The sequence below is a fragment of the Stenotrophomonas sp. CCNWLW162 genome (assembly GCF_037203745.1).
In the GTDB taxonomy this organism is placed as follows: domain Bacteria; phylum Pseudomonadota; class Gammaproteobacteria; order Xanthomonadales; family Xanthomonadaceae; genus Stenotrophomonas; species Stenotrophomonas maltophilia_AQ.
Genome location: NZ_JBBCBL010000001.1, coordinates 583,599 through 639,787 on the forward strand (window position 1 = coordinate 583,599; position 56,189 = coordinate 639,787).

55 protein-coding genes and 1 tRNA gene (1 of these 56 only partly in view) are annotated in these 56,189 nt (G+C 64.7%); 20 read left to right on the forward strand and 36 right to left on the reverse strand.

Going from position 1 to position 56,189, the window contains the following annotated elements; translation table 11 throughout:
• Positions 1-30: 30 nt before the first annotated feature.
• Entirely contained in the window at positions 31-1,407 is a 1,377-nt protein-coding gene (gene radA / locus V9K93_RS02790; RefSeq protein WP_337302043.1) for a DNA repair protein RadA, read from the reverse strand.
• A 149-nt stretch (positions 1,408-1,556) separates the two neighbouring features.
• On the opposite strand from radA, the gene V9K93_RS02795 reads away from it, so the two are divergent.
• A complete protein-coding gene (locus tag V9K93_RS02795) occupies positions 1,557-3,614 on the forward strand; it encodes a putative bifunctional diguanylate cyclase/phosphodiesterase (RefSeq protein ID WP_337302044.1) in 2,058 nt (685 codons plus the stop codon).
• A gap of 209 nt (positions 3,615-3,823) precedes the next feature.
• Here the strand turns inward: V9K93_RS02795 and cyoD are convergent, their stop codons facing one another.
• The 4 genes from cyoD to cyoA are packed head-to-tail and all read right to left on the reverse strand — an operon-like array spanning position 3,824 to position 7,840.
• Positions 3,824-4,165, reverse strand: a complete 342-nt coding sequence (cyoD, locus tag V9K93_RS02800; protein WP_004148769.1) for a cytochrome o ubiquinol oxidase subunit IV — start codon at positions 4,163-4,165, stop codon at positions 3,824-3,826.
• On the reverse strand, positions 4,165-4,803 hold the full coding sequence (cyoC, locus tag V9K93_RS02805; protein WP_012510428.1) for a cytochrome o ubiquinol oxidase subunit III: 639 nt from the start codon (positions 4,801-4,803) through the stop codon (positions 4,165-4,167). Before cyoC ends, cyoD begins: the two co-directional genes overlap by 1 nt.
• Positions 4,800-6,797, reverse strand: coding sequence for a cytochrome o ubiquinol oxidase subunit I (gene cyoB, locus V9K93_RS02810; RefSeq protein WP_012510427.1), 1,998 nt, complete (start codon positions 6,795-6,797; stop codon positions 4,800-4,802). The genes cyoC and cyoB overlap by 4 nt, the downstream gene beginning before the upstream one ends.
• 2 nt (positions 6,798-6,799) lie before the next feature.
• Positions 6,800-7,840 (reverse strand): ubiquinol oxidase subunit II, encoded by a 1,041-nt coding sequence (cyoA, locus tag V9K93_RS02815; RefSeq protein ID WP_046983282.1) that lies wholly within the window; start codon positions 7,838-7,840, stop codon positions 6,800-6,802.
• Positions 7,841-8,192: 352 nt separating this feature from the next.
• On the opposite strand from cyoA, the gene V9K93_RS02820 reads away from it, so the two are divergent.
• Together V9K93_RS02820 and V9K93_RS02825 are read left to right on the forward strand one after the other, a co-directional pair.
• Positions 8,193-8,825, forward strand: a complete 633-nt coding sequence (locus V9K93_RS02820) for a GyrI-like domain-containing protein (RefSeq protein ID WP_295377566.1) — start codon at positions 8,193-8,195, stop codon at positions 8,823-8,825.
• A gap of 13 nt (positions 8,826-8,838) precedes the next feature.
• A complete protein-coding gene (locus V9K93_RS02825; protein WP_295377563.1) occupies positions 8,839-9,174 on the forward strand; it encodes a hypothetical protein in 336 nt (111 codons plus the stop codon).
• Positions 9,175-9,353: 179 nt separating this feature from the next.
• Here the strand turns inward: V9K93_RS02825 and V9K93_RS02830 are convergent, their stop codons facing one another.
• The 8 genes from V9K93_RS02830 to V9K93_RS02860 form a co-directional block, all read right to left on the reverse strand.
• A complete protein-coding gene (locus tag V9K93_RS02830) occupies positions 9,354-9,893 on the reverse strand; it encodes a hypothetical protein (RefSeq protein WP_295377560.1) in 540 nt (179 codons plus the stop codon).
• A gap of 875 nt (positions 9,894-10,768) precedes the next feature.
• Positions 10,769-11,140, reverse strand: a complete 372-nt coding sequence (locus V9K93_RS20785; protein WP_489686263.1) for a DUF7668 domain-containing protein — start codon at positions 11,138-11,140, stop codon at positions 10,769-10,771.
• Between the two features lie 2 nt (positions 11,141-11,142).
• Positions 11,143-11,988 carry an RHS repeat-associated core domain-containing protein gene (locus V9K93_RS02835; RefSeq protein ID WP_337302045.1) on the reverse strand — a complete coding sequence of 282 codons (846 nt, stop codon included), beginning with the start codon at positions 11,986-11,988 and terminating at the stop codon, positions 11,143-11,145.
• A 1-nt stretch (position 11,989) separates the two neighbouring features.
• The gene (locus V9K93_RS02840; protein ID WP_337302046.1) at positions 11,990-12,352 is read right to left on the reverse strand and encodes a hypothetical protein; all 363 of its coding nucleotides are present in this window, start codon (positions 12,350-12,352) and stop codon (positions 11,990-11,992) included.
• A gap of 2 nt (positions 12,353-12,354) precedes the next feature.
• The gene (locus V9K93_RS02845) at positions 12,355-13,056 is read right to left on the reverse strand and encodes an RHS repeat-associated core domain-containing protein (protein WP_337302047.1); all 702 of its coding nucleotides are present in this window, start codon (positions 13,054-13,056) and stop codon (positions 12,355-12,357) included.
• Between the two features lie 15 nt (positions 13,057-13,071).
• Entirely contained in the window at positions 13,072-13,278 is a 207-nt protein-coding gene (locus V9K93_RS02850; protein WP_337302048.1) for a hypothetical protein, read from the reverse strand.
• A 346-nt stretch (positions 13,279-13,624) separates the two neighbouring features.
• Complete coding sequence (locus tag V9K93_RS02855) at positions 13,625-13,882, reverse strand: hypothetical protein (RefSeq protein ID WP_046983285.1); 258 nt, start codon at positions 13,880-13,882, stop codon at positions 13,625-13,627.
• 1 nt (position 13,883) lies between these two features.
• A complete protein-coding gene (locus V9K93_RS02860) occupies positions 13,884-14,810 on the reverse strand; it encodes an RHS repeat-associated core domain-containing protein (protein WP_248298434.1) in 927 nt (308 codons plus the stop codon).
• A gap of 499 nt (positions 14,811-15,309) precedes the next feature.
• On the opposite strand from V9K93_RS02860, the gene V9K93_RS02865 reads away from it, so the two are divergent.
• Positions 15,310-16,494 carry a site-specific integrase gene (locus tag V9K93_RS02865; RefSeq protein ID WP_337302049.1) on the forward strand — a complete coding sequence of 395 codons (1,185 nt, stop codon included), beginning with the start codon at positions 15,310-15,312 and terminating at the stop codon, positions 16,492-16,494.
• 91 nt (positions 16,495-16,585) lie between these two features.
• Here V9K93_RS02865 and V9K93_RS02870 read toward each other — a convergent pair whose 3' ends face one another.
• The 4 genes from V9K93_RS02870 to V9K93_RS02885 form a co-directional block, all read right to left on the reverse strand.
• Positions 16,586-17,101, reverse strand: coding sequence for a hypothetical protein (locus V9K93_RS02870; RefSeq protein WP_337302050.1), 516 nt, complete (start codon positions 17,099-17,101; stop codon positions 16,586-16,588).
• 71 nt (positions 17,102-17,172) lie between these two features.
• Positions 17,173-17,553: a hypothetical protein gene (locus tag V9K93_RS02875; protein WP_049431447.1), complete on the reverse strand. Its 381-nt coding sequence runs from the start codon at positions 17,551-17,553 to the stop codon at positions 17,173-17,175.
• Between the two features lie 229 nt (positions 17,554-17,782).
• Positions 17,783-17,998 (reverse strand): hypothetical protein, encoded by a 216-nt coding sequence (locus tag V9K93_RS02880; RefSeq protein WP_337302051.1) that lies wholly within the window; start codon positions 17,996-17,998, stop codon positions 17,783-17,785.
• A gap of 49 nt (positions 17,999-18,047) precedes the next feature.
• Entirely contained in the window at positions 18,048-18,773 is a 726-nt protein-coding gene (locus V9K93_RS02885) for a hypothetical protein (RefSeq protein WP_337302052.1), read from the reverse strand.
• Positions 18,774-19,086: 313 nt separating this feature from the next.
• Between V9K93_RS02885 and V9K93_RS02890 the strand changes: the two genes are divergently transcribed.
• Entirely contained in the window at positions 19,087-19,368 is a 282-nt protein-coding gene (locus V9K93_RS02890) for a CRISPR-associated protein Cas2 (RefSeq protein WP_197648335.1), read from the forward strand.
• Here V9K93_RS02890 and V9K93_RS02895 read toward each other — a convergent pair.
• The 4 genes from V9K93_RS02895 to V9K93_RS02910 all read right to left on the reverse strand — a co-directional run bounded on the left by V9K93_RS02895 (position 19,341) and on the right by V9K93_RS02910 (position 23,428).
• Entirely contained in the window at positions 19,341-19,640 is a 300-nt protein-coding gene (locus V9K93_RS02895; protein ID WP_337302053.1) for a hypothetical protein, read from the reverse strand. The two genes, V9K93_RS02890 and V9K93_RS02895, sit on opposite strands and share 28 nt — an antisense overlap.
• Entirely contained in the window at positions 19,633-20,145 is a 513-nt protein-coding gene (locus V9K93_RS02900) for a hypothetical protein (protein WP_337302054.1), read from the reverse strand. Before V9K93_RS02900 ends, V9K93_RS02895 begins: the two co-directional genes overlap by 8 nt.
• 613 nt (positions 20,146-20,758) lie before the next feature.
• Positions 20,759-23,125: a bifunctional DNA primase/polymerase gene (locus V9K93_RS02905; RefSeq protein ID WP_337302055.1), complete on the reverse strand. Its 2,367-nt coding sequence runs from the start codon at positions 23,123-23,125 to the stop codon at positions 20,759-20,761.
• A 3-nt stretch (positions 23,126-23,128) separates the two neighbouring features.
• Positions 23,129-23,428, reverse strand: coding sequence for a helix-turn-helix transcriptional regulator (locus V9K93_RS02910; protein ID WP_337302056.1), 300 nt, complete (start codon positions 23,426-23,428; stop codon positions 23,129-23,131).
• A gap of 437 nt (positions 23,429-23,865) precedes the next feature.
• On the opposite strand from V9K93_RS02910, the gene V9K93_RS02915 reads away from it, so the two are divergent.
• A complete protein-coding gene (locus V9K93_RS02915; RefSeq protein WP_337302057.1) occupies positions 23,866-24,810 on the forward strand; it encodes a hypothetical protein in 945 nt (314 codons plus the stop codon).
• Position 24,811: 1 nt separating this feature from the next.
• Positions 24,812-25,309: a hypothetical protein gene (locus V9K93_RS02920; protein ID WP_337302058.1), complete on the forward strand. Its 498-nt coding sequence runs from the start codon at positions 24,812-24,814 to the stop codon at positions 25,307-25,309.
• Positions 25,310-25,350: 41 nt separating this feature from the next.
• On the opposite strand, the gene V9K93_RS02925 is transcribed toward V9K93_RS02920, so the two are convergent.
• Positions 25,351-25,812, reverse strand: a complete 462-nt coding sequence (locus tag V9K93_RS02925; RefSeq protein ID WP_337302059.1) for a hypothetical protein — start codon at positions 25,810-25,812, stop codon at positions 25,351-25,353.
• Between the two features lie 87 nt (positions 25,813-25,899).
• Here V9K93_RS02925 and V9K93_RS02930 point away from each other — a divergent pair, with 87 nt between their 5' ends.
• On the forward strand, positions 25,900-26,190 hold the full coding sequence (locus V9K93_RS02930; RefSeq protein ID WP_337302060.1) for a helix-turn-helix domain-containing protein: 291 nt from the start codon (positions 25,900-25,902) through the stop codon (positions 26,188-26,190).
• A gap of 82 nt (positions 26,191-26,272) precedes the next feature.
• Here V9K93_RS02930 and V9K93_RS02935 read toward each other — a convergent pair.
• The 3 genes from V9K93_RS02935 to V9K93_RS02945 form a co-directional block, all read right to left on the reverse strand.
• Positions 26,273-26,348: transfer RNA gene (locus V9K93_RS02935), tRNA-Thr, on the reverse strand.
• 50 nt (positions 26,349-26,398) lie between these two features.
• Positions 26,399-27,403, reverse strand: coding sequence for a 2-hydroxyacid dehydrogenase (locus V9K93_RS02940; RefSeq protein ID WP_136638346.1), 1,005 nt, complete (start codon positions 27,401-27,403; stop codon positions 26,399-26,401).
• 98 nt (positions 27,404-27,501) lie between these two features.
• Positions 27,502-30,375, reverse strand: a complete 2,874-nt coding sequence (locus V9K93_RS02945; RefSeq protein WP_337302061.1) for an autotransporter outer membrane beta-barrel domain-containing protein — start codon at positions 30,373-30,375, stop codon at positions 27,502-27,504.
• Positions 30,376-30,605: 230 nt separating this feature from the next.
• Here V9K93_RS02945 and V9K93_RS02950 point away from each other — a divergent pair, with 230 nt between their 5' ends.
• Genes V9K93_RS02950 through V9K93_RS02970 form a run of 5 tightly spaced genes read left to right on the forward strand, consistent with a single transcriptional unit; the run spans position 30,606 to position 36,624 of the window.
• Positions 30,606-31,139 carry an RNA polymerase sigma factor gene (locus tag V9K93_RS02950; protein ID WP_136638348.1) on the forward strand — a complete coding sequence of 178 codons (534 nt, stop codon included), beginning with the start codon at positions 30,606-30,608 and terminating at the stop codon, positions 31,137-31,139.
• Positions 31,136-32,104 (forward strand): FecR family protein, encoded by a 969-nt coding sequence (locus tag V9K93_RS02955; protein ID WP_337302062.1) that lies wholly within the window; start codon positions 31,136-31,138, stop codon positions 32,102-32,104. The genes V9K93_RS02950 and V9K93_RS02955 overlap by 4 nt, the downstream gene beginning before the upstream one ends.
• An 11-nt stretch (positions 32,105-32,115) precedes the next feature.
• Positions 32,116-34,914 (forward strand): TonB-dependent receptor plug domain-containing protein, encoded by a 2,799-nt coding sequence (locus V9K93_RS02960; protein ID WP_337302063.1) that lies wholly within the window; start codon positions 32,116-32,118, stop codon positions 34,912-34,914.
• A gap of 49 nt (positions 34,915-34,963) precedes the next feature.
• The gene (locus V9K93_RS02965; RefSeq protein ID WP_337302064.1) at positions 34,964-35,920 is read left to right on the forward strand and encodes a hypothetical protein; all 957 of its coding nucleotides are present in this window, start codon (positions 34,964-34,966) and stop codon (positions 35,918-35,920) included.
• Positions 35,917-36,624, forward strand: coding sequence for a hypothetical protein (locus V9K93_RS02970; protein WP_337302065.1), 708 nt, complete (start codon positions 35,917-35,919; stop codon positions 36,622-36,624). Before V9K93_RS02965 ends, V9K93_RS02970 begins: the two co-directional genes overlap by 4 nt.
• Positions 36,625-36,709: 85 nt before the next feature.
• Here V9K93_RS02970 and V9K93_RS02975 read toward each other — a convergent pair whose 3' ends face one another.
• The 7 genes from V9K93_RS02975 to murJ form a co-directional block, all read right to left on the reverse strand.
• Positions 36,710-37,375, reverse strand: coding sequence for a lysoplasmalogenase (locus V9K93_RS02975; protein ID WP_337302066.1), 666 nt, complete (start codon positions 37,373-37,375; stop codon positions 36,710-36,712).
• On the reverse strand, positions 37,372-39,255 hold the full coding sequence (locus tag V9K93_RS02980; protein WP_337302067.1) for a M61 family metallopeptidase: 1,884 nt from the start codon (positions 39,253-39,255) through the stop codon (positions 37,372-37,374). The genes V9K93_RS02975 and V9K93_RS02980 overlap by 4 nt, the downstream gene beginning before the upstream one ends.
• A gap of 157 nt (positions 39,256-39,412) precedes the next feature.
• Entirely contained in the window at positions 39,413-40,363 is a 951-nt protein-coding gene (gene ispH, locus V9K93_RS02985) for a 4-hydroxy-3-methylbut-2-enyl diphosphate reductase (RefSeq protein ID WP_004148461.1), read from the reverse strand.
• A 27-nt stretch (positions 40,364-40,390) separates the two neighbouring features.
• Positions 40,391-40,915 (reverse strand): signal peptidase II, encoded by a 525-nt coding sequence (gene lspA, locus V9K93_RS02990; protein ID WP_046983300.1) that lies wholly within the window; start codon positions 40,913-40,915, stop codon positions 40,391-40,393.
• Positions 40,915-43,746 carry an isoleucine--tRNA ligase gene (gene ileS / locus V9K93_RS02995; RefSeq protein ID WP_046983301.1) on the reverse strand — a complete coding sequence of 944 codons (2,832 nt, stop codon included), beginning with the start codon at positions 43,744-43,746 and terminating at the stop codon, positions 40,915-40,917. Before ileS ends, lspA begins: the two co-directional genes overlap by 1 nt.
• Positions 43,743-44,690, reverse strand: a complete 948-nt coding sequence (locus V9K93_RS03000) for a bifunctional riboflavin kinase/FAD synthetase (protein ID WP_046983302.1) — start codon at positions 44,688-44,690, stop codon at positions 43,743-43,745. The genes ileS and V9K93_RS03000 overlap by 4 nt, the downstream gene beginning before the upstream one ends.
• Before the next feature lie 75 nt (positions 44,691-44,765).
• A complete protein-coding gene (gene murJ, locus V9K93_RS03005) occupies positions 44,766-46,370 on the reverse strand; it encodes a murein biosynthesis integral membrane protein MurJ (protein ID WP_046983303.1) in 1,605 nt (534 codons plus the stop codon).
• 117 nt (positions 46,371-46,487) lie between these two features.
• Between murJ and rpsT the strand changes: the two genes are divergently transcribed.
• Positions 46,488-46,757 carry a 30S ribosomal protein S20 gene (rpsT, locus tag V9K93_RS03010; protein ID WP_004148449.1) on the forward strand — a complete coding sequence of 90 codons (270 nt, stop codon included), beginning with the start codon at positions 46,488-46,490 and terminating at the stop codon, positions 46,755-46,757.
• A gap of 179 nt (positions 46,758-46,936) precedes the next feature.
• On the opposite strand, the gene cgtA is transcribed toward rpsT, so the two are convergent.
• From cgtA to rplU, 3 genes are all read right to left on the reverse strand, one after another.
• A complete protein-coding gene (cgtA, locus tag V9K93_RS03015) occupies positions 46,937-47,989 on the reverse strand; it encodes an Obg family GTPase CgtA (protein WP_253079762.1) in 1,053 nt (350 codons plus the stop codon).
• Between the two features lie 216 nt (positions 47,990-48,205).
• A complete protein-coding gene (gene rpmA, locus V9K93_RS03020) occupies positions 48,206-48,469 on the reverse strand; it encodes a 50S ribosomal protein L27 (RefSeq protein WP_004148333.1) in 264 nt (87 codons plus the stop codon).
• Positions 48,470-48,480: 11 nt separating this feature from the next.
• Complete coding sequence (gene rplU / locus V9K93_RS03025) at positions 48,481-48,798, reverse strand: 50S ribosomal protein L21 (protein ID WP_004148331.1); 318 nt, start codon at positions 48,796-48,798, stop codon at positions 48,481-48,483.
• Positions 48,799-49,114: 316 nt separating this feature from the next.
• Here rplU and uvrA point away from each other — a divergent pair, with 316 nt between their 5' ends.
• From uvrA to V9K93_RS03040, 3 genes are all read left to right on the forward strand, one after another.
• Positions 49,115-52,105, forward strand: coding sequence for an excinuclease ABC subunit UvrA (gene uvrA, locus V9K93_RS03030; RefSeq protein WP_136638356.1), 2,991 nt, complete (start codon positions 49,115-49,117; stop codon positions 52,103-52,105).
• Positions 52,105-52,512: an acyl-CoA thioesterase gene (locus tag V9K93_RS03035; RefSeq protein ID WP_136638357.1), complete on the forward strand. Its 408-nt coding sequence runs from the start codon at positions 52,105-52,107 to the stop codon at positions 52,510-52,512. The genes uvrA and V9K93_RS03035 overlap by 1 nt, the downstream gene beginning before the upstream one ends.
• Before the next feature lie 97 nt (positions 52,513-52,609).
• Positions 52,610-53,335: an enolase gene (locus V9K93_RS03040; protein WP_136638358.1), complete on the forward strand. Its 726-nt coding sequence runs from the start codon at positions 52,610-52,612 to the stop codon at positions 53,333-53,335.
• A gap of 69 nt (positions 53,336-53,404) precedes the next feature.
• Here the strand turns inward: V9K93_RS03040 and V9K93_RS03045 are convergent, their stop codons facing one another.
• Complete coding sequence (locus tag V9K93_RS03045; RefSeq protein ID WP_337302068.1) at positions 53,405-53,869, reverse strand: copper chaperone PCu(A)C; 465 nt, start codon at positions 53,867-53,869, stop codon at positions 53,405-53,407.
• A 34-nt stretch (positions 53,870-53,903) separates the two neighbouring features.
• On the opposite strand from V9K93_RS03045, the gene V9K93_RS03050 reads away from it, so the two are divergent.
• From V9K93_RS03050 to V9K93_RS03060, 3 genes are all read left to right on the forward strand, one after another.
• Complete coding sequence (locus V9K93_RS03050) at positions 53,904-54,680, forward strand: enoyl-CoA hydratase/isomerase family protein (protein WP_012510409.1); 777 nt, start codon at positions 53,904-53,906, stop codon at positions 54,678-54,680.
• Positions 54,681-54,779: 99 nt separating this feature from the next.
• On the forward strand, positions 54,780-55,700 hold the full coding sequence (tesB, locus tag V9K93_RS03055) for an acyl-CoA thioesterase II (RefSeq protein ID WP_004148214.1): 921 nt from the start codon (positions 54,780-54,782) through the stop codon (positions 55,698-55,700).
• Between the two features lie 4 nt (positions 55,701-55,704).
• Positions 55,705-56,189: the 5' portion of a pathogenicity-like protein gene (locus V9K93_RS03060; protein WP_046988009.1), read on the forward strand. It continues 25 nt past the right edge of the window; 485 of the gene's 510 nt are visible here — the first part of the coding sequence; it begins with the start codon at positions 55,705-55,707; its stop codon lies off the right edge, out of view.

The window sequence follows — 56,189 nt, forward strand, 5'->3', positions numbered from 1 at the left end:
GCCGGGCATGGTCCGGCGCTACCGGCGCGGTCACGCCGCGTCGATGGCCTCGGACAGGCGCTCCACTGCGATCACTTCCATGCCCTTCACCGAACCACCCTTCGGCGCATTGGCCTTGGGCACGATGGCGCGCTTGAAACCATGGGTGGCGGCTTCGCGCAGGCGGTCCTCGCCGTTGGGCACCGGGCGGATCTCGCCGGACAGGCCGACTTCGCCAAAAGCAATCGTCTTTTCCGCCAGCGGGCGGTCCTGCAGCGAGGACAGAACCGCCAGCAGCACCGGCAGATCGGCCGCGGTTTCCTGCACGCGGATGCCACCCACGACATTCACGAACACGTCCTGGTCGCCGACCAGCACGCCGCCGTGGCGATGCAGTACCGCCAGCAGCATCGCCAGGCGGTTCTGCTCCAGGCCGACCGCGACACGGCGCGGGTTCGACAGCGGCGAGGCATCGACCAGCGCCTGTACTTCCACCAGCAGCGGCCGCGTGCCCTCGCGGGTGACCATGACGCAACTGCCCGGCTGGTGGGTACTGCCACCAGACAGGAAGATCGCCGACGGGTTGGAGACCTCCTTCAGGCCCTTGTCGCCCATCGCGAACACGCCCAGCTCGTTGACCGCACCGAAGCGGTTCTTGAACGCGCGCAGCAGGCGGAAGCGGCTGCCGCTCTCGCCTTCGAAGTACAGCACGGCATCGACCATGTGCTCCAGCACGCGCGGGCCGGCGATGCCGCCCTCCTTGGTCACGTGGCCGACCAGGAACACGGCGGTGCCGGTCTCCTTGGCGAAGCGCACCAGCCGTGCCGCGCTCTCGCGCACCTGGCTGACCGAACCCGGCGCGGCGGTCAGGCTCTCGGTCCACAGGGTCTGCACCGAGTCGGCCACGATCAGCCGCGGGCCGGCCTTGGACGCGTGCTGCAGGATCGATTCGACCCCGGTCTCGGCCAGCGCGTTGACGCCGTCCAGCGGCAGTTCCAGGCGATGCGCGCGGCCGGCTACCTGGGCCAGCGATTCCTCGCCGGTGACGTACAACACCGGCAGCACGGCCGCCATCCTAGCCACCGCCTGCAGCAGCAGGGTCGATTTGCCGATGCCCGGGTCGCCACCGACCAGCACCACCGCGCCCTCGACCAAGCCACCACCCAGCACGCGATCGAACTCGCCGATGCCGGTCGAGACCCGGCGATGCTCGGTCTGCTCGACGTCCTTCAGCGCGGTGATCTTTGGCGGGTCGATCTTGCCGGCCCAGCCGGCCCGGCGCGAGGCCGGCGCCTTGGCCGCCGCCGCGCTTTCCAGCACGATTTCCGACAGCGAGTTCCAGGCATTGCACTCGGTGCATTGGCCCTGCCACTTGCTGAATTCGGCGCCGCATTCATTGCAGACGTAGGCGGTGCGGGCTTTAGCCATCGGATGATTTCCAGCAACGGGAACAGGCGTGGCAGGATAGCCGAGCCGGGTCGCAGCTGCTGCGACCGCTCAAGTCCCGCCCACCTGCGCCGATAGGGGTCGCGGGCGTGCGCCTTGCGGGCGCCCCTCCCTCCCCCACTGGATCCGAAATGACTGGCAGTTACAGTCAGAGCCTGGTCACCATCTCCCTGCTGGTGGCCATTCTTGCTTCGTACACGGCGCTGGACATGGCCGGCCGGCTGGCCACGGCCGAAGGCCGCGTGGCGCGCTGGTGGCTGGCCGGTGGCGCGGCGGCGATGGGCCTGGGCATCTGGTCGATGCACTTCATCGGCATGCTCGCCTTCGACCTGCCGATCCCGGTCGGCTACGACCTCGGCATCACCCTGTACTCGCTGGCGGTGTCGATCGGTGCTTCGGCCTATGCACTATGGCTGGTGTCGCGGCCCAGCCTGCCCTGGCGACGGTTGCTGGCCGGGGCGGTGCTGATGGGGCTGGGCATCGCCACCATGCACTACCTGGGCATGGCCGCGATGCGCATGCAGCCGGGTATCGAATATCACCCAGGCTGGTTCGCCGCCTCCATTGCGGTGGCCATCGGTGCCGCAGGTGCGGCGCTGTGGATCGCCTTCCGGCTGCGGGCCGAGCAGCGCAACACGCTGCGCCTGCGCGCCCTGGCCTCGCTGGTGATGGGCCTGGCCATCGTTGGCATGCATTACACCGGCATGGCCGCCGCACGTTTCCCTGAAGGCAGCATCTGCGGCGCGGTCGGCAGTGGCGGCATCGACACCCGCTGGCTGGCGGTGCTGGTGATCGTCACCACCGTGGCCACGCTGGGCATCGCTCTGGTCGCCTCGCTGTTCGACCGGCAGATGCGCGTGCGCACCGGCCTGCTGGCCGATTCGCTGGCGCACGCCAACGACAAGCTGATCCAGGCCGCCCTGCATGACCCGTTGACCCAGCTGCCGAACCGCATGCTGCTGCAGGACCGCATCGAGCAGGCCATCGAGAAGGCGCACCGTCGTGGCCGCGCGGTGGCGGTGATGTTCTGCGACCTGGACGGCTTCAAGGCGGTCAACGATGCCTACGGCCACCAATTGGGCGACCGCCTGCTGGTGGCGGTGGCACAGCGCATCGGCGGCCTGCTGCGGCCGCAGGACACCTTCGCCCGCCTCGGCGGCGACGAGTTCGTGATCGTGCTGGCCATCGATATCCCGGACGACGCGGTGGTGGTGGCCGAACGCATCATCGCCGCCGCCGGCGAGCCGTTCACGCTGGATGCGGCCGAACTGCAGGTCAGCGCCAGTCTCGGCATCGCCCTGTACCCGGACGATGCCAGCAACGAGCGCGAGCTGATGGCGCACGCCGACGCGGCGATGTACCACACCAAGGAAACCGGCCGTAACGGCTATACCTTCTTCACTCCGTCGATGCAGCTCAGTGCCAACCGCCAGCTGCGCCTGCTGCAGGACCTGCGCAAGGCGATCGCGCGTGACGAGCTGCTGCTGCACTACCAGCCGAAGTTCCCGGCCGCTGGCGCACCGGCTACCGGCGCCGAGGCCCTGCTGCGCTGGCAGCACCCGGAACTGGGCCTGCTGGCGCCCGATGTGTTCATTCCCATCGCCGAGCGCAGCGGCCTGATCCTGCCGATCGGCGACTGGGTACTGGACCGCGCCTGTGCGCAGCTGCGTGCATGGCACGAGGCCGGGCATACGGAATGGTCGATGGCGGTGAACCTGTCGCCGCTGCAGTTCGCCTCGCCGGCGCTGCTGGACAGCGTGCGCGAGGTGCTGCAACGGCACCGGATCGAACCGGCGCGGCTGACCCTGGAAATCACCGAGACCACGGCGATGAAGGATGTCGACGCCAGCCTGGCGATCCTCAACGATCTGACCGCGATGGGCGTGCATATCGCCATCGACGATTTCGGCACCGGCTACTCCAGCCTGCTGTACCTGAAGCGGATGCCGGCCACCGAACTCAAGATCGACCATGCGTTCGTGCACGACCTGGAGCGCAACGACGAGGACGCCGCCATCGTGTCGTCGATCATCGCGCTGGGCCGCACCCTGCAGTTGCAGGTGGTGGCCGAAGGCGTGGAGACCCAGGCACAGCGTGAGTACCTGAGCGAACTGGGTTGCGACCAGTTGCAGGGCTACCACCTGGGGCGGCCGATGGAAGCGGACGAGTTCCTGCGCCGGGTGGGTTGAGCCGGCGGTTCATCCACGCATGCCGTGAATCTACGGGTAGTGCCGGCCGCTGGCCGGCTTCCCGCAATTGCCGGCCAGCGGCCGGCACTACCACCACACACCTGCCATGTCCGGCGGCATTGATGCGTCGCCGGGCATCACCCGGCGCTACCAGTAAACAAAAAGGCCGCCCGAGGGCGGCCTTTCTGCGTGGCAACGTCGCGAAGACGTCAGTGCATCATGTGCACGTTCATGTTGTGCATGACCCACAGGGTACCGACCACGATGATGCCGATCACCACCACGGTGAAGGCCGCAGCGTTGACGTTCCAGCGGCTTTCCGAAGAGCGGTCCAGGTGCAGGAAGAACACCAGGTGGACCAGCATCTGCAGTACCGCGGTGATCGCGATCACCACACCGTTGACGGTGCGCGAGAAGTCGCCCGACATCACCATCCAGAACGGGATGACGGTCAGCACCACCGCCAGCACGAAGCCGATCAGGTACGACTTCACGCTGCCATGGCTTTCGCCGCCGGCGGCATGGTCGTGTGCATGGTTGTCATGTGCCATTACAGCGCTCCATTGAGGTAGACGACGGAGAACACGCCGATCCAGATCAGGTCCAGGAAGTGCCAGAACAGGCTCAGGCACGCCATGCGGGTCTTGTTGGTCGGGGTCAGGCCGTACTTCTTCAGCTGCACGAACATCACCAGCAGCCACAGCAGGCCGGCGCTGACGTGCAGGCCGTGGGTACCGACCAGGGCGAAGAACGCCGACAGGAAGGCACTACGGTCCGGACCATAGCCCTGATGGATCAGGTGCTGGAATTCCCACACTTCCATGCACATGAAGCCGAAGCCCAGCAGCCAGGTGATGCCCAGCCACAGGTACATCTGGCCCATCTGCTTGCGGTGCATGGCAATCATGCCCAGGCCGAAGGTCAGCGAGGAGGTCAGCAGCAGCGCGGTTTCCCATGCCACGAACGGCAGTTCGAACAGGTCCTTCGCGGTCGGGCCGCCATCGGTACCGCCGGCCAGCACCACATAGGTGGCGAACAGCGAGGCGAAGATGAGGCAGTCGCTCATCAGGTACACCCAGAAACCGAAGACGGTGTTGCCGCCGGTGTCGTGGTGCTCGTGGTCGTCATGGCCATGGGCCGCCGCTTGCGCGGCGTGCCCGTGGCTCAGGGTCGAGGTATTGGTGCTCATGCCTTCAGCTCCGACTTCACCAGGCCCTGGGATTCCAGGTGCTTGCGGTGTTCGTTCTCGATGCGTTCCACCTCGGCAGCCGGGACCCAGTAGTCCACGTCCTGGTCGAAGGTGCGGTAGATGAACGTGGCGATCATGCCGACGAAGCCGACGATGGCCAGCCACCAGATGTGCCAGATCATCGCGAAGCCGAACACCAGGCTGAAGGCACCGATGACAACGCCCGTGCCGGTGTTGCGCGGCATGTGGATGTCGGTGTACTTGGCCGGCTTCGGCCAGGCTTCACCACGCTGCTTGCGCTCCCAGAAATCGTCCAGCTCGGTGACTTCCGGCAGGCTGCCGAAGTTGTAGAAGGCCGGCGGCGAAGAGGTTTCCCACTCCAGCGTACGGGCATCCCACGGGTCGCCGGTCAGGTCGGCGGTCTTCTTGCGGTCGCGGATCGACACGGCCACCTGGATGATCTGGCACAGGATGCCGGCACCCACGATGAAGGCACCTGCGGCAGCCACCAGCAGCAGCGGCTCGTAGGCCGGGTTGACCGTGCTCTGCAGACGACGGGTCATGCCCATGAAGCCCAGCACGTACATCGGCATGAAGGTCACGTAGAAGCCGATGAACCAGCACCAGAACGCGCACTTGCCCCAGAACTCATTGAGGCGGAAGCCGAACATCTTCGGCCACCAGTAGGTGATGCCGGCGAACATGCCGAACACCACGCCGCCGATGATGACGTTGTGGAAGTGGGCGATCAGGAACAGGCTGTTGTGCAGCACGAAGTCGATGGCCGGGATCGCCAGCATCACGCCGGTCATGCCACCGATGGTGAAGGTGACCATGAAGCCGATGGTCCACAGCACGGGCGTGGTGAACTGCACGCGACCGCGGAACATGGTGAACAGCCAGTTGAAGATCTTCACGCCGGTCGGGATCGAAATGATCATCGTCGTGATGCCGAAGAAGGCATTGACGTTGGCACCCGAACCCATGGTGAAGAAGTGGTGCAGCCACACGATGAACGACAGCACGCCGATGCAGGCGGTGGCGTAGACCATGCCCTTGTAGCCGAACAGCGCCTTGCGCGAGAAGGTCGCGATGACTTCGGAGAACACACCGAACGCCGGCAGCACCAGGATATAGACTTCCGGGTGACCCCAGATCCAGATCAGGTTGATGTACAGCATGGCGTTGCCGCCACCGTCATTGGTGAAGAAGTGCGTACCCAGGTAACGGTCCAGGGTCAGCAGCACCAGGGTGATGGTCAGTACCGGGAAAGCCGCGACGATCAGCACGTTGGTCACCAGGGCGGTCCAGGTGAACACCGGCATCTGCATCAGCTTCATGCTGGGGGTACGCATCTTCAGGATGGTGATGAAGAAGTTGATACCGCTCAGCGTGGTACCCAGGCCTGCGACCTGTAGCCCCCAGATGTAGTAGTCCATGCCTACGCTTGGACTGTATTCGATGCCAGACAGTGGCGGGAACGCCAGCCAGCCGGTGGCAGCGAACTCACCGATCCACAGCGACAGCATGATCAGCACCGCGCCGGACACGAACAGCCAGAAGCTGAGCGAGTTGACGAACGGGAACGCGACGTCGCGCGCACCGATCTGCAGCGGCACGGCCAGGTTCATCAGGCCGGTGATCAGCGGCATCGCCACGAAGAAGATCATGATCACGCCGTGGGCGGTGAAGATCTGGTCGTAGTGGTGCGGCGGCAGGTAACCCTCGGACCCGCCGACGGCAAGCGCCTGCTGGGTACGCATCATGATCGCGTCGGAGAAACCGCGCAGCAGCATGACGAAGGCGACGATGAGGTACATCACGCCGATCTTCTTGTGATCCACCGAGGTGAACCACTCCTTCCACAGATAGCCCCACAGCTTGAACTTGGTGATCAGGGCCATCACGCCCAGGCCACCCAGTACTGCGCCGATCAACGTCGTCAGGACGATCGGATCGTGGGGGATCGACTCAATAGAGAGTTTTCCCAACATGTTCATTCTCCCGAGCCCGCGTGGCCGGCATGGCCTGCGTGTTCGTGTTCGTTGGCATCCAGGTTTTCACCCGATTCCTTGGAATCATGTGCATCACTGGGGGCATGGCCCTCGTGCGCTTCATGGCTGGCGGCATCGGCAGCGGCGGCACCGGCGTGCGAGTGCTTCATGCCGTAATGCTTGTTGTCGCCCATGTGCTTGGCGAGGACCCAGTCGAACAGGCCTTCTTCGGTCTTGCCGAAGTAGGTGACCGGATACCACTCGGCGTTGCGCGCATCACCCAGGGCCTTGAACGAAGCCTTGTCCAGGGTCTGATCGCCGGCGCGGACCTGGTCCAGCCACTGGCGGTATTCGGCATCGGTGACCGAGTAGGCGGTGAAATGCATCTTGGCGAAGCCCGCGCCGCTGTAGTGCGAGGACATGCCCGGGAATTCACCGGTCTCGTTGGCGATCAGATGGAGCTTGGTCTCCATCGCAGCCATCGAGTAGATCATGCTGCCCAGGTGCGGGATGAAGAAGGCATTCATCACCGTATCGGACGTGATCTTGAAGTTCAGCGGCGTGTTGACCGGGAACTTGATTTCGTTGACGACCGCCACCTTCTCTTCCGGATAGATGAACAGCCACTTCCAGTCCAGCGAGATCGCCTCGATGGTGACCGGCTTGACGTCCGATTCCAGCGGCTTGTACGGGTCCAGCGCGTGCGACGAACGCCAGGTCAGGACCGCCAGCACCAGCACGATCATGCAGGGAATGGACCACACCACCACCTCGATCGCCGTCGAGTGGGACCACTTCGGCTCGTAGCGGGCCTTGGTGTTGGAGGCGCGATACTTCCACGCGAAGGTCAGGGTCATGATGATGACCGGGATGACGACCAGCAGCATGAGCACGGTAGCCGTGATCAGCAGGGTCTTCTCATCCTGGCCGATCTGGCCCTTCGGACTGAGGATGGCCACGGCATCGCAGCCGGTGAGCATCACCAGCAACGACAGCAGCAGGCCCGGGCGCAACCAGCGCCCAAGGGTTTTCAACGGAATCATCGGTCGATCCAATTGCGAGGGAATGCCGTTCCCCGTCCTGCCTGTTCCGGCCAAAGCCGGTCCCACCTGTCCGGAAGACAGGCAGGGAGGTGGGGTCGAGTCAGCCTTTCAATTTTAGGCCGTCACGCACCATTTAAGAAAGGCATTGACAATGATCGAGCGCAGGAAAGGCCTGATTCTGACTGCGACACGTTGTCGCACTGCGTGGCATGGCGGGCAGAACGCCCGAGCGCAGCATCCTGGCACCGGGCGATGGCGGGGGCTCCGACCGGGTTCGGCAAAGTCGACTGAACCTGTTCAGGCATGTTTGCCGGGGCATGGACATGGGATGCTCCACGCAGGAGGAAGGCCCATGGACAAGATCGACTTCAAGCGACGCGATCGCGCGCTGTACCAGCCCCCGGCGGGCCGGTTCGTGACGGTGAACGTACCGCCGCTGCCCTACCTGATGGTCGACGGCCACGGCGACCCGAACACCGCCCCGGCCTACCTGCAGGCGGTGCAGTGGCTGTACGCGGTGAGCTATGCGCTGAAGTTCGCGTTGAAAGCCGACGGACAGGACTACGTGGTGCCGCCCTTGGAAGCGCTGTGGACGGCCGAGGATCCCGCCAGCTTCGTGGCACGCCGCAAGGATGAGTGGGTGTGGACGGTGATGATCCGTACGCCGGAGGGGATCAGTCCAGAGCAGCTGGAGGCTGCCCTCGGCAAGGCGCGGAAGAAGCTGGGTGAGGCGCCGGCCAGCCTTCGCCATGAAACGCTCGAGGAAGGTCTCTGCCTGCAGACCCTGCATGTGGGTGCCTACGATGACGAAGGGCCGATCCTGGCGCATCTTCATGACGAGCTGATGCCTGCTCTGGGATATGCCTTTGCCGGCCCCCATCACGAGATCTACCTGAGCGACCCGCGCAGGACCGAAGCTGCTCGGTTGAAGACCGTGCTGCGGCAGCCGGTGCGCTTGCGCTCTGGTGAGGGCTCACGCCCATGACACAAGGAACGCCATGCGCCTGATTGCGAGACTGCTGCACTGGACCACCCTGCCCGCTGGGCGCCGCGTGATGGCTGTGCTCGGTACCCTGCTGGTGATCGTATTGGCCTGCAATCCGGATCTGCTGCCGTTGTTGCCGGTGATGGATGCGCTGGGGCTGGATGTGCTGGCGCTGCTGCTGGGTGCACAGGTGATGGCGATGCTGCCTTGGTTGCGGGAGGCTGGCCTGCGATCTGCGCGTGTGTTGCGGCGGTTGCTGCTGGGTGTAATGGCCGGTGCGGTGGGCGGGTACCTGCGGCAGCTCGCATGGTGGTTGGCGCGGGATGCGGTGATTGTGGGGCGTGGATAAGGTCGCGCCGCTACCGGTGCCGCGGCCACCGACGATCTCCCAAACGCACAAACGAAAAGCCCCGACCAAGGTCGGGGCTTTTCATGCAACTGGTGCCGGAAACAGGAGTCGAACCTGCGACCCACGCATTGTCAGGCGGAAGACATGACTGAGAAGATTGGGCATACCCAGTGAGAGAGTCAGCCCGCCCCCTCGATCGATACGAAGACGTAGTCATTTGCCGGAAATTGCCACGAACAAGGGGCTACATCTCCCGGCAAAGTCAAGAGCAGTGCACCCGGCACGTCCACCGCAACGACCGAGAGGATACGGTCATCAGAGAAGTGCAGGCGAATACCAGAGTCAACGATCAATCCAGCACCTTGCCAACGAACGATTTCAACACACGTAACGTCAAGTGCTTCCGAAAGCTCTAAATTGACCCACTCACATTTCGATTCAGCCAGAGCACCCGACAAGATCTCAACATTAATGGTTCCAAATTCGTCCCACCCCTGAACAACGGTACGGGAAGATGTCAACTCAAGAAACACATTGGAATCAAAGCTCAAGACTACTTGCCAAGCCAGGCTCGCTGTCTGCGTAGAGGGAACCCTGCAGGTCAGAAGCCGACGCCCCTGGAGCAGCTGAGCCACTTCACTCGGCTTCGCACCATCCCACTGCATCGGCAAATAACGCGTGCCGTCCGGAAGTACATCAATCGTAGTGTAGGGTTTCATGTGGCTTGTCACCATTTGCCGAGATGTCGATGCTCTTGCCGCCCGAGCTGTTCGTCTCGCGACCAAAGACGCCATTCTCTCCGATCTGTGCCCCAGGAGGAGCGCTGTTCCCGCGAACTGTGGGCCTGGTATCTCCGGCGAGCGCTTTGAGATCATCGTCATAGTTACCGGTACCACCGAACTCCGGCTTCAGATTTCCGCTCGTATGGCGGCTGCCACTTTTGTTCGGGCCTGCCAAGGGGCTACCCTGATCACCCACGAGATCAGTTGGAAGGGCCGGAGCCCTGACACCACCATTACCCGTTCCTGCTCCGTCTGAGCTACCAGCCTCACTCTTTTGGAACAGTCTCTTTACACTTCGATCTATCGCTTGCCCTGCCTGCTGACGTTGCTCAGGCGTCGTACTCAGATAGTAGACCGTCGCAACAACAAGCGGACCGATTACAACCGGTGCAAGGATGGTCGGGGTGCGCCCATCCGGATCCGTGAACTTGTACGGATTGCCGTTCGCATACCGATCGCGATTGAACTGTCCAACTGGCTGCTCATAGGATGCACCGACAGGAACACCCCCAACTGCGGATCCATGTACCGCTGCTGCATGTAGCTCAGCCACGTAGCCGAGTCGCTCACATCCCCGGTGTACGCCGGGCCATCCGTGACCTGACCGCCTACCACTGCCCCGTAGGGCTCTTAGTCATAGCGTTTGATCACGTTGCCGTTGGCATCGCTCTCGGCCACAACCGAGCCCAGCGCGTCCGTGTGGATGTATGTGACCGTCTGGGCACCGGCAGAAACCACAACACTCCATGTAGCCGCCGGTTCAGTCATCACTTAATCTGAAAACCGATGAAATTCAAACGGACTCGCAGGTTCTACGGCACGTATACCAAAACCACCTCGTATCGATATCCATCGCCAACTTCGTACACATGAGCCTGAAGCACTAGATCACTCCTCCCCTCCTCTTCTGTGTAAAGATCAACCAGAACATTCCAAAAATCTCCATACCAAATGCATACGGAAGAGTTCCAGGATTCGTCTGGCAACCTCTTCAAGTGTGCGCCATACGCGCGAATGCTCTCTTGCGCGCTTGCCCACACACCTGGGGCCTGAAGGGTTACCCGCGGTAGCGATGGTTCGCCCCCTTGGATCAGCGCATCAACGATGGCTGCGAGCGTGGGCCGCCAAGCTTGCGGCACCGCAATCTCGTTCTCACCATCTTTAGCTATGGTCACCTCATTCATTGCTAATCTCTCCCGTGCAATTGCTTGTGGCAGTCCAAACAGACCTCGGCATGATTGGAGGATGTTGTAGGACCACCGTCGGCGTGTCGCTCGACATGATGCCCGGCGGAATTGCTCCGATCAATTGACGTCCCGCAGCCCGTCGCGCACTTTCCACCTTGTTCAGCTCGCTTGGATTCTCGTGCGGAATCAGTGAACAACCGCTGTAGGTCTCGTTGTGCTACTGGAACTGACCCCGGCCCCGTGGGTGGCTTTGGAAGATCTCCAACCATCTTGCCCGCGTCGCCGAGCTTGTCTGCTGTGCGCGCACCGTCAACAGCCTTCTCAAGCCCCCTGGCGGCCTTGATTGCCGCAGCCGCGCCTCCGGGAACAAAGGGCACTGCAGCTGCCGTCGCATCAATCGCCACGCCGATTGAGTCGACAATACCCGCCCCAACATTGCCTTGGCTAAAGTTCGAGTAGGCACTGGTCGCGCCCATTGCGATGTTTGCAACGTCCCATACGGTTTCGACGATGCGCCCGTCAGGATCTTTGAACTTGTAAGGATTCCCGTTCGCATACCGGTATCGATTGAACTGTCCAACAGGCTGTTCATACGCAGTCACCGGATCCACCGACAGGAACACCCCCAACTGCGGATCCATATACCGCTGCTGCATGTAGCTCAGCCCCGTAGCCGAGTCGCTCACATGCCCGGTGTACCCCGGGCCATCCGTGACCTGACCGCCTACCACTGCAGCGAATCCCTCGCCAATCAAAGAGTTCCAACGCCCCCAAAACAAAAAGCCCCGACCAAGGCCGGGGCTTTTCATTACAACTGGTGCCGGAAACAGGAGTCGAACCTGCATTTCATCTCAGTCCCGGGTCTGTCGGTCCAGCGATATTTCCGGTTCCGACCATCCTGTCCAGACTCTCCTCAAATACCTCACCATCTTCAATGTAGAGCTGAACTTCGTGGTCGGATGATAGCCGGATGTCCAGTACCCATACTTGCGGCGCGCCAGCAAGCGCATCGCACAGATCACCTGTAGACACCTCTAACGGCCTGTTCACCATCCGCTCTCGAAGATGACCCAAGGTCGCTTTTGACTTCGCTCCCGAAGGGACATCCAAATGCGATAGCAGCCAAATATCACTCGTGCTGAAGCTCTCTCTTAACGCCTCAACTACCCTGTCTCCCGTGATTGGAAAGTCCCAAGCGTTTACGGTCATGACTATCCGCCTCCGTTAAGCGGCCGCGCGGGTCCGCGTGAAGGAGTGCCCCCGGTAGCACTCGGCTCGTAAGGATGTTCGTGCGGGTTCGTATGACTGCCCGGCCGGCCGTGGTCAGTAAAATCAATAGTCTTTACCGGCCTCCCCTGACCGTCGAATTCTCTCGCCTGGTCGTACTTTCCATTTCTACCATCTCGCTGACCCAGTTGCGTATGCGGGCCAGCCGCATCCGGTTCTGGTGCAGGCTCACCATTGGGCTTCGTGGGTAGTGGTCGGTCGGGGAAACGATTGGGTATTGGCTGCCCGTCTCGCCCCCGCCGAACTGTATCCCGACCTGCGGGACGTTCAGTGGGCCTCGAAGTTGGCCTTCCACTTGGCCCGCTCTCGCGATTCCCCCCGGATGTATCCTCACTGCGCTGGATGTTTCCACCGGGGTTGGGAACCGGGATGGGAAGGATGTAAGGGGCCGGCATAGGAATCGCTTGCCGTCCATCAGGATCAGTGAACTTGTAGGGATTCCCGTTCGCATACCGATACCGATTGAACTGCCCCACAGGCTGCTCATACGCCGTTACCGGATCTACCGACAGGAACACCCCCAACTGCGGATCCATGTACCGCTGCTGCATGTAGCTCAGCCCGGTGGCCGCATCGCTCACATGACCGGTATACCCCGGCCCGTCCGTGACCTGACCGCCTACCACTGCCCGGTAGGGCTCTTAGTCATAGCGTCTGATCACGTTGCCGTTGGCATCGCTCTCGGCCACAACCGAGCCCAAGGCGTCCGTGTGGATGTAGGTGACCGTCGTCTGGGCAATTGCGGCTGGCGACACGCCAAGGCCAATGAGCAGCACGCAGCAAAGCCAGGTGCCAAATGCCCCCAACTTGCGAATTCGATCTTCAAATCCTCCAAAGCGGGTCGACACACCGCCTGCAGTTCCCCCGAACCTGCGCATCCTTCCAATCCCTGAAAGTGCCTTGAAGCAAGGCTGGGTATTCATGGCACAGGAATGGCCGGGTGCGGTTTCCGGTTCAGGAACAGTGCTAGGAGCTAGGCTCCTGAGAAGCCGGGGGGGGCCAGCAGGCCGCGAGGTTCGGGAATCGCGGGCTGCTAGCCATGGGCTGGCACTACTGGGGGGCCGGCCAGCGGCCAGCACTACCAGAGCACAAAAAAAGCCCCAACTAGAGGCCGGGGCTTTTCATTGCAACTGGTGCCGGAAACAGGAGTCGAACCTGCGACCCAGCCGCCTACGACTCCAAATAAACCATTGCCTAGTCGCTGGACGCATCAGTCTGATTAGCGATAGCGCCAACGAAATCGATGATCTCTTCGATCTCGACGCCTCGTTGATTAGGCTCATCGTCAGATCCCAAACCGGTCTCCGAAAACTCTTGCACTAATGCATCGATCAGCGACTCGCGGTCCTGTTTGACAAGGTGCTTGATGCCCTCTTCAGGCAAGTGAAGGCTGTGCTTCGCTGCGATTTCAACCAACAGAGAATGCAGACGGGACGAGATAGACCGTTTCATTTCACTTCACCTTCGGGTCTCTCAACCCATCGCTGCTTCTTGGAATGGCAGTTATGACCTTCCCCTCACCATTCAGGACTACCTTCGCATCTTTCCCGGTGTAAGCAGTCCTGCCACCGACCTGCTCGGCGACCTTCGCAGGGTCTTTTACCGCCGATAGTATGGCCTTTGCAGAAACACCTCTGCCACCATCGCGGGAGATCGCCTGATTCAACCCATGCTTCGTGTATCCGGTGATCTTTCCCGCCACCGCGCCAGAGGTGCCCGTGACACCAGCAGCTCCTGCACCAATTTCGGCTGCCGTGGCAACTGCTCCTGGATTTGCCATTGCGACCAGACCTACCTCTGCCAGCACTGGAGCGGCCAGAACTGCTGTCAGTGCAGCGCCAATTGCCGGCCCGAGTCTGTCGCTTGGATTTTTGGGCGGTGGAGTAATCGGCTGCCCATTCGTGGCGTCGTTGACTACCTTGAAGGCTGCACCACTCTCCCGCCCGTCTGGATCCGTGAACCTGTACGGATTCCCGTTCGCGTACCGATAGCGATTGAACTGCCCAACCGGTTGCTCATACGCCGTCACAGGATCCACCGACAGGAACACACCCAGCTGCGGATCCATGTACCGCTGCTGCATGTAGCTCAGCCCGGTGGCCGCATCGCTCACATGCCCGGTATACCCCGGTCCGTCCGTGACCTGACCGCCTACCACGGCGCCGTAGGGCTCGTAGTCATAGCGCTTGATCACGTTGCCGTTGGCATCGCTTTCAGCCACGACCGAGCCCAACGCGTCCGTGTGGATGTACGTGACCGTCGTCTGGGCAACTGCGGCTGGCGACACGCCAAGGCCGATCAGCAGCACGCAGCACAGCCAAGCGCCTAAGGCACCCAGCTTGTGAATTTGATCTTCAACTCCCCTGAAGCTGGTCGACACACCGCCTGCAGTTCCCCCGAACCTGCGCATCCTTCCAATCCCTGAAAGTGCCTTGAAGCAAGGCCGTGTATTCATAGCACAGGAATGGCCGGGTGCGGTTTCCAGATCGGGAACAGGGCGCGGCGCTAAGCGCCTGGGAAGCCGGGCTGGCCGCGAGATTCGGAAATTAGGGGCTGCCAGCCATGGGCTGCCACTACTGGGGCCGGCATTCCGCCGGGCATGGCCCGGCGCTACCAAAGCACAAAAAAAGCCCCGACCAAGGCCGGGGCTTTTCATTGCAACTGGTGCCGGAAACAGGAGTCGAACCTGCGACCTACGCATTACGAATCGCTGCGCGCGCATAGTGCCATGATTTGGTATCAGATGGCCTAAGTGCGCTTACAGCAAGGGAGAACCGCGACCTAATGAGGCTTCAGGGCCACTTACGGCGCGTCTGAACACGGCATCTTGTGGTGCGAAACCGTGTCCGTGCCGTGGCCCCGCCACCCACGGAGCCAGCATGAAGTCGAAGATCACCCAGTCCCTCGTCGAGAGGGCACCGAAGCCTGAGCCGGGCAAGTCGGCCCTATACGCCGACACCGAGATGAGGGGGTTCTACCTCATCGTCACCCCCACCAAGCGCAGCTTCTACGTGCAGTCCCTTGTCAACGGCCGACAGGTCAGAACGAAGATGGGCGACCACCCGGCGATGGACGCCAAGCAGGCCAGGGATGCCGCCCGGCAGACGCTGGTCGGCATGCGGGGCGGCACCAACCCGAACGAGGAGCGCCGCCGGGCGCGTGCGCGCGGGATCACCTTGCGCGAGGCGCTCGACCTCCACCTGGCCGCGAAGCCGCTGTCACCGCGGACCAAGGACGACTACCGCTATAACTGCGAGCAGTATCTGTCCGACTGGCTCGACCGCCCGCTGGCCGAGCTCGGCGCGGACCGCTCGGGCGTGCGCGACAGGCACCGCCGCATCACCGGGCGGCACGGCGCGCCCTCGGCGGACAACGCCTTCCGCATCTTCAGGGCCGTGTATAACCGGGGCCTGCGCGAGCACCCCGACCTGCCGCCGAACCCCTGCGGGAATGTGGACTACCACGGGCTGCGGCGCCGCAAGGTCGACGCCCCGACGGACAGGCTCAAGGCGTGGGGCAAGGCGGTGCTCGGTCTCCACCCGGTGCGGCGGGACCTGCACCTCTTCATGGTGCTGACGGGCATGCGGCGCACGTCTGCCTGCGAGGCACGAGCATCCGACCTGGACGTCGCCTCCGGGCGACTGCACGTGCCCAAGCCCAAGGGCGGATCGACCCGAGCGTTCGACCTGCCGCTGTCCGGGCCGCTCGCCGACTTGCTCGGCCACCGCGTCGAGGAGAACCCGCGCCTCCACCGCAAGACGCCGTGGCTGTTCCCCGCCGAGTCTAAGTCGGGCCACGTCGCCGAGATCGCGCAGCACGAGCTCGACGGACTGACGGGCCACGCCCTGCGGCACACGTTCGCCACGCTGGCGGTGCAGGCGGGCGTCCCGCTGCTTGAGCTGAAGTACCTGCTCAACCATGCGGCGAGCAACGTCACGATGGGCTACATCCACGTCGGACCCGAGCACCTGCGAAAGCATCAGGAGGCGGCGTCGCGCTACATCCTCGAACAGCTCGGCCTTGAATGGGCCAAGGGCGAATGGCCCCCGACACTGATCTCCTAATCCACCGTCGGGACGTGATCGCGCACAAACGAATGAAAAGAAAGGGCCACCGCGAAGGTGGCCCTTTTTCGTGCACGGCGGGAGAACGGCGTCAGTCGTTGGATGGCGCGGGCTCGACCATCCGGACGGTGGACAGCGCCTCGGCGGACTGCTCCTCGTCCATGTCGGCCGGGTGGTGCTTCTGACGCGGCGGCACCTCGACGCCCCTCTTGCGCATGTCGTTGGCGTACCAGCGCACCGACTTGGCCGTGGCGGCCGCGCCCGCAGCCTGTGCGTTGACCATCTCCGCGATGAGCGCGTGCGGGTAGCCCGCAGGGTCCATCAGGATGGCGCGTGCGAGCGCGCCGACACCAAGGCCACGCGGCTTCTTCTCGGTGGCATCCGGCGCTTCGGCGGCCTGAACCTTCGGCTCTGCGCGCTGCGCGGTCGCCTTGGGCTTCTTCGGCTGCCCGAACGAGGCCAAGTCGATGTTCTTGTCGGCCGCGACCTGCTCGATCCGGGCGACGAGCTTGGTTCGGGTCGCGAAGGTCTTGGGACCAGCACGCTTGTCGGCGATCCGGTTGTGCAGGGCCAGCAGTTCCTTGGTGGGCATTCCTTCCAGCTTCATGACGTTCTCCTACGTGTTGGTGGGCACGTAGGCATTAGGTCGTGGTTCGCTGGACTCGGGAGCCCCCCCCCTTATTGATTAGCCGCCATAGCAAGGGTGTCCTGCTCTTCAAGCTCCTCCTCGGCTGTCGGGCTCGACGCGGCAGGACGATTCGCGATCAACGCTGTGACATCGCTCCACTCCTCCATACGGAATACGTGCACCCTATTCACATGGGCGCAGAAGTTTGGGGCCTGAGTTTGCAGAACTCCTTGCAAGGTCATCAACGCGGTAATTGGATCTTGATCGCTGACGGTGTGATACAGCGATCCCTGAGGGTGTGCAGTGAAACCGCAGGTCGCCAGTGCCTGTGGGATTTCAACTTGGTACACACGAGTGATTTGAGCGTTCGTGAAGCCGGCAGCGCGCATGCCGACAGTATTCAAGTCAAACGCGATCGCGTAGTTAGCCATATACCCTCCATCCCTTGGTTAGTAGTCATATGACGATATACCTATGCAAGATGATCGGCAAACCACTTAGGGAAGACCGAGGGATTGGGCCACCTAACTGGCCGTCGGCGCGCGAAATCGCCTAAACGCATGAAAAATAAGGGGATGCCATTGAGGCATCCCCTTTGATACATAGCCGGAACACCCATCGCCCCTTTGCGCACCCATCGTTCCGGCCGCGTTTGCCCAGTCAGCAGAGCGCGAGGTGCGCCTGCCCGTATCCCAGCCGATCGGCCCGGCGCTTGGTCTCGCGGTCCACGTACAGGTCCAGTGCGCGGCAGTACGGAACACCTGCCAAGCGGGCCGCGTCGTCAAAGTACTCGGAATAAGGCCGCACGCCCGCCGCCTCGGCCCGCTCGGCCAAGGACTCGAGGACATCTCGGCCGGTGCGCAGGGCAGACACCATGCCTGCGAGCGCGATGGCCGCCGGGTGGTCCGCTGAGTAGTGGGCCAGCCTACGCATCGCCGTCGTCCCCGATAAGTGCGCGATCGATCTGCTGCTCGCGCATGGCCAGCGAGACCGTGCTGAGCGGGTTCGCCTTGCCGGCGGTCCAGGCACGGATGGCCACCAGGATGCCCTGGAGGCGAGCGTCGCCCAGCTTGATGTACTCCCGCACCTTCAGGTAGTCGTCCTGCCTCATGGCCCCCGCGAACTCGGCGGGACCGACAGGCCGGTCCTTCGTGGGCAGCCTGTCGATCAGGGAGAGTACGGCGGACGCGAGTGCAACGTTGGCCGTGCCGACGGCGACCTGGGCCATGTGCCCAAGCTCGGCGGGACCAGCGTGCTGGAGCTGCTGGACGTACTCAGTGCGCTTCGGGTCGCCCAGCGCGGCGCGTGCCAGGACCTTGGCCGGGGAATCGTAAAAATCTCGCTGACCGACGAGCTGCGCGTGCGGTGCGCCGGCGTCCTTGAGGATCTTGTCGAGCTCGGCCCTGGAGTTGTCGCGGATCTCGCGGACGGTGGCGAGGGTCTCATTCTGGGCGAAGCGAGCGAGGTCGCCGGAGGAGAGGCCCGGCGCGCTCTTCCAGCGTGCAGCGATCTGCTGCTTACGGGCCGCGACGTCCTTGTTCAGTCGCTCGATCGTGGCGAGGGCGCGCTTGTGGAGCACGTCCAGCTGCGAGGCGAGCTCGCCGATCTGCTGGGGACTGAGTAGCGGGGTGTCGCTGAGGGTGATCTTCATGCTCGTGTGCTCCGGTGGGGTCGTGGTCCTCCGGTCGCTTGTCACGAGCGCGTCCCCGGCCTCGGGGTGGTCTGCGCGCCAATGCGCTGACCGGATGCCTGCAATGTGTCGCGGAGCGTAGGGCGCGAACGCCATCGTTCTCCGAACGTGTTTCCGTCGAAGCTGCCGACGTCGCCCCGGGTTACGAATCAAGGGCTTGGCATCGCGCCACCCGCTGATGGAATGTAAGAGGACAATAATTGTCGCAGCGCGTGAGACTTATTCATGCTCTGATTAAGAGGCATCAACCAGATGCTTTCAGGGGAAATGGCCCATGGCCAACAATCTAGTTGTGTCTTATGACCTGTACAGCCCAGGACAGGATTACTCGAAGGTTACTGATGCGATCAAATCCTTGGGCTCGTGGGCAAAGGTTCACAAGTCCGTCTGGTACGTCAACTCCAGCTACACGGCATCCCAAGCTGTCGATAAGGTCTGGGCAGCAATGGATCGCAACGACTCACTATTTATTGTTGACACCACCAACAATAATGCCGCGTGGCAGAACTTGAATGAGAAGGTCTCCGATCATGTAAAGGACCAGTGGCACAAGTGAGTAAACGTCGACCGGGGCGACTGTGGTTCGTCTCCCCGGTTGACGCTACCATGCTCGCGCCGGTCCTCGTACTCAAGCGACATGCGCTCCCACTCGCCTGCGTCCAGGCGCGGCACCGGGCCGACGCAGGTCATCTCGCTGCGACGGGCCAGGGCGTCGCGACCGCCCATCGCTTGGACCGCATCGGGCGCGGTGCCGTTGATCGCGTCTAGCATGGCGTCGATCTGGGCCGCCCTCTGTACTACTTCGGCCACGCTCAGGTTCTCACTCATCGTCTTCCTCCAGCGGCCGCGCAGCGTTGTACTTGCCCAAGAGCGTCACCAGCTGGGCGCGCTCGTCGGCGGGCATCGCCAGCAGCGCGTCGGCCGACAGGCCCGTGTCCTCGACCCTGACGCGCAGCCTATCCGCCATCTGCTCGCCGTAGCGGAACTTGAGCAGCACCTCCAGGAGCCTGTCGCTGTGCTTCCTGACGGTGAGCGGCCTTTCCTCGCCGGTCGTCGGGTCTGCGGTGGTGGCGAGGCGCCCCTGGTGGATAACCGGCTCGTCGTAGCCGATCGCGGCGCGCCTGTACGCCTCGTCCAGCAGCGCATCTAGAGCGACCTCGATCGCCTTCTCCCACCGCGTGCGGAACTCGATGTCGTTGGCCTTGTGGTAGAAGGCCGTCTGCCTGCTGATGCCCGCCGCTGCTGCGGCCTGCTTGGGCGAGCACGTATCCTCCAGCACCTGGAAGAACAGCTCGCGACGTTCGGGCGTGAAGATGTTCGGGATGGAAAGCACGGCTGCGGTCTCCGGGATGAAAAGTGGCTTACGTTGTGATGGTGTCGTGCTTACACGCTCAGGCACGCCATCGTTCAAGCAGTCGGATCAACGGCTTGGATGGCGTCGGTCCTCTGATGCTCGATTAGGTGGCGCACATCGGTGGGACGACCTGGGCCGTTCGCCTCGCGCGCGAGGGACAGAACGCACACGGTCGGAAGGACGATCAGCCGCGTTCCCCGCGTCAGTCGTCACGCCCGCCGCGCTCGGCCAGGCTCAGTCCACGCCGACTTGCGCATCCGGCGCGCAGCACGACGTTCTCAAGGGCAACTCCGAAGCCGTGCGCAAAGCTGTTCGCTGTTTTTTCTTTGCTTTACTTAGCTTTATTGATCTATGAACAACTTGAACAGCTTGTACAGCTTATTTCTCACCGACGACGAATCGAAAGTCTCCCCGCAACAGAGTGGCGTGTCGGCGAGGTCTGCGTGGCGCCGAAAATCCTAAAACGATTTCGGAGTCGAAAAACGCGTTCGGGCTGTTCGCCGATTCATAAGCGCATGATCCGTAAAGCGAAACGAGCAGAAAGAAGCCGTTCGACACGTCAGGCGTCGAACGGCCGCGATGCTGTCCTCCCTTAACCCCAGAGCTGCGAGGGCCTTGCCTTGACGATTTCGGCGAACGCGGCGCGCGCCTGGTCGAGCGCGGGGACGACGTACACGCGCTTGTCCTTGCGGGCGCCGCTCCTGATCTGCCGCGACTCAACGCCGACCTTAGTGAGCAGCACCCTCGCTAGGCCGGGCAGCGGCCTCGGGTGCCGGGTGCGGCTGCGGGCGAAGGCCAGGTAGCTCTCGTACATGTCGACCTTGTCGAGCACGACCTCGCCGGCCTGCCAGTCCCTCTCCTCGTCGTAGCCCGGCAGCTCGGCTTCGTACAGTAGCGAGTACCACCAGGAGAACTCGGCGTCCATGCCGCGCAGCTTCTGCTCGGCGAGTGCTCCGTTCTGCGGGATGTCGTTTCGCGGGTGCCACCCCCGGATGTCGCGCGCGAGCATGTCGTGCAGGAAGGCGGCGCGGCCCCCGTTGTCGAGCTGGCGGTTAAGCGCGCGGAAGAACGCGTGGTCGTCCTTGCGGGAGTCGTTCACCTCGAACACAGCGAAGCGCCGCTCGCCGTCCAGGCCGGCGGGCACGACCCAGTCGGAGTTGGAGGCCATGACGATGTGGATCAGGTTCTTCCCCATCACCGCATCGCGCCCCTTGCCCTCGTAGGCGACTGTCGGCTCCGTCACGAGCGCCTTCAGCTTCGCCTCGCCGGACTTGTCGCCCGCCCAGAACGCCTCGTCGGCGAACAGGCAGATGCAGTTCTGGAGGTGCGAGTTGAAGCGCCCTGTGATGTGCTCCGGCGAGCTGATGTGCAGGCCGTGTGCCCCGGCGATATGCTGTAGGACGCGGCCCAGCGTGCCCTTGCCTGTACCCTTCGCGCCCCTGAACGCGATAGCCACCTCGGCGGCCTCGGACGGACGCTGGAACATGGCAGCCATCCAGTTCAGCACGTAGCGGTAGCCCTGCGGGTCGCCGTCTGTCAGCACCTCGCGGATGAGGCGGTTCAGCAGCGACCAGTCGCCCGGCGCCGGATCGACCGCCCAGCCGCGCCACAGGTTCAGCCACCCAGCGTGGTCGCCCGAGGGGTCGAAGATGACGCCCTTGTACTGGCGCCGCTGCGGGTGCTTCAGCCAGAACTGCGCCCGCGTCGTCGGCCTGTCGTTGACCTGCTCGACGAAGCTGTTGCAGTAGAGGTTCTGGAAGTCCTCCTTGGTGGAGCGCTGGTAGAAGTGCCTCCCCAGCACCGGGTCAAACTCCTCGGTGAAGACGCGGAACTTGCCGTTCTCCATGACGACGCAGTGCTGGGCATTCATCTCCTCCAGCACGGCGGCCTTGCCCTCGGGCTTCGGTGGCTCGCGCAGCATCGCGTCGTCCACGCCCCGCCCGAGTTCGGCTGGGTCCTCGTATGCGTCGAAGTCTTCCTCCGGCGCGCCGTGCGGTATACCCGCGCCGTGCCTCGCGAGTACCTGGTGCAGGTGGCGCACCGTTGTCGGCCTGCCCCCCTGGCCCGTGCGGGACGCGAGCGAGTCCCAGCGGTAGCCGATGGACTCCGCGTGGTCACCGTAGCCCGCGGCCTGCGTGCTCCAGGCGATAAACTCCTCCCGGCCAGCGCCTGCGGTGGCGTGGTGGCAGGCACACATGAGCTGGAACCAGTCGTCGTGCGTGCCCTCGCCGTAGTCGTCGGCGGGCAGGCCGGCCAGCGCGGCGGCAAGCTGCGACGGTGCGACCTCGCCCCACCTGTCGGCGTCGCCCGTCCCGGCAGGCATCTCGACCTGGCGGACGCGCAGCAGTTCGAGCAATGCGGCCTGCGCGTCGGGCGTCTCGTCGGGGCCGAGCATCCAGAACTCCGACTCGTACCTGCGCCCGGTCTCCGGATGCACCGATCCAGGCGCGACAACCTGCCCGCCCTGCTTCTTGAAGTCGATGCCGGGGTACTGCGGCAGCCTTCCGACGGTGGCGAGCCCCTCCGGCTTGCGCAGATAGTAGTGGTGTCCGCCCCCGCCCGTGGCGACGTGCGGGGAGCGCCCCAGGTCCAGGCCGCAGTCGGCGACCAGTGCACGCAGCGAGGCGTCCCCGCCGTTGCGCGGGTCCACGTCCACGACAAGGTCCGTCGGCCCCAGGCGCACACCCAGGTTGCTGCCTCGGGCTCGCGCCTCCGCAATAACGGCGGCGGTGGCGTAGCGGCGGTTCGGCCAGTCCTTGTCCTTGGGCGCCTTGCCGCCGTGCCTCAGGGGGATCAGCTCGTAGCCGGCGCGGGCCAGGAACTCGACGTCGTCGAATGATGGCGTATCGACGGGGCGACGGGCGGCATCATTGATCCCGTGAGCTTCGGCAAGCTCCATCTCCTGGTCAGTTGTAACCTTGCGCCCGCCTTGCATGCGGGCGTTTTCTTTTGCGGCCATCGGTCAGCCCTCCGCGTTGGCGGTGCGGGCGGCGAGCATCGCGGCGGCAACCTTGCGGACGCCCTCGCTCATCGGCTCGCCCTTGGCGTACTCGCGCAGATCGCCCATGCGATAGCGGATCAGCTTCGGTCCGACGCGGACGTACTTCGGGCCGCCGCCGTGGCAGCGATACCACGCCAACGTGGCGGGCTTCAGCCGCAGGTATGCGGCGGCCTCCTCGGGCTTGGTCATCGCCTCGTCGGGGAGGGCGTGCAGTTCGGCCAGCTCTTCGGGGGTGAGCTTCTTGGGTTCGGGGGTAGTCACAGGCGTGCTCCATCTCCAAATTCCCACGGAGGCGGAATGCCACCGGGGGACTGGGCCTGCTGTGCGTCGCAGAGATGGGCTGCTCAGTTCGTCATGCTGGGCTGGCCTCGGCTGTTCTTGCCACCGAAAGCACTTCTGATCGCCATAGCCATTGCCGACGATCCTCGGGCCGCTGGTCAACAGCTCGATTAACCACACTGTACCCGGACGACTCGCATGCTGACACCAACGTTGTGCCCGGGCTCCCCGGTGAGCCCGAGTCTCCCGGTTCGGTCCGGGCTGTTCGGTATCAGGCCGCGCGGCCACGGACGCGACACAGGCAGCCTGGCGAGCCTGGGCAGTCTTAATCGCTGCGACGCAGCAGGAGCAGACTTTGACTTTGAACCTCCCGCCCCTGAATATCCATTCAGGAATGCCAACACAGGGGGAAATGGACAATGCCAGCAGACCAAACCACCAAGACGGTTTACTACCTGCGCGCCAGGCGCGACGATCAGCCTTTTGACCTTCAGTCGATCGCAAAAAAGGCGCGCAAGAAGAAGAGCACCTGCGATGCCACCGAGATCGAACTTGGAGGCGGCGACGTGGTGCGGATTCAGCACTTCAGCAATTCCAACGGGCGTACGCTGATGCACCTAACGCGATATGTTCCTGGCGTTCAGGCATCAACGCTTCAGCCCAAGGCAACTACCGCTGAAGATGATGAAGGGGCACAGCCGCCGCCGAGGGGCAAGGAGTTCAAGGACGGGGACTGCTTCCTTTTCCTGAAGGATCACCATGTCCTTTACTGTGGACACGGCATTAGCAAAAGCAAAGCGTCCTTGTACTTGTCCCTGCTTTTCAGGGAAGCTGACCTCCATGACGATTCCAGCGGCTTCGATCTCGTTCCTGCGAGCAACCTGGACAAACTGCAACTGATCCAGGATCACGGCGTCAAGTCCATTCAACTGGCCGTGAGCGCCTTCGATCTGAGCTTGCCGAAGGCGCGCCGCACCAGCTGGATCGCAAAGTCTCTCGGTTCTCTCGGCGATGAGCTTGGCGCGCTAGTAGGTAAGGACCAGTCGCTGACCAAACAGAAGGCGCTGGAGGACCTCATTGTGAATGTTGAGGTCAAGCTGGATGGCAACACCCGTGCGATCCAGAGCTCTCAGGACTTTATCGAGGATCTCGCAGAGACGGTACTTGATGAGGACACCGAGACGCCCGTAAGCGAGTTCACGATCATCACCCAGAAGAACGAGCGCATCACTTCCGGGGAAATCCGACTTCAGACGGGCGTGAAAGTGGAAACGAAGGATAATTCCGTCAGTCACACCAGCGTATGGGGTGAGATGGGAACCTATTTCGACCAGATAACGCAGGGGAACCTGCTGGAGCAATGACGTGCGTCGCCTCGAAGTTGACTGGAGCCGAATCGGACTGTTCGCCGCGATCGCCGCCGTTTCGGCGGTGATCGGCTGGTATGGGCAGCCGTTCGTCCACGGTAACGACGAAGCCCGCGGTGTGATCGTCAACGTATTCTCGATCCTGGCCGGCTTTCTCATCACAGTGATGACGCTTCTGGGCGAGCCCGGCCTATATCGAGGACGTACGTGGCGTTCGGACGCTGTCAGGCGAAGCAACGTCTACCAGAGGCTCGTCCGGCACAAGTGGCTTTTCATCTCTTACTTGATTGTGCTTGCCTTGGTCTTTCTAACGACCATCGTGGCCAAGCGCGAGCCGGACGGGCGACTGGTCACCTGCCTGGAAGCGCTTTATCTCGGCTTCGCTGCCTTCGCGTTCATGTACTCACTGATGCTTCCGAGCCGATTGCTCAATCTACAGCTAGCGCGCTTCGATGAGCTTGTGGAGTCAAGACGTAACGGCCAAAAACCAGAATGATGATTCGGGAGGTGCCTCGCGCCTCCCATTTGGTGAAGGTGCTACAGGCAAGCGCCAACCCATGCGTCGACGACGTTATCCCGTCCCTCAAGAATGACGCTTTTGCCCCCGGACACGAAGCGCCGGAAGCCGGTGTACCCGCCGAGCTCATTCTTGCCGTTGACCCGGCCGCAGACGACAACGCCGAACTCCTCGGTGTAGTTGGCGCGCACCTCCTTGAACTGTGCGGCGTCCGGGTCCTTCAGCTCGGCCCTAACAGCGCGCTCGGCCGCCACGATCATCTCAGCGCCGAACCACTTCTCATGCTGCGCTTTCTTCTCCGCTAACGTCAGCGGGCGCTCCGGCTCTGGCTTCGACGCCTTGGGCTGCTGCGCCTGCTTCTGCGGCCGCTCGGCCACTGCGGCGGGCGCGACGGCGACAGAGCGCTCGCTGCGCGGCACCCGCTTCGACCCGATCCAGGCCAGGACAACAAGGACAACTAGTAGAACCGCTACGCGCTTCATGTGCTTCCCTTCGGCTTTGATGAATAGTCCATTTTGGACTATTCCAATCCGAACTTTAGCGTGTGATGACCATCAAGTCATCGCACGATGCCTCAATCGACGCACAACTCCGACTACCAGCTTCTGCTAGCCGTTCTCAAAGCGGCTCGTAAGCGCGCGGGAGTGTCGCAGGTCGATTTGGCTATCCGCTTGGGCAACACACAGACTTTCGTCTCAAAGTGCGAGCGCGGTGAGAGACGCATTGACGCCGTGGAGCTGGTCGAGTTCGCCGAGGCACTTGGAATTGCACCGAAAAACCTACTTGCCGAGTACTTGGATCTGCGCGGCGGCAAGTCTTCAGCGAAGGCGCGCAAAGGCAAGAAGTCGCACGGGAACTGAGCATTCGTGCTCAAACCGTGTTCGCGCACATCCCTGAAAAGCACTTAGGCCGCCCAAAGGCGGCCTAAGTGCTTGATGTACATGGTGCCGGAAATAGGAATCGAACCTACGACCTACGCATTACGAATGCGCCGCTCTACCAACTGAGCTATTCCGGCTGAGCCCGCGATTTTACGGGCTGGGCGCCCCGGCGGTCAATCCACCCGGCTCAGCCTGCCTCCACCCGGTTCGCACACACCCGCCCCGCCGCGAAATCCCGCAGATTCCCCAGCGTGATCGCCGAGATCTCCTGCAGCGCCTCTACGGTGAAGAAGCCCTGGTGGCCGGTCACCAGCACGTTGGGGAAGGTCATCAACCGCTGGAAGGCCTCATCGTCGATGATCTCGCCGGACAGGTCCTGGAAGAACAGCGCGCTCTCCTGCTCGTACACATCGATGGCCAGATGACCCAGCCGGCGCGACTTCAGCGCGCGGATCACCGCATGGGTATCGACCAGCCCGCCGCGCGAGGTATTGACCAGCATCGCGCCCGGCTTCATCCGCACCAGTGAGGTGTCGTTGATCAGATGCTGGGTGTCCGGTGTCAAAGGGCAATGCAACGACACAATGTCTGCGCGGGCCAGCAGTTCCTCCATGCCCACCATCTCGCCCACATCCGCAAAGCCTGCCGACGGATACGGATCGTGCCCCAGTACGGTGCAGCCCATACCCTTGAAGATGCGTGCGGTGGCCAAGCCTATCTTGCCGGTGCCGACGATGCCGACCGTGCGGCCATGCAGGGTGCGCCCAAGCAGGCCATCCAGCATGAAATTGCCCTCGCGCACGCGGTTGTAGGCGCGGTGGGTCTGACGGTTGAGGGTCATCACCAGTGCCAGTGCATGCTCGGCCACCGCTTCTGGCGAATAGGCCGGAACGCGGGCAACAAACAGGCCAAGCGCCTTTGCCGCTGCAAGATCTACATTGTTGAAGCCCGCGCAGCGCAGCAGCACTGCCCGCACACCCACTGCATGCAGGGCGTGCAGCGCCGGTGCATCAAGTCGATCATTGACGAACACACAGACCGCCGCGCAATCCTGGGCCAGAGCAGCCGTATGCACATCCAAGGCCGCATCGAAGTAGACAAACACGAAGCCCTCTCCAGCGGCGTCGCGCTGGTTGGCTTCCTCAAGGAAACGACGATCGTAAGGGCGGGCGCTGAAGACGGCGATCTGCATGGAAGAGCCTGGGTGGGATGCCACGCCGACCATACCGCAGCAACCCGCCTTCTGGGGACGGCACCAGCGATGTCCACATCGCCGGTGCCGTGTACCGCTTAGAACTTGTAGCCCAGCCCCAGCATCACGCCATTCTGGATCTGCCCGTCGCGGCGCTCGCCTACATAATCGGCCATGATCGAGAGACGCTCGCTGGCCCGGCTGGTCACACCCAGGTTCCAGGCCAGCACCTGCTCGCCCACGGCCTGGCTGCTTGCACCGAACACCAGATCAGGTGCAGCGGCGAAGCCGGTGCTGTAACGGGCCTGCGAGTCGCCCAGTTCCTTCTGCCAGACCACGCGGGCGCGCGGCGTGATGCGCTCGCCGTTGTTGCCCTCGAAGGTCTTGAACAGCTGCAGGCCTGCGCCCACGCGGATGCTCTCCAGGCTGCCGCTGCGACCCACCAAGGCACCCGCGCCCTGGCCTTCATTGAAGCGGGTGGCCGAGGTGCGCGCGTAATCCACCACCGGCAGCAACGGCTGGATCACCAGTCCCTTGCCGGTGGTGAAGGAGAACGCGTGCTCCGCCCGTGCGGAGATCGCATCGTTGCTGTACCTGGCGCGCAGTGGCTGCTGCAGGCCATCGATACCGCCGATGCTGCGGCGGGTATCGTGGCGCAGGTCGGTGTAGCGCACCGCTGCCGACAGGTAGCCCCGCGAGTAGGTCGCATCCAGGTAGCCGCCCACGTCCAGCGCGCGCACATCGCCGGTGAACCCGGAGCCGTCAATGGCCTTGGTCGACATGTCGGCCGCTGCCACGCTGACGCCGAGGGTAACGCGGTCATCGGCCACGCGGGTGTCGGCACCGATCACGATGCCGCCGATGTTGTGGCTGAGCCCCGCCACGCCACCGTCGGCATCGATGCGGCCATGGCTGGCGAAACCGCGGGCCCAGATGCCATGGTTGCGTCCAGCATCACCGCTGCCCGCAGCGCTGCCCGACGCCGGCTCGACCAGATGCATGGCGAGCTGGTTGAACAGGCTGCCATGGCGCATGCCCGGTTGAGATGAGACCGACTGCGCGGCCTGCGAAGCCAGGCCGTCGGCGTCCCCGCCGCTGCGCATCGCGGCCTGGTGCTGCTGCACGACGTTGCCGATGCTGCCCACCAGCGCAGTGTCGGCCAGGCGCAGGCTGGCGTGCGCATCACCGCGCAGGGCTCCGGCCTGCTGTGCGATTACGTCGCGATCAGCGAACTGCAGTGCACCGAGCAGCGACTTCAGGCCTTTGTCCTGGCGATCGGAGGCGGTTGCCAATGCGCGGCCCAGGCCATCGCCCGAAGTGCCGTTGGCGAACAGACCCACCTGGTCGAAGCCGGGGTTGGCGGTCAACCACAGACCATCGGCGGTCTGCTTCACATTGAAGCTCAACAGCGAGTTGTGGCGCGGGCGGAACACATCACCACCAGTGATGCTGGCACTGTAGCCGGTATCCCCCAAGCGCACGGCTTCTTCGAAACCACCTTGGTAGATCGGTCCTTCCACCAGATCGCGACGGAAGTCCTGGCCGTAGTAGCCCTGTGCCACGTTCAGTTCGAGGAAGGCGCCCTTGGAGATCACCAGCGCGCCGTCGGTCTGTTCGTCATCGAAGAAGGTGCCCACGCGCAGGCGGCCAGTGGCCGTGCCGCCGCCCTCGGTCACATCGAACAGCACCTTGCCGCCCGGCATGATATTGACGTAGCCATGGGTGACCAGATCGCCACCGCGCGGCATCAGTGTGCCGAACACGCGCAGGCGATTGAAGCCGTCTTCACGGTAGGAAGGGCCAGTGCCTTCGCCCAGTGCATTGAGATCCATCGCCGTGCCGGCAACGTCGCCGTGGCCAACCAGCATGCCAGCCCCGAGCACGCGCACTTCCGAGGCGCGCAGGGCACCGCCTTCCAGGGCGATGGTGCCGTTGTCCACCAGCATGAAGTCCGCACCCGTGGTAGCGGACGTGCGCCAGGTGGCGCCATTGGTCACGCGGATCACACCCATGGCGTTGTCCAGCGTAGAGGCATCCAGATCCGCCAGACGCAGTTTGGACAGCAGCAGGTCCTGGATATCCGGGTCATTCAGGTAACCCTGCACCGACAGCGGGCCGATGCCCTGCGGGCCGCGGCTCGAGGCGTTGTAGATGCTCTGCGCAAGGTTGATGTAGGTGGATTGCCAGTCGGTATTCCAGCGCGCGAAATCATCATCGACGAAGGCCTGCAGCTGGCGTCCGGTACGCAGGTAGCCTGGATTGATATCGCCGCTCACGTTCGCGCTCACATTCAACGTGTCGCCCGGATCGCGGTACCCGTTGGCGGTGATGATCCTGTTGCTGTAGATGTCCTGGCCCGGGAATGATTCCAGCTTGCTGCCGCTGCCATCCGGATCAAAGGTGATGGAGGCCCCCGTGCTGCGGGCTGGATCGCGGAACACCAGCAGCCCGTTCGGCTGTACCACTTCATACATGGCCTTGTGCAGCAGGCCGGCATCCATGCCGCCGCCATAGTTGCCGGTGTAGATCTGGGTCATGCGCGGCGACGGCGTGTAGATCACCTTGCCACCGCTGCTGGCCGCGTGGATCTGCACCGAGTCGATGATCGGCAGGTCGCCGGCCAGATAGCGCTCGACACCACCGGACTGCATGATCGAGCAGGATGAAATGCAGTTGCCGGACACGATGGTGTTGAGGCCGGATGTGCGGATCACTCCCTGCAGCCACTCGCCGGCGATCAACGCGCCACCATTGGAGGTGCGCAATACCACTTCGCGGATCGGCCGGCCTTCGGCCTGCGCTTTGGCCAGCAGTGCCGGCAGGGACACCACGTCGGCGTAGGTCACATCGCCACTCAGGAAGATGCGATCGCCCAGCACGTGATAATTCATTGCCATGACGTCATCAGCCACGGACATGGTGGCGACACCCATCAGCCCGGCCAGGGCCAGGCTCAACTTCGAATACTTCATGTGTTCTCTCTCCACCCGCAACACGCGGGTAGAACGATCAACGCCGCAGCGGGGCGATCTCCCCCAGTGGATCCGGCGCCGAAAGATGAATATATTCACAATGAGAATTCGATCGATGCACACTCTTCCCCATCCGGTCATCGTCGCGTAAAACTCGATGACGCATCTGCCACCGACACGCGAGGCCTGCCCTGTCCACCCCGTCCCCCCTGCTCCATCGCGCGCCGCAGCTGCCCGCGCCTGCGGATGCCTTCATCGCGTTCGTACGCGAAGAACGCGCGCCGCTGTGCGCGTTCCTGCGCACGCGAGGGGTCGGGCCGGAAGATGCGGAGGACATCGCACAGGACTGCATGGAGCGGTTGATCCGCTATCGCGCGCAGGGCCCGGACGAACTGCGCCTGCTGCTGTATCGTATCGCCCGCAACCGCCTGGCAGACCGCGGCCGTTCGCCGCAGTCGCGGCCGCACCTGCCGCTGGCCGAGCACGATGGCAGCGACGAGCCTTCCAGTACCTCGCCCGATCCATTGCGCCAGGCCGAGTCCGGGCAGATGCTTTCCCTGCTGCGGCAGGCCCTGTTCAAACTGCCCGAGCGCGCGCGCGAGGTGTACCTGCTCAACCGGATCACCGGCATGAGCTATACACAGATTGCGCGGCACTGTGGAATCACTGCCAAGACCGTGGAAAAACATATTGCCCGCGCCCTGCAGGGCCTGCGCCAGGAACTGGGGCCGGATCCACTGCACAACGACAGGGACGCTGAATGAGCCGCCACCGGCACATGGAAGACGCCTCGGTGTTCGAACGCGCCAGCACCTGGGTGGCGCGGCTGGAAGCCCCGGACTGCACAGCGGACGAGCGTGAAGCGTTCGAAGACTGGCTGGCTGAGGACCCTGCCCATGTCAAAGCCTGGGTACAGGCCGAGACCCTGTTCCAGCAGGGCGAAGGGCTGGCCACCGACCCCTGGTTGCGGACCGCCGCAGCGCGCGCCGCGCGACCTGCCCGCCGTCGCCTGCTGCCCGGCCTGGCCGCGGCCGCCGGCATCTGCCTGGCCATCGGCATCGGCTGGATGGTTGCGGTGGATGGCAATCCGACACCGCAGCTGTACGCCAATGACACCCGCCTGCCGCGCCAGTTGACCCTGGCCGATGGCAGCGTGGCCACGCTTGATGCTGGCACCACGCTGCGCGCCAGCTTTGGCTGGCGACATCGCGAACTGGATCTGGAGCGCGGACGCCTGCAGCTGCAGGTGGCGCCATCGAGCAAGGCACTGCGGCTGCAGGCTGGCAACAGCACGATCCGCGACATCGGCACCACCTTCCAGGTCGAGCGCCTGCACGATGGCCTGGTCGAGGTCGCACTGCTGGAGGGCGCAGTGGAAGTCAGCAGCGGCACGGCCCAGCACATGCTGGCACCTGGCCAGCAGCTGCAGGTGCTGCCCTCCGGGCGCATCCAGCCTGGCCCGGCGCTGTCATCCAACGCGGCCGCCGAAGGGTGGCTGCACGGGCAACTGGTCTTTGATGCCACGCCACTGTCCATCGTGGTCGAGCGCATGAACCGCTATGGCCGCACGCCGCTGGTGATCGCCGATCCGGAGATCGCCGATCTGGCGGTAAGTGGCACGTTCCGCGCGGGGGATGCACAGGAGCTGCTGTCCGCACTGGAACTGGGCTGGTCCGTTGCTGGCCAGACGCGCCAGGATGGCGCGCTGGAACTGCGCCGCACGTACTGAGGAGGCCGGCAGTGAAGGCAGGTCCGGGTGCGCTGCAGTGGGGGCTGCTCCGCGCCTTGCTTTATCTGGCAGTGGGTATAGCGGCATTACCGGTGGCCGATGCCAGCGAGCCTGCCGGCACGCTGGAGATCGATGTGGGCGCCGGACCATTGGTCCCGGCGTTGCAGCAATGGGCACGGCAGAGCGGTACCGCCCTGCTGTTCGACGCACGTGAGCTGGAGGGGCTGCGCACCAACGGTAGCCATGGCCAGCGTGATACGGCAACCGCGCTGAAACAGCTGGTCGGCGGCCTGCCGGTGAACATCCTGCGCACATCCTCAGGCGCCTTTGTCATCCGCCGCGTTCACGCCGAACTACCGGCCAAGGTATCGAAAGCCCCGGCAGCGGCCCACGCCATACGCACCGTGCCCAACGCGCCCGATGCAGCACCGCAGGTGGAACTGGCACCGATCCACGTCACCGGCAGCCGCCTGCCGCGCACCTCGGTGCAGACAACGCTGCCGGTCACCACCATCGACCGCGACGACATCCTGCGCAGCGGCTACGGCAACCTGTTCGACCTGTTGCGGCACCTGCCGGGCATGAACGGCCATCCGGCCATGAGCACCTCGCGCAGCGGCGATTCGCAGTACCTGCCAGTAGGAGCGGCCGCGACAACCAGTCTCGACGGCATGGGACCGCGAGCGACGCTGTTCCTGGTCAATGGCCGGCGCCTGCCCCGCTATCCAATGGTGTCGCTGGAACAAGGCGGACTGACCGATCTGGGCGGCATTCCGCTGAGCTTCGTCGATCGCATCGAACTGGTCCGCGGTGGTGCCTCCGCCATCTACGGTGCCGACGCGATGTCCGGCGTGGTCAACATCATCCTGCGCGACCAGGCCGATGGTCCCGAAGCCATGCTGCAGACCGGGCTCAGCAGCCGCGGCGATGCCGGGCAGTACCGGGTGCAGGCAGCCACCGGTAGCCTGCGCGAGAACGGCGACCGCTGGTTTGCGGGCCTTGACCTGCATCGTGTCGAACATGTGGCCGGTGATCGCCGCGACTGGCATGCGGAAACCTCGCTGTATCCGATCGGCGCGATCTTCGGCAACTGGTACGTGCCGGCCCGGCGCTGCGAGCCCCCGTTGAAGCGCCGCGAGGATGGCTGCTGGTTCGACAGTGCCCGCCCGCGCTCGCTGCAACCGGCCTCGGATACCGCATCGGCCTACCTGCATTACCGGCACGAACGCGGTGAAGGACGCTATGCCTATGTCGAAGCACGCGCCAGCCACAACCGGCAGCGCTTCGACCTGGGTCCAACCGCCATCGCCGTGGTCGCGCGCGGAATCACCTTCAACAGCGTCATGCATGAAGCCGGCAATGTGCGCCCCAGCGTTCGCGCCACCGATACGGATGTCACCTTCGGCATCGGCCGCGACCAGGGCCGGCGCAGCTGGGAAGCGGGAATCAGCGGCCAACGCAGCGGAGTCACGCTGTCCACCGCAGGCACCGTACGTGCGACCCGGCTGCTGGAAGCCACGCAGTCGCGACGGTTCCTGCCCGGCTTCGACGCACCACCTGCCGCCGAAGCAGAGACATTGTTCCCATCGATCCGCAACCGCGGCAGTACCGAACAATGGCAGGGCTGGTGGGGTATGCAGCGCGAACTGATGCCGCTGCCCGGTGGCCCTGCGCAGCTGGCCACCGGCATCGACCTGCGCCATGAGCGCTGGACATCGCGTCCCGACGCGCTGCTCAGCCAGGGTGACCTCGCATTGGGGCTGCCACAGCAGCAACGTCGCCTGTCGCGGCAGAGCAGCGGCGTCTACGCCGAGCTCGGCCTGCCGCTTGCGCCCACGCTGCGCGCGGATCTGGCCGCTCGCTGGGATCGTGATGGCGGTTTCATGGCGTTCTCGCCCCGGGCCGGCCTGCGCTGGAGCCCGACGCCGCAGTGGTCATTCCTGCTGGCCAGCGGACGCGGCTATCGCGCTCCCAGCCTGTTTGAACAGCGGCGACCGCCCGGCTACTTCGGCTCGATCACGCTGCCCGCCTCCAGCGCGCTGCCGGAATGCGCGATGACCATCAGTGATGGTCGTTGCAGCGTCACCGCCGAGGTGGTGGAGAACGACGCGCTGAAAGCCGAGCGCTCGCGCAGTCATTCGCTGGCCGCCACCTGGACACCCAACGACACCTTCTCACTGTCGCTGACCCACAACATCGTCGAGCTGCGCAACGAGATCCTGGCCCTGCAGCCATCCGACGCAGTCTGGAACCGCAGCACCTGGCAGCTGGACGAAGACGGCCAGCTGCGCAGCCTGCGCCTGTCCTTCGACAACATCGGGCGCACCACGTCCCGCAACTGGGTGCTGCGCGGCGAGTACCGTATCGATGCCGGCAGCAACGGCCAGTGGCTGTTCTCGCTCGATGCATTGAAGCAGCAGGAACTGCGTCGTCGCCGCGACCATGAGCCTGCGGTGGACCTGCGCGGCCATGTGACGCCGGAGATCGCCGCCGTACTGAACGTGCAATGGCAGAACAGCAATTGGGATATCGCGCTGCGTGGCAACCAGACCGGACGCACGCGTGCGTGGCTGCCCGGTGCCGAGTGCCCGCAGGAGCAGATCGAACTGAGCCACTGCATGAACCCGCGGCAGCTTCGCTGGAACCTGCACCTCGCACGCCGGCTGGGCCCCCGCATTGTCGCCGCGGTGGATGTGCACAACGTGCTCGACACGCAGCCGGTGAACTATCTGGTCGGCAACGGCGGACAGATGCCGGGGCTGGACGACCCACTCGGCCAATACTATCTGCTGACCCTGCAATTCCGCTGAAGCGTAGTAACCTACGCGCCCTGCTCCACCGGTCTGCCACCTCCACCCCATGAAGGCCTATCTCTGGTTCTGGGGCGCGTTCCTGCTGTTCTTCGCGTTGCCTTTTCCTTGCATCCTCTATTTCGGCACGTCATGGCCGGTGGCGCTGGCTGATCGCAGTGCACCGTGGCTGGCAGTGCTGCTGCTGGCGTTGTCGCTGGCCTTGTGGCTGGTCCTGCTGCTCGCCTTCCTGCACTACCTGCTGCTCGGCCCACCACGTGCCCTGCATCGGGTGCGCTCGATCCTCGCCAACGGTGAGCCACGCACTACACTGATCAAGCAGGCCGAACAGACCGGCGTGCATGTGCGTGGCTTCGCGCAGTGGAAGCTGCAGTTGGCCTTCCAGAACCTGTCCGGCACGCCGATCAGCGAGCAGATGCTGGTGGTCGACAGCAAACCCCAGCTGCAGCGCTTCGTCGTCGGCAATCACCTCGATGCACGCCTGAGCCGCACGCCAGGCGAATTCCCCAACGTGGTGCTCGACGGCGCCCATCCCGAGCTGGATGTTGCCAGCCTGTGGCGGCGTGGGATCGGCGGTGGCATCGCCATCGTGGTGGTTGCCAGTGCCTATGTATTCACCTACCGGCTGCAGAGCGAAGGCCTGGGCTGGACCTTCCTGTCGTTCGGCCATCCGTTGCTGGTGTGCCCGCTGGTGCTGTGCGGCTACGCACTGGGCCTGCGCCTGCTCGGCCGACTGCTGCACGCCGATGCACGTGGCGATGCGCTGAAGTACCGTGGCATCGGTGTGGAGGCCAGGGTGCTGAAGGTGCGCCAGACCGGCACCTATCTCAACGAACAGCCGCAGGTGGAATTCCAGCTGGAGTACACCGACCGCGAAGGCGCTGTGCGGCAGGCCAGCGTGCGTCGCTTCATCCCGCTGATCGAACTGGCCAACATCCCGCGCGAGCACGTGACGCTGCTGTACGACCCGGATGATCGTGGAAACGTACGCATGGAGGAGGTATGAAACAGCCTCCCCCCACCCGACTGGTGTTCTCGCTGGTGCTGCTGGTACTGGCGGGCGTGGCCGTTGCTGGCGGCGGATTGCAGACGATCAGCGAAACGCTGGGGTATTCGGTGCAGCGCGACCGGTTGCCAGCCCCCACCGGTACGCAGCCGTCGCGCGAGAATCCCGCATCGCTTGCGCCGATTCCCGATTCACGGCCGATTTCCATTCCCGAACGCAGCAACCGTCTGTTCGATGCAGACTACCTGCAGGCCGCACGCCAGGCGCTGGAGCAGCTGCCGGCGCTGGCCGGACAGCGATTGACCGTGTTCCACAGCATCCACTTCTACGACGACGGGCGCATCAACCTCGATCTGGTCGACCCCCAACAGCCAACCCACGTCGACAGCTACCATTTCGAACGCGGCCAGTGGCGCAAGGGCAACCCGGTCAACCCGCAGCAGTTCGCGCCGACCATCAGCCTGCAGCGCAGCAGCGCGCCATTGGCCCACATCGATTTCGATGCGGTGCCACGCGTAGCCCAGGCGCTTCAGGAAAAACGCAACGCATTGCAGAACCCAGCCTCCGAAGTCGGCCATGTCTACGTGGTCGTACGCAAGGCGGGCAAGCTGGTGTGGCTGCCGGATGAAATCGCCGGAGACCGCGAATCGGTGCGCCTGCAGTTCGATGCGCAGGGTGCCCTGCGCGGTGTGAGCCGCCGGTAGCCGACGCAAAAAAAGGGGACGGAGGGGATTAAGTCGCATACGACCTGATGCCACATACGACTTAATCCCCTCCGTCCCCTTTCTGCTACTTCACCGAGCGCGCGATGGCGTACTGCGCGCCGTAGTACGTGGACAACACCAGCAGGCTGGCCAGCGGCAGGCCACCGGCGAAGCGGTCCCAGGCCAGCAGGGAATCGCTGGCGACGAACAGCAGCGCACCGGCGGCCGCCCAACGCGCGCTGCGGGCTTCCACGGCATCGGGCTGCGGGCTGCGCCACTGCCGTGCCAGCGCCAGCACCGCCATCGAGGCCAGCACCACCACGTAGGCCAGCACCGGAATACGCATCGGTGCGGGCAGGTGCGGCCACAGGCCAAATACATTGAGTACAGCGAACGCACCGAGCAGCACGCTGGCGCCGACCAGCCCACGCCCGGCACGCAGGCCATCGCGGAAGGCGACGATGTAGCAGAGGTGCGCCAGCAGGAACGCGACCAGCCCCGGCACGAACGCGTCCATCGGCAGCATCAGCGCGATATCGCCCACGCACGAGAGCAGCATGCCGGCCAGCACCGCGCGGCGGTAGAACGGCTGTGCGGGATCGTGCACGCGCCAGGCGATGGCAGCGATCAGCAGCGTGGTGGCCGGCTTGGCCAGCCAGTGCAGCCAGCGCCCGTCACCGTGCAGGAACACGCCGATGATGGCGAGGATCGCCATCAGCAGGATCAGACCATCGCGGGCGCGCGGTTTCATCGCGCCTTCCACAGCTCTGCGAGGCGGTCAGGCTTGCCGGCAATGCGCTCCAGCACCGGGTACTGCAGGCCACCGTGGTAGGCGATGCTCATCGTTTCGATGCGATCGAACTGCTTCACCAGCAACACGATCGGCGCCTTGTCCTTTGCTGCGGCCGCCACTGCATCCTTCAAGCGCTGGCTGCTGTATTCGCGGCCACCAACCGCGATCACCTTCATGCCGGGTGCAAGACCGGCGTTGAACGCCGGGCTGTCCCAGATCACGTCACCGACCGTGCCGTTGTCGAGCACGGCGGCACCCAGCGAATACGCAAGCAGCGCCGCCTTGGCGCGCTTCTCCTGCGCCTTGTAGGCATCGTTCGGGGTATCGCGGTAAACCAGCTTCCAGCCCGCCAGTTCCAGGCCGCCGGTCAACGAACCATGGCCGTCCAGGCGCCCGCGCAGGAACGTGGCCCAGTCGTACGGCGCGATGCCATTCAAAGTCGCGACCACATCATCGAAGGTGTACGGATTGACGTCCCAATCGCCATTACCGACGCCGAAAAAAGCACGTGCGAAGTCGTCCAGGCTGCGCCGGTTGCCACTCAGTTCGCGCAGCTTGCCCTCCACTTCCAGCCACAGCATCTGGCCGCCGGAGTAGTAGTCCTCGCTCATCTGGTAGTTGCGATAAGGCAGCGTACGGCGCTGAGCAATGGTCGGGTCGTTGGTGGTGTCCTGCAGCGGGCGCCAGGCCAGGCCCGGACGGCCACGGTCGTAGGTCGCGGCCACGTTGGCCAGCATGTCGCGTGCCTGGTCGGTGGACCACAGCCCCGAGCGTGCGGCCAGCACCTGTCCCCAGAACTGGGTCTGCCCCTCATACACCCACAGCAGGCTGTCGCCCATCGGTACGTTGAAGTTGGCAGTGGCCAGGTCCGCGCCGCGGCGGTACTTGCCGTTCCAGGAGTGGGTGTATTCGTGCGGCAGCAGATCGCGCATCCACGCGCTCTTTTCCCACTCGGTGAAGTAGCCCGGCTCGGCGCTGTTTTCGCTGGAACGGTGGTGTTCCAGACCGATGCCGCCGAGGCGGTCGGTCAACGCCAGCAGGAACTCGTAGTGGTTGTAATGGCGCGCGCCATAGAGCTTGTCGGCCTGCTGCACCAGCGCGCGGTGCAGCTTGATCTGTTCGTCGGTCGGCTTCAGCGACTTGGCGTCGTCGGCGAACACGTTCAGATGCACCGGCACCTTCGCGCCGGGGTCGAGGTCGATGCGCTGGTGGTGCTCGCCGGCAAACAGCGGCGAATCGACCAGGTGGTCATAGGAGATCGGCTTGAACACCACGGTGTCACCGTCGCGGCGCGCGGTCTCCAACGCGGTGGCGAACGACCAGCCCTTGGGCAGGGTCACGCTGGCCTGCGCCTGCAGCTGCCGCGCATCGACACCGGCCGGATACAGCGAGTTGGCGTTCCACTGCAGGTTGAGCATTTCCGGGGTCATCACCACCCGGCCCTGGCTGCCGCCCTGCGAGGACAGGAAATCGAAGTGGGCGACAATCTCGCTCACGCCCTCGGGCACGTTCACCTTGAACGCATAGACGTTGAACTGGTCGCGCTGCCAGGCCAGCGGCTTGCCGTTGGCAGTCACACGCAGGCCGGCCAGCTTGTCGATCGGGCCGGTCGGCGAATGGTTGCCTGGAATCCACTGCGGGTACAGCAGGGTCATCGGGCCGGGCTTGGCCGGCACCGTGGCAGTCACCTTGAAGATGCGCCGGGCCAGATCGCGCGCGTCCACATCGATGCGCAGCAGGCCGGGGGCCGCCGCGTTCGCCTGTGGCGAGGTCTGCGCCAGCGCAGGCGTGGCGGCCAGCGCGAACAGCACGGACATCACCAGGGCACGGGTCTTCATCGGGCAGGTTCCAGCAGCGGTAGAACCTTTGATGCTAGGCCTGTCGAGTGCGCGGCCCCATGGCCGAAGGTCATGGTCGGTGGCGCTCCGGCCTGATGTGGCAAAACGCCATCCGGCAGTGCGAACCAAGGTTCGCACCCACCAGAGTCAGGCCCGGTCAGTCGACCAGGCGCAGGCGCAGTTCCTTCGGCAGTGCGAACACCATCGATTCCGGCTCGCCATCCAGCTCACCGACGCCGTTGGCACCCAGCTCGGCCAGCCGCGCCAGCACGCCATCGACCAGCACCTGCGGCGCCGAGGCACCAGCGGTCACGCCGATGTGCTGCTTGCCCACCACCCACGCCGGGTCGATCTCGTGCGCACCGTCGATCAGGTACGACTCCACGCCTTCGCGGCGGGCCAGCTCACTCAGGCGGTTGGAGTTGGAGCTGTTCGGCGAACCGACCACCAGCACCAGATCGCAGCGCTTGGCCAGGTCGCGCACGGCATCCTGGCGGTTCTGGGTGGCGTAGCAGATATCGTCGTTCTTCGGCCCTTGCATTGCCGGGAAGCGCTCGCGCAGCGCATCGATGATGCCGCGCGTGTCGTCCACCGACAACGTGGTCTGGGTGGTGTAGGCGAAGTTTTCCGGCTGCTTGATCTGCAGCGTGGCAACCTGCTCCACGTCTTCCACCAGATAGATCTGGCCGGTACCGGCTTCGCGGTTCCACTGGCCCATGGTGCCTTCCACTTCGGGGTGACCGGCGTGGCCGATCAGCACCACGTCACGGCCAGCACGGCAGTGGCGGGCAACTTCGAAGTGGACCTTCGTCACCAGCGGGCAGGTGGCGTCGAACACCTTCAGGCCACGGCGTTCGGCTTCCTGGCGCACGGCCTGGGACACGCCGTGCGCACTGAAGATGACCGTGTTGTTGTCCGGCACTTCATCCAGTTCCTCGACGAAGATCGCGCCGCGCTGCTTCAGGTCATCGACCACGAAGCGGTTGTGCACCACCTCATGGCGGACATAGATGGGCGCGCCCAGCGTTTCGATCGCGCGCTTGACGATCTCGATCGCACGATCGACGCCGGCACAGAATCCACGCGGGTTGGCGAGCAGCACATCCATCAGTTCAGTCTCCCGGCAGCGGCCGGCTTACGGTTTCGGATTGGCATTATCCGCCTTTTTGGCGGACTTGCCGTCGAACAGGCCGAACAGGGCGATGCCGACGGCACCGACCACGATGGCCGAATCGGCGATGTTGAACGAGGGCCAGGTGTAGCTGCCCACGTACCACTGGATGAAATCGACCACGTGGCCGTGCACCTGGCGGTCGATCACGTTTCCGATGGCGCCGCCGATGATCAGCGCATACGGCACCGCCGCCTTCCAGTTGCCACGGGCGGTGCCGCGCAGCCACCAGGCCATCAGGCCACTGATGGCGATCGCCAGCACGGTGAAGAAGTGCTTCTGCCAGCCACCGGCGTCGCTCAGGAAACTGAACGCCGCACCGGTGTTGTAGGTGCGGTACCAGTTCCAGAAGCCGTCGATGACCACCACCGGCTGGAACTCCGGCAGGCTCGACAGGACCCACGCCTTGGACCACTGGTCCAGGCCGATGATGGCCGCCGACAGCAGCAGCCAGACCAGGGCGTTCGGATGCGGACGGGGCGCGGCCATCAGAACCAGCTCCGCACTTCACCGGCGCCGGTGATGTTGCTCACGCAGCGGCCGCACAGTTCCGGATGGTCGGCGTTGCTGCCGACGTCGGCGCGGTGGTGCCAGCAGCGCACGCACTTGGCCTTGGTGGTCGGCTGGGCACTGACGAATACCTCGTCGGTGGTTGCCGGGCGCACCTGCACGTCGCCGCTGATGAACAGGAAACGCAGTTCATCGGCCAGCGGCTGCCAGCGCGCGGCCTGCTCTTCGCTGGCGGCGATGGTGATCTCCGCTTCCAGCGCGGCACCGATGGCGCCGTTGGCACGCATCGGCTCGAGCACCTTGGCCACCTGCTCGCGCACGGCCAGCAGCTGGTCGAAGTCGGCGGCGTTGAGCTGGGCATCGGCCGGCAGCGGCGCCAGGCCGTCGTACCAGGTGGTGAACAGCACATGCTCGGCGCGTTCGCCCGGCAGGTAGCCCCACAGCTCGTCGGCGGTGAAGGTCAGGATCGGCGCGACCCAGCGGGTGAATGCTTCGGCGATGTGGTACATCGCGCTCTGTGCCGAACGGCGACCGCTGGAATCGGTCGGCATCGTGTACAGGCGATCCTTGGTCACGTCCAGGTACAGCGAGCCCAGGTCCACGCTGCAGAAGTTCAGCAGCAGCTGCACGATCTCGGCCATGTTGTAGCCGTCGTAGGCCGCCTTGATCTTCTCCTGCAGCTCCCACGCGCGATGCACGATCCAGCGGTCCAGCGCGACCATCTGGTCCAGCGGTTGCAGGTGCTGGGCCGGATCGAAACCGTCCAGGTTGCCGAGCAGGAAGCGCGCGGTGTTGCGCAGGCGGCGGTAGGCGTCGGCGTTGCGCTTGAGGATTTCCTGCGACAGCGACATCTCGTTGCTGTAGTCGGCCGAGGCGATCCACAGGCGCAGGATGTCCGCGCCCAGCTTGTTCATGATGTCCTGCGGCTCGATGCCGTTGCCCAGCGACTTGGACATCTTGCGGCCGTGCTCGTCCACGGTGAAGCCGTGGGTCAGGCACTGCTTGTACGGCGCGCGTTTGTCGATCGCCACGCCGGTCAGCAGCGAGGACTGGAACCAGCCGCGGTGCTGGTCGGAACCTTCAAGGTACAGGTCGGCCGGCTTGCCGAAGCCACGCGCCGCAAGCACGCCTTCATGGGTCACGCCCGAGTCGAACCAGACATCGAGGATGTCGGTGACCTTCTCGTAGTCGGCCGCTTCAGCGCCCAGCAGTTCGGCGGCATCCAGCGAATACCACACGTCGATGCCCTCGGCTTCGACGCGGTCGGCGACCTGCTGCATCAGCTCCACCGAACGCGGGTGGATCTCGCCGGTCTGGCGATGAGTGAACAGTGCGATCGGCACGCCCCAAGTGCGCTGGCGCGAGATGGTCCAGTCCGGGCGGCCATCGACCATGCTCTGGATGCGTGCCTTGCCCCAGCTCGGGAACCAGCCCACGTTGTCGATGGCGGCCAGCGCATCGTTGCGCAGGTTGGCCTTGTCCATCGAGATGAACCACTGCGGGGTGGCGCGGAACACCACCGGCGTCTTGTGGCGCCAGCAATGCGGGTAGCTGTGGCGGATCGGGTGGAAGGCCAGCAGCGCGCCGTTGTCGCGCAGCACGCCGACGATGGCCTCCTGCGCCTTCCACAGGTGCTGGCCGGCCAGCACCACGTCACCGGCCGGCGGGGTCGATTCCAGGTACACGCCACGGCCATCGATCGGGGTCACCTGGCCGGCGTTGTACTTGTCCAGCAGGCCGTACTTCTGGCTGACCACGTAATCTTCCTGGCCGTGGCCGGGGGCGGTGTGCACCGCACCGGTACCGTCCTCATCGGACACATGCTCGCCGTTGAGCACCAGGATCCCGCGCTCCGGGTAGAACGGGTGCGCCAGCAGCTGGTTTTCCAGCGCCGAACCGTCCGCCTCACCGTGCAGCACCACCGCTTCCACGCCGTAGCGCTGCAGTGCGCGCTCGGCCAGGGCGGCAGCCAGCACCAGCCAGCGGCGCTTGCCGTTGTTGGCCGGGCCTTCGGCCAGCACGTAGCGGATGTCCGCGCCCAGCGAAACGGCCAGCGAAGCCGGCAGCGTCCACGGCGTGGTGGTCCAGATCGGCACAGCCACTTCGACATCGGCCGGCACGCTCACGCCGAACGCCTGGCCGATGGCCTGCGCGTCGCGCGCGGTGTAGGCCACGTCGATCGCCGGCGATTCCTTTTCCTGGTACTCGATCTCGGCCTCGGCCAGCGCCGAGCCACAGTCGAAGCACCAGTACACCGGCTTCGCACCACGCAGCAGGTGGCCGTTGGCCACGACCTTGGCCAGCGCACGGATCTCGTTGGCTTCGAAGTCGAAGCTCAGGGTCTTGTACGGGTTGTCCCAGTCACCGGTCACGCCCAGGCGCTTGAAGTCCACGCGCTGGATGTTGATCTGCTCTTCGGCGAACTCACGGCACTTCTGCCGGAACTCGACGGCGTCGAGCTTGGTGCCGACCTTGCCCCACTTCTTCTCGACCGCGATCTCGATCGGCAGGCCGTGGCAGTCCCAACCCGGCACGTAGGGCGCATCGAAGCCGGCCAGGTAGCGCGACTTGACGATGATGTCCTTCAGGATCTTGTTGACCGCGTGGCCCAGGTGGATGCGGCCGTTGGCGTACGGCGGGCCGTCGTGCAGCACGAACAGCGGGCGGCCGGCGGCGTTGTCGCGCAGCTGCTGGTAGAGCCCCTGCTCTTCCCACCGCGCCAGAATGCCCGGCTCGCGCTTGGGCAGGTCGCCGCGCATCGGGAATTCGGTGGCTGGCAGGTTCAGGGTGGTCTTGTAGTCCTGGCTCACGCAGTGGCTCGCAATCTATGTTCGGAAAGGATGGCGCGCGCCTGTTCGGCGTCACGGTGCATCTGGTCGGTCAGCGCCGCCAGATCATTGAATTTTTCTTCGTCGCGCAGCTTGGCGACGAATTCGACTTCGATGTGGCGCCCGTACAGATCGCCCTGGAAATCGAACAGGTGGGCTTCCAGCAACGGCTCCACACCCTCCACTGTCGGCCGCGTGCCGAAGCTGGATACCGAAGGCCACGGCTGGTCGAACACGCCGTGCACCCAGGTTGCGTAGATGCCCGACAACGCCGGGGTCTTCGGGAAACGCAGGTTGGCAGTGGGGAAGCCCAGCGTACGGCCAAGCTGGCGCCCACGCACCACCCGGCCGCTGATCGCATACGGGCGGCCGAGCAGGTCGCCCGCACGGGCGAAGTCGCCGTCCTGCAGCAGCTGGCGGATGCGGGTGCTGGAAATGCGCTCGCCATGCAGGTCGACCGCTTCGATCTCGCCAGCGCTGAAACCGAGCTCGGCGCCGAGCTTCTGCAGCAGGGCCAGGTCGCCGCGACGGCGGTTGCCGAAACAGAACTCCGGACCGATCCAGACCTCACGCGCACTCAGGCGATTGACCAGCAGCTGGCGCACGAACGTCTCGGCCGGCATCGCCGCCATCGCTGCGTCGAAACGCAGCAGGCCGATCGCATCGACGCCGAGCTCGCGCAGGATCTCGACCTTGCTGCGCGCCAGGGTCAGCCGCGGCGGCGGCGTGCCCTGGGCGAAGAATTCACGCGGCAACGGCTCGAACGCCACGGCAACCGCGGCCACGCCCAAGGCGCGCGCGCGGGCAACCGCGTGGCGGACCAGCGCACGATGGCCCAGATGGAGGCCGTCGAATGCACCGATACAGACCACGCTTCCGTTGGGGAACAGCTCCCCGCCCTCGACGCTTCTGAACAGCCTGCTCATCAACTCTCGTTCCGGCCCAACCGGGGCCGCCGCTTCAATGGTGTAACCCTGAAGTATAGCCGCCACGGGCCGTGATCAATGCCCGCGCAGGTCGCGCGGGCGGAAGCCCATCGCCACCATGGCCACCGCATAGGTCGCGCCACCGCCACCGACCAGCAGTGCCAGTGCGCCGATCCGCTCCCATGCACCCATTGCCGAGAAGCCCGGCAGCCAGTACAGCAGGGCCAGCAGTACGCCGACCATGGCCGCGCAGGCCAGCAGCAGGCGTACCAGATAGCCGCCCCAACCCGGCCGACGCTGGTAGACATCGGTCTTGCCCAGCCAGTACCAGAGCAGGCCAAGGTTCAGGTAACTGGACAGCGCGCTGGCAATGCCCAGCGCCAGGTGCAGGCCCGGCTGCTTGCCGATGGCGGCCATCACGCCCTGCGCCTTCAGTTCGTCGGGCACCATCACCTGGTACAGCACCGCCAGCAGGGCGAAGTTGAACACCATGTTGGCCACCAGTGCGACCACGCCGGCGCGCACCGGGGTCTTGGTGTCCTGGCGCGCATAGAACGCCGGCAGCACCACCTTCAGCAAGGCGAACGCCGGCAGGCCGAAGCTCAAGCCGTACACCGACAGCGCGGTCATGCGGGTATCGAAGGCGCTGAACTGGCCGTGCTGGAAGATGGTCGCGATCAGCGGTTCAGCCAGCAGCAGCAGGCCCAGCATGGCTGGCACCGAAATCAGCAGGGTCATGCGCAGGCCCCAGTCCAGCGAGCGCGAGAAGCCCTCGCGGTCGGTGCTCACGTGATGACGAGCCAGCGCCGGCAGGATCACCGTACCCAGCGCCACGCCGAACACGCCCAGCGGCAGCTCCAGGAAGCGATCGGCCAGCGACAGCCAGGACTGCGAGCCGTCGGTCAGCTTGGCGGCGATGACGGTGTCCAGCAGCAGGTTGATCTGTGCCACCGAGGAACCAAACAGGGTCGGCACCATCAGCGTCATCACCTTGCGCACGCCCGGATGGGTCCATCCCCAGCGCGGCAGGGTCAGCAGGTTGATGCCTTTCAGCGAGGGCAGCTGGAACAGCAGCTGCAGGATGCCTGCGGCCAGCACCGCCCAGCCCAGGGCCAGGATCTGCTTTTCCGGGGTACCGCCCAACCGCGGGGCCAGCCACAGCGCACCGGCGATCATGCACAGGTTGAGGATGACCGGGGTCAGCGCCGGCATGGCGAAGCGCTGGAAGCTGTTCAGCGCACCACCGGCCAGTGCGGTCAGCGAGACAAACAGCAGGAACGGGAAGGTCAGGCGGAACAGGTCGACCAGCAGGCCCTGCTTCACCGGGTCGGTATCAACGCCACTTGAGAAGACCGAGGCCAGCTGCGGGGCGAAGATCAGCGCCAGCGCGGTCACCAGCATCAGGATGCCGCCCAGGGTACCGGCGGTGCGGGCCATCAGTTCGCGCAGCTCGGCGTGGCTGCGGGTTTCCTTCACTTCCGTGAACACCGGCACGAATGCGGTGGCGAAGGAGCCCTCGGCGAACAATCGCCGCAGGAAATTGGGTACCCTGAAGGCAACCCAGAACGCATCGGTGACCGCATTGGTGCCGAACGTGGTGGTGATCACCTGGTCACGGACAAGTCCGAGCACCCGCGAGACCATGGTCATGCTGCTGAACGACAGCAGGCCTCGCAACATCTTCGGTGAACTCACTCAGCGTCCCTCTTGACAATCGACTTGACGTGCATTTCTCGGGCCATCATACTAGCTAGCTAGCTGTTCCCATAACACCGATTTTTTCAGGAAACCACCACCGTGGCCAATATCAAGTCCGCCAAGAAGCGCGCCAAGCAGACCGTCGTGCGCAACGCGCGCAACGTGGCTCAGCGCTCGATGCTGCGCACCGCTGTCAAGAAAGTGATCAAGGCGCTGGACGCCAACGATGCCGCCGGCGCCCAAGCCGCCTTCGCCGTTGCCCAGCCGATCCTGGATCGCTTCAGCGCGCGTGGCCTGATCCACAAGAACAAGGCTGCCCGCCACAAGAGCCGCCTGAATGACCGCATCAAGGCCCTCGCGGCCGCCTGATCCGGTTGGTTGCCGGGGCTTCGGTTCCGGCAGCACGCAAAAGCCCGGCTTCGGCCGGGTTTTTTGTTGCCTGCACGCCCGGGGTCAGATCCCTTTTCCAGCGGAAAAGGGATCTGACCCCAACAACAAAAAAAACCCGGCCGAAGCCGGGTTTTTCACGCGGAACCACAACGTCATCGTTACGCGTTGCGGGCAGCTTCCAGCTCATCTTCCTTCTGGCGATCAAAGAACGCCATGATCCGGCTCATGATCGGGAAGGTGCCTTCGCGGCCCAGCGCGGAAACCAGGAACCACGGCTCCTTCCAGCCCAGCTCAGCGACGATCTGCTCGGCCGCAGCCTTGGCCTCGTCCTCGAACATCAGGTCGGCCTTGTTCAGCACCAGCCAGCGCGGCTTCTGCAGCAGCTCCGGGTCATGCTTCTCCAGCTCACGCTCGATGGCACGTACCTGCTCGACCGGGGAAATGCCTTCCACGCCGCCTTCCATGGGGGAAATGTCCACCAGGTGCAGCAGCAGGCGGGTGCGCTGCAGATGGCGCAGGAACTGCGCGCCCAGGCCGGCACCATCGGCGGCGCCCTCGATCAGGCCCGGAATGTCGGCAATCACGAAGCTGCGGTAGTTCTCCACCTTCACCACACCCAGGTTCGGGTACAGCGTGGTGAACGGGTAATCGGCCACCTTCGGCGTCGCCGCCGAAACGGCACGGATCAGGGTGCTCTTGCCAGCGTTGGGGAAACCCAGCAGGCCGACATCGGCCAGCAGCTTCAGCTCCAGCTTCAGCGTGCGCTCTTCGCCCGGCTCGCCCGGCAGCGCCTGGCGCGGCGAGCGGTTGGTCGAGCTCTTGAAGTGCATGTTGCCGAGGCCACCACGACCGCCCTGCGCCACCAGCAGGCGGTCGCCATGCTGGGTCAGGTCGCCGATGACTTCGTCGGTGGCCACATTGATGATCACGGTGCCAACCGGCACGGTGATGGTCAGGTCTTCGCCACCCTTGCCATAGGCCTGGCGGCCCATGCCGTTCTCGCCGCGCTGCGCCTTGAAGATGCGGTCATGGCGGAAGTCGACCAGGGTGTTCAGGTTTTCGTCGGCGCGGATGTACACGCTGCCGCCCGCACCGCCGTCGCCGCCGTCCGGGCCGCCGAGCGGAATGAACTTCTCGCGACGGAAGCCAATGCAGCCGTTGCCGCCGTTGCCGGCGAACACTTCGATTTCTGCTTCGTCTACCAGTTTCATTGTTTCGATGCCTGCGATGGGCGCGGCCTGCGTGCCGCCGCCTTGCTTGAATGTCGGGCCGGATGTGCTCCGGCTGCCGGGGCTGCGCCCCGCGATCGGGCCGTGCCCGTTGTACCACTGATTCCAACGAAAAGCCCCGCCGAAGCGGGGCTCTTCATGCAGCGTGCGATTCGACCAGCAGCACCATGCCGGGGCATGGCAGCCAGCCAAGCCTTATCAGGCTTCGACCGACACGACGCTGACGGTGCGACGCTTCTTGGCGCCCTTGACCGAGAACTCCACCTTGCCGTCCACGAGGGCGAACAGGGTGTGGTCACGGCCCAGGCCAACGCCGGAACCCGGGTGGAACTGGGTGCCGCGCTGACGCACGATGATGTTGCCGGCTTCGATGGCCTGGCCACCGAAGATCTTGACGCCGAGGTACTTCGGGTTGGAGTCGCGACCGTTGCGCGAAGAGCCTACGCCTTTTTTATGTGCCATGACCTATCTCCTTACTTGCTGCCACCGGCAATGCCGGTGATCTCGATTTCGGTGTAGTACTGACGGTGACCCTGACGCTTCATGTGGTGCTTGCGGCGACGGAACTTGATGATCCGGACCTTGTCAGCACGACCCTGGGACAGGACGGTGGCAGTGACCGCAGCGCCGCTCAGGGCGTCGCCGATCTTGATGCCATCGCTGTCGCCGAGCAGCAGGATGTTGTCGAACTTGATCTCGCTGCCGACTTCGACTTCGAGCTTTTCAATGCGGAGCTTTTCGCCCTGCGCCACGCGGTATTGCTTACCGCCGGTGACCAGTACTGCGTACATGACCAGACTTCCTCTGTAGTTATTGTGGTCTATGGACTGCCGCCATCGAGGGCGGACAGGAGCGGAATTCTACGCAGAGGGGACAGGGCGGGTCAAGTCAACCCCTGAACGGCGCGGAAGGGCCGCAAATGGGGTCAGATCCCCTTTTCACGCCGTGAAAAGGGATCTGACCCCCGCCTGTCGGGCGGTCTCAGCAGGTGAGACTCCGGGCTGGCATTGTCGCCCATTGCCCCCATCTGGTCACCTCGGTAGGCTGACCGATTGCCGTTCCCTGCTGGCCCGGCATCCAGCCAACGCCCCCACAACCGGATCCCCCATGGCGATGGATTTCATCCGCATCCGCGGCGCGCGGACGCACAACCTGAAGAACCTCGACCTCGACCTGCCCCGCGACAAGCTGATCGTGATCACCGGCCTGTCCGGTTCGGGCAAGTCCTCGCTGGCGTTCGACACCATCTATGCAGAAGGCCAGCGCCGCTACGTCGAGTCGCTGTCGGCCTATGCGCGCCAGTTCCTGAGCGTGATGGAAAAGCCAGACCTGGACCACATCGAAGGCCTGTCCCCGGCCATCTCGATCGAGCAGAAGTCGACCTCGCACAACCCGCGTTCGACGGTCGGCACGATCACCGAGATCTACGATTACCTGCGCCTGCTGTATGCCCGCGTCGGCACTCCGCGCTGCCCGGACCATGGCTACCCGCTGGAAGCGCAGACGGTCAGCCAGATGGTCGACCACGTGCTGACGCTGGATCCGGAGCAGCGCTACATGCTGCTGGCGCCGGTGATCCGCGACCGCAAGGGCGAGCACGCCCAGGTGTTCGACCAGCTGCGCGCGCAGGGCTTCGTGCGCGTGCGCGTGGATGGCGAGCTGTACGAGATCGACGAGGTTCCAGCGCTGGCACTGCGCCAGAAACACACCATCGAAGCGGTGATCGACCGCTTCCGCCCGCGCGAGGACATCAAGCAGCGCCTGGCCGAGAGCTTCGAGACTGCGCTGAAGCTGGGCGACGGCATGGCCTCGGTGCAGAGCCTGGACACCGCCGACAGCACGCCGACGCTGTTCTCCTCCAAGTATTCCTGCCCGGTCTGCGATTACTCGCTGCCTGAGCTGGAACCGCGCCTGTTCTCGTTCAATGCGCCGATGGGCGCCTGCCCCGGCTGCGATGGCCTGGGCATGGCCGAGTTCTTCGATCCCTCGCGCGTGGTCGTGCACCCGGAGCTGTCGCTGGCCGCCGGCGCCGTGCGTGGCTGGGACCGTCGCAACGCCTATTACTTCCAGCTGATCGCCTCGCTGGCCAAGCACTACAAGTTCGATGTCGACGCGGCGTGGAATTCGTTGCCGGACAGCGTGCAGCAAGCCGTGCTGTATGGCAGCGGCGATGAAGCGATCACCTTCACCTACTTCACCGAAGCCGGTGGCCGTACCCAGCGCAAGCACCGCTTCGAGGGCATCATTCCCAACCTCGAACGCCGCTACAAGGAAACCGAGTCGCCGGCGGTGCGCGAGGAGCTGTCCAAGTACATCAGCGAACGGCCGTGCCCGGAATGCAACGGCGCGCGCCTGAACAAGGCCGCGCGCAACGTGTTCGTGGCCGACCGCCCGCTGCCCGAGCTGGTGGTGCTGCCGATCGACGAGGCACTGAAGTTCTTCAGTGAACTGAGCCTGCCGGGCTGGCGTGGCGAGATCGCCGCGAAGATCGTCAAGGAGATCGGCGAACGCCTCGGCTTCCTGGTCGATGTCGGCCTGGATTACCTGACCCTGGAGCGCAAGGCCGACACCCTGTCCGGTGGCGAGGCGCAGCGCATCCGCCTGGCCAGCCAGATCGGCGCCGGCCTGGTCGGCGTGATGTACGTGCTCGACGAGCCATCGATCGGCCTGCACCAGCGCGACAACGAACGCCTGCTCGGCACCCTCACCCGCCTGCGCGACCTGGGCAACACGGTGATCGTGGTCGAGCATGACGAGGACGCGATCCGCCTGGCGGACTACGTGCTGGACATCGGTCCGGGCGCGGGCGTGCATGGCGGCGAGATCGTCGGCCAAGGCACCCTGCAGGACATCCTGGAGGCACCGCGATCGCTGACCGGGCAGTACCTGTCGGGCAAGCGTGCGATCGAGATCCCGGCGCGCCGGCACAAGCCGAACCCGAAGATGACGCTGCACCTGCGCGGCGCCAGCGGCAACAACCTGAAGGGCGTGGACCTGGCGATTCCGTCGGGCCTGCTGACCTGTGTGACCGGCGTGTCCGGCTCGGGTAAATCGACCCTGATCAACGACACCCTGTTCTCGCTGGCTGCCAACGAGATCAACGGTGCCTCGCACCCGATCGCCCCCTACAAGGAGATCGATGGCCTGGACCTGTTCGACAAGGTGGTGGACATCGACCAGTCGCCGATCGGCCGCACCCCGCGCTCGAACCCGGCCACCTACACCGGCCTGTTCACCCCCCTGCGCGAACTGTTCGCCCAGGTGCCCGAAGCACGTGCACGCGGCTACTCGCCGGGCCGCTTCAGCTTCAACGTGCGCGGTGGCCGCTGCGAGGCCTGCCAGGGCGATGGTCTGATCAAGGTCGAGATGCACTTCCTGCCGGACGTGTATGTGCCCTGCGATGTCTGCCACGGCAAGCGCTACAACCGCGAGACGCTGGAGATCGTCTACAAGGGCTTCAACATCAGCGACGTGCTGGAAATGACCGTCGAGGATGCACTGAAGCTGTTCGAGCCCGTGCCGTCGATCGCGCGCAAGCTGGAGACACTGGTCGACGTCGGCCTGAGCTACATCAAGCTGGGCCAGAGCGCGACCACGCTGTCCGGCGGTGAAGCGCAGCGCGTGAAGCTGTCCAAGGAACTGTCGCGCCGCGATACCGGGCGCACCCTGTACATCCTCGACGAGCCGACCACCGGCCTGCACTTCCACGACATCGAAGCGCTGCTGGGCGTGTTGCACAAGCTGCGCGACGAAGGCAACACGGTGGTGGTGATCGAGCACAACCTGGACGTGATCAAGACCGCCGACTGGATCGTCGATCTCGGTCCGGAAGGTGGCCATCGCGGTGGCACCATCCTGGTCACTGGCACGCCGGAAGACGTGGCGGCCTGCCCGCAGTCGTATACCGGCCAGTTCCTGGCCCGCATGCTGCCCTCCACCAGCGCCCGCCCGGACCAGCCCGCCGCCGTGGCCAACAAGCCCGATGCGCGCCCGCCGCGCAAGGTCAAGCCGGAGAAGCCGGCGAAGAAGGCGGCCGCTGCCAAGAGCACCGGCAAGGCCAGCAAGACCGCTTCGCCCCGCAAGAAGAAGGATGCCTGATGAGCAACGAACACAAGATCCTGGCACGCGTTCCGATCAGCGTGCGCTGGCGTGACATGGACAGCATGGGCCATGTAAACAACGCCAAGTACATTTCCTACCTGGAAGAAGCGCGCGTGCGCTGGATGCTGGGTGTGGAAGGCGTGTCGATGACCGACCGCATCGCACCGGTGGTGGCCGCGACCAACGTCAACTACCGGCTGCCGATCGTATGGCCCAACGACATCCTGGTCGAACTGTTCGTCGAGCGCCTGGGCAACAGCAGCGTGACCATCGGCCACCGCATCGTCGACCAGCAGGACGAGTCGAAGCTGTATTCGGATGGCAACGTGGTGGTGGTGTGGATGGATACGCAGACCGGCAAGAGCGCACCGTTGCCGGACGCGATCCGCAGCGCCTCCAGCTGACATGCCCTGGTAGGTGCCGACCTTGGTCGGCACGCTTCGGCGGCAATGAGGTTGCCGGCCAGCGGCCGGCGCTACCGATCCCGTTCAAAGGACTGACATGATCCACCAGACTGAACTGCGCGACCTGCTGCCCGGCATGGTCCCCTTCCCCACCGACGTCTTCACTGCCGACCAGGCCTGGCTCGGCCAGCACCTGCTGCCGCTGCTGAAGATCGACCTGGGCGTACTGCGACCGGAACTGGCCGGCCAGGTGGCAACGATGCTGTGCCCGATCGAGCCGTATGACGGCTGCATCGGCGAGACCACCGAAGAGCACCACAACGCGTTCACCGGCACCAACTGGATCGCCTTCGAGCTGACCGCTTGCAACGAGATGCGCTTCCTCGGCAACGAGGGTTATTTCATCGGCGATGCGGTGCAGGACAAGGATGCGCAGGAGCACATCGCGCAGATGCGCGAGAGCTACGCCAAGGCCCGCGATTACCATGCCACGCACGGTCGCCTCGCCTGCTACTCGCGCTACGGCAAGGGTGAGCCCAGCGAGCGCGATTATCTGGATACGCTGGGGGGACAGATTTCCTGCGGCAACTGGATCGAGACGGCTGACATCCCGAGCGCCTTCACTCTGGAATTCACCGACGCCGCCAACGACCGGCATGCGCCGGATGATGCGGAGCTGGCAATCATCCGCCGCGATGGCAACACGTTCTTCGCAGTGGCCGAAGTGGCCGGCTACAACTGGTGCGCTACTGGCGCCGATGCGATCGTGATGCTGTACGAGCCGGTAAGCCGCACGGTGCTGTTCTCGTACGACTGGTCGTAAAGCCTCACCGCGCTACGCGCTCGCCGGGCATGGCCCGGCGGAACGGGCAGCGCATCACGGGGCAGCGCATCACGGGGCAGCCTTGCGCACGGTCAGCGTCGCGCTCGCTTCACTGCCGCCTTCCAGTTGCAGCCGCAGCGGCAGCGCCTGGCCTTCCTTCAACGGGCCCTTGCCCTGCATCAGCATCAGGTGCAGGCCACCGGGCTTGAGTTCGGCGCGCGCGCCCGGTGCCAGCGGCAGGCGCTCGATCGCGCGCATCCGGCTGACGCCATCGACAATCGTGGTCTCGTGCAGCGACACATCAGCGAAGCCGCTGCTGGTCGCCCCGGTGATCGCCACCGCCTTGCTGCAGCCGTTGTGGATCACGCCGTAGCCGGCGGTCATCGGCATCGCCGGGTTCGGCGGCAGCCGCGCCCAGCCCTGCTCCACCTTGACGCAGTCCGGTGCCGCCGCCGACGCCGACGCCGACGCCGACGCCGATGCTACGGCCGCACACAGAACCAACAGTACGCCAACGAATGGTTTGGTTATCATCGCCCAGGTTCCTTCTTCGCAACGAGACCGCAGCATGACGACGCTCATCGAGGTGATCAACCATGGCCCCATCCGCGAACTGCGCCTGGCGCGGCCGCCGGTCAACGCGCTGGACACCGAACTGTGCCGGCAGTTGATCCATGCCATCGAGCTGGCCATGGCTGAAGACGCGCACGGCATAGTGCTGTCGGGCAGCGAGCGCGTCTTCACGGGCGGCATGGACGTGCCGCACCTGCTCTCGCATGGCGATGACAAGCACAAGCTTCTGGACACCTGGAACGCTTTCTTCGGCGCCGTGCGCACGCTGGCCGAGAGCCGCATTCCTGTGGTCGCGGCGATCACCGGCCACGCGCCGGCCGGTGGCTGCGTGCTGGCCCTGTGCTGCGATTACCGGGTGATGGCGCGCAGCGCCGATCCGTCGCGCCCGTATGCGATCGGCCTGAACGAAGTGCAGGTGGGCCTGATCGCGCCGGAGGGCATCCAGCGCCTGCTGCGCCGCGCAGTCGGCGTGCACCGCGCCGGCGTCCTGCTGACCACCGGTTCGCTGGTGCCTGCCGAACAGGCCGTGCAGATCGGCCTGGTCGATGAACTGGCCGAGGGCGACCTGGTGGTGGCACGTGCGGTGGCCTGGCTGCAGAACCTGCTCAAGCAACCGCGCCAGCCGATGCTGCTGACCCGCGCGATTGCCCGTGCCGACCTGCACGTGGCGCTGCAACCGGACCTGATCCAGCTCGACCGCTTCGTCGAGGCCTGGTTCGCCCCGGATGCGCAGAACGCCCTGCAGGCGCTGGTCGCCCGGCTGGGCAAGTAACGGTCGCCCGCGCCCGGGGTGGCGCCCGGGGTCAGATCCCTTTCGCAATGCGAAAGGGATCTGACCCCTGACCGGTATAATCGGGCCTTCTTCATTGCTGTGGCCGCCCCCTTGAACGACACGCCCGAACCCGTCGTCTCCGAGCTGATCGACCTGCTCACCCTGGAGCGGCTGGAGGACAACCTGTTCCGCGGGCAGAGCCGCGACATCGGAACCAAGTACGTGTTCGGCGGGCAGGTGCTGGGCCAGGCGCTGGCTGCGGCACAGGCCACGGTCGACAACGGCCGCCACGTGCACTCGCTGCACGCCTACTTCCTGCGCGCCGGCAACATCGACCACCCGATCGTCTACGACGTGGACCGTACCCGCGACGGCGGCAGCTTCTCGGTGCGCCGGGTCACTGCGATCCAGCACGGCAAGGTGATCTTCTTCTGCGCGGCCTCGTTCCAGCAGGCCGAAACCGGTGCCGAGCATCAGCACAAGATGCCCGAAGTACCGCAGCCGGAAGACATCGAGCCGAACCGCCCGCTGCCGGCTGAAGTGCTGGAACGGCTGCCGATCAAGGTGCAGCGCTGGCTGTCGCGCGGCGGCCCGTTCGAGTTCCGCCATGTCTATCCGCGCGATGAACTCAATCCGCCCAAGCGCCCGCCCTACCACCAGGTGTGGCTGCGCCTGAGTGAGCCGGTCGGCGATGCGCCCGAGCTGCACCAGGCGCTGCTGGCCTATGCCTCGGACTTCCACCTGCTGGGCACCGCCACGTTCCCGCATGGCATCAGCTACTACCACCCGCACGTGCAGATGGCCTCGCTCGACCACGCGATCTGGTTCCACCGCCCGTTCCGCGCCGACGACTGGCTGCTGTACTCGCTGGACAGCCCCAGCGCGCAGGATTCGCGCGGTCTGGCCCGCGGCCAGTTCTTCACCCGCAACGGCGTACTCGTCGCCAGCACCGCGCAGGAAGGCCTGATCCGCGTCGTTCCCGACCAGGCAGCAGCGGCCGCCGTGCCGGCCAAGGATTGATCCGATGCGTCAGATTTTCAGCAGCCAGCGCGTGGAAACCGTCGAAGGCGTCGCCGAGCTCCTGCGCGAGCATGGCATCGAGGTCAAGGTGACCAATGGGCGCTCGTACAAGACCCGTCGACGTGGCCAGTTCAGCTATACCGAACTGGGCAACGCCAACGCCTACCCCGCTGTGTGGATCGTGCGTGCCGACGACCAGCCGCGCGCCCGCGAGATCCTGCGCGACGCACGCCTGCTCGACACCACCCGCCGCGATCATCCCACCGCCGAGTTCGCTTTCCGCGATGACGTCGCCGCCCCCAGCGGCGGCCGCGGCTGGGCCTGGCGCATCCGCATCGGCCTGCTGGTGATCATCGCCGGCGTGGCGCTGGTGATCGGCCTGCGCCATCGGGGCGCCCCGGCGCCGGTCGCACCGGCCGCTGCCCCGCAGGCCCAGCCGCAGCCGACGCAACCGGCCCCGCAGGCGGCACCGGAAGAGGAAGAAGTGCG

Coding starts and splice junctions, on each gene's coding strand:
- radA (WP_337302043.1), bottom strand. CDS start 1,407: ATGGCTAAAGCCCGCACCGCCTACGTCTGCAATGAATGCGGCGCCGAA.
- V9K93_RS02795 (WP_337302044.1), top strand. CDS start 1,557: ATGACTGGCAGTTACAGTCAGAGCCTGGTCACCATCTCCCTGCTGGTG.
- cyoD (WP_004148769.1), bottom strand. CDS start 4,165: ATGGCACATGACAACCATGCACACGACCATGCCGCCGGCGGCGAAAGC.
- cyoC (WP_012510428.1), bottom strand. CDS start 4,803: ATGAGCACCAATACCTCGACCCTGAGCCACGGGCACGCCGCGCAAGCG.
- cyoB (WP_012510427.1), bottom strand. CDS start 6,797: ATGTTGGGAAAACTCTCTATTGAGTCGATCCCCCACGATCCGATCGTC.
- cyoA (WP_046983282.1), bottom strand. CDS start 7,840: ATGATTCCGTTGAAAACCCTTGGGCGCTGGTTGCGCCCGGGCCTGCTG.
- V9K93_RS02820 (WP_295377566.1), top strand. CDS start 8,193: ATGGACAAGATCGACTTCAAGCGACGCGATCGCGCGCTGTACCAGCCC.
- V9K93_RS02825 (WP_295377563.1), top strand. CDS start 8,839: ATGCGCCTGATTGCGAGACTGCTGCACTGGACCACCCTGCCCGCTGGG.
- V9K93_RS02830 (WP_295377560.1), bottom strand. CDS start 9,893: ATGAAACCCTACACTACGATTGATGTACTTCCGGACGGCACGCGTTAT.
- V9K93_RS20785 (WP_489686263.1), bottom strand. CDS start 11,140: ATGAATGAGGTGACCATAGCTAAAGATGGTGAGAACGAGATTGCGGTG.
- V9K93_RS02835 (WP_337302045.1), bottom strand. CDS start 11,988: ATGCAGGTTCGACTCCTGTTTCCGGCACCAGTTGTAATGAAAAGCCCC.
- V9K93_RS02840 (WP_337302046.1), bottom strand. CDS start 12,352: ATGACCGTAAACGCTTGGGACTTTCCAATCACGGGAGACAGGGTAGTT.
- V9K93_RS02855 (WP_046983285.1), bottom strand. CDS start 13,882: ATGAAACGGTCTATCTCGTCCCGTCTGCATTCTCTGTTGGTTGAAATC.
- V9K93_RS02865 (WP_337302049.1), top strand. CDS start 15,310: ATGAAGTCGAAGATCACCCAGTCCCTCGTCGAGAGGGCACCGAAGCCT.
- V9K93_RS02870 (WP_337302050.1), bottom strand. CDS start 17,101: ATGAAGCTGGAAGGAATGCCCACCAAGGAACTGCTGGCCCTGCACAAC.
- V9K93_RS02875 (WP_049431447.1), bottom strand. CDS start 17,553: ATGGCTAACTACGCGATCGCGTTTGACTTGAATACTGTCGGCATGCGC.
- V9K93_RS02880 (WP_337302051.1), bottom strand. CDS start 17,998: ATGGTGTCTGCCCTGCGCACCGGCCGAGATGTCCTCGAGTCCTTGGCC.
- V9K93_RS02885 (WP_337302052.1), bottom strand. CDS start 18,773: ATGAAGATCACCCTCAGCGACACCCCGCTACTCAGTCCCCAGCAGATC.
- V9K93_RS02890 (WP_197648335.1), top strand. CDS start 19,087: ATGGCCAACAATCTAGTTGTGTCTTATGACCTGTACAGCCCAGGACAG.
- V9K93_RS02895 (WP_337302053.1), bottom strand. CDS start 19,640: ATGAGTGAGAACCTGAGCGTGGCCGAAGTAGTACAGAGGGCGGCCCAG.
- V9K93_RS02905 (WP_337302055.1), bottom strand. CDS start 23,125: ATGGCCGCAAAAGAAAACGCCCGCATGCAAGGCGGGCGCAAGGTTACA.
- V9K93_RS02915 (WP_337302057.1), top strand. CDS start 23,866: ATGCCAGCAGACCAAACCACCAAGACGGTTTACTACCTGCGCGCCAGG.
- V9K93_RS02925 (WP_337302059.1), bottom strand. CDS start 25,812: ATGAAGCGCGTAGCGGTTCTACTAGTTGTCCTTGTTGTCCTGGCCTGG.
- V9K93_RS02930 (WP_337302060.1), top strand. CDS start 25,900: ATGCCTCAATCGACGCACAACTCCGACTACCAGCTTCTGCTAGCCGTT.
- V9K93_RS02940 (WP_136638346.1), bottom strand. CDS start 27,403: ATGCAGATCGCCGTCTTCAGCGCCCGCCCTTACGATCGTCGTTTCCTT.
- V9K93_RS02945 (WP_337302061.1), bottom strand. CDS start 30,375: ATGAAGTATTCGAAGTTGAGCCTGGCCCTGGCCGGGCTGATGGGTGTC.
- V9K93_RS02955 (WP_337302062.1), top strand. CDS start 31,136: ATGAGCCGCCACCGGCACATGGAAGACGCCTCGGTGTTCGAACGCGCC.
- V9K93_RS02965 (WP_337302064.1), top strand. CDS start 34,964: ATGAAGGCCTATCTCTGGTTCTGGGGCGCGTTCCTGCTGTTCTTCGCG.
- V9K93_RS02970 (WP_337302065.1), top strand. CDS start 35,917: ATGAAACAGCCTCCCCCCACCCGACTGGTGTTCTCGCTGGTGCTGCTG.
- V9K93_RS02975 (WP_337302066.1), bottom strand. CDS start 37,375: ATGAAACCGCGCGCCCGCGATGGTCTGATCCTGCTGATGGCGATCCTC.
- V9K93_RS02980 (WP_337302067.1), bottom strand. CDS start 39,255: ATGAAGACCCGTGCCCTGGTGATGTCCGTGCTGTTCGCGCTGGCCGCC.
- ispH (WP_004148461.1), bottom strand. CDS start 40,363: ATGGATGTGCTGCTCGCCAACCCGCGTGGATTCTGTGCCGGCGTCGAT.
- lspA (WP_046983300.1), bottom strand. CDS start 40,915: ATGGCCGCGCCCCGTCCGCATCCGAACGCCCTGGTCTGGCTGCTGCTG.
- V9K93_RS03000 (WP_046983302.1), bottom strand. CDS start 44,690: ATGAGCAGGCTGTTCAGAAGCGTCGAGGGCGGGGAGCTGTTCCCCAAC.
- murJ (WP_046983303.1), bottom strand. CDS start 46,370: ATGTTGCGAGGCCTGCTGTCGTTCAGCAGCATGACCATGGTCTCGCGG.
- cgtA (WP_253079762.1), bottom strand. CDS start 47,989: ATGAAACTGGTAGACGAAGCAGAAATCGAAGTGTTCGCCGGCAACGGC.
- rpmA (WP_004148333.1), bottom strand. CDS start 48,469: ATGGCACATAAAAAAGGCGTAGGCTCTTCGCGCAACGGTCGCGACTCC.
- rplU (WP_004148331.1), bottom strand. CDS start 48,798: ATGTACGCAGTACTGGTCACCGGCGGTAAGCAATACCGCGTGGCGCAG.
- uvrA (WP_136638356.1), top strand. CDS start 49,115: ATGGCGATGGATTTCATCCGCATCCGCGGCGCGCGGACGCACAACCTG.
- V9K93_RS03035 (WP_136638357.1), top strand. CDS start 52,105: ATGAGCAACGAACACAAGATCCTGGCACGCGTTCCGATCAGCGTGCGC.
- V9K93_RS03040 (WP_136638358.1), top strand. CDS start 52,610: ATGATCCACCAGACTGAACTGCGCGACCTGCTGCCCGGCATGGTCCCC.
- V9K93_RS03045 (WP_337302068.1), bottom strand. CDS start 53,869: ATGATAACCAAACCATTCGTTGGCGTACTGTTGGTTCTGTGTGCGGCC.
- V9K93_RS03050 (WP_012510409.1), top strand. CDS start 53,904: ATGACGACGCTCATCGAGGTGATCAACCATGGCCCCATCCGCGAACTG.